Source organism: Haemophilus haemolyticus (assembly GCF_001679045.1).
GTDB lineage: Bacteria > Pseudomonadota > Gammaproteobacteria > Enterobacterales > Pasteurellaceae > Haemophilus > Haemophilus haemolyticus.
Genome location: NZ_LYCK01000011.1, coordinates 57,672 through 115,342 on the forward strand (window position 1 = coordinate 57,672; position 57,671 = coordinate 115,342).

The following is a 57,671-nucleotide window of genomic DNA, read 5'->3' on the forward strand; positions in this document are numbered from 1 at the left end:
TTAAGCGGTAATGCGGAATTGAAACTTGCATCGGGGCAATATCACAACGATCAATCTAAGGCTGATTTTGATTGGTCAAATGTCGTCTTAAATGTTGATTTAGACAAAAATGAACCGAGCAATTATACGCTATCCGTAGATGCATTTAATTCAAATGACCCAAATCATGCAGTTTCAACGGCTTCATCAATTAAAATAAAAGATCTTGTCGTACAAGGCTCACTACAAAGCACAAAATGGCCATTTATTTATAGTGGAAATATCAATAGTAAAATAGGCTATTTTGAGCAAAATACCGAATCTGCAGAGACTGGCGAAAGACTCTCTCTTATTCAGAAAAACAGCCAAGGAAATTTAACTACACAAGTTGAGGGTGATACAGTAAATATCATCAATAAAACAAATCTGGATGAATTAAATATTAACGGTAACAACTTAGGTAAAGTGACCAACAATGTAGAATTCAACCATATTGATGGCAACGCATTACAAGAACTTTTAAATATTTTAGTAGCAATAGGCAAGGCTGATTCAGATATGCCGTTACCTAAACCATTGGTGCAAAAATTACAACAAGCAGGCATGGTCATTGCGAATAATCAGCCTCAAATTAAATTAGCCCCTCTTTCTATTTCTGATGAAAAAGGCAAAGTGGCATTAGATCTGAACATTGCTTTAGTGCCAAATCCTAAATTTGATTTAATGCGCAGCGGCTTATACAAACAATTCAAAGATTTTTCGATCAATTTTGATGTGAACAAAGAAACTGCGATTTCCTTGTTATCTAAATTTGTACCAGAAAACCAAAAGCAAGATTTAGTTCACCGATTGAATGAATTAGTTACCGAAGGTGAAGTGAATGGCATTATCGTAAACACGGACAAAACCGTCACATTAACACTTGCTTTAGAGAATAACGAATTGAAACTAAACGGCAAAGCAATACCAGAAGAACAGTTGAAAATGATCCTCTTCATGCTTGTAATGGGGGGATTTGGGAGATAGCTAAAACAGGGCGATAAATTATCGCCCTGTTTCACGATGAAGTGCGGTAAATATTCTTTATCTTTTTAAGCTAAACGCTCTTTTAAATACCCTTCATAATCTGGCACTTCAATTTCCACATCTTGTTCAAATAAAACTGAAGTTAACATAAAATCTGCGGAGCTTTGATTAATCGCAACAGGGATATTCCACACTGTTGCAATACGCATGAGGGCTTTCACATCGGGATCATGTGGTGCGGCATTCATTGGATCCCAAAAGAAGATCATCATGTCGATTTTCTTTTCTGCGATTAATCCACCAAGTTGTTGGTCGCCGCCCATCGGACCACTTAATAAAGATTGAATGCTTAAACCTGTTTCTCGTTCTAAAATATGCCCTGTTGTACCAGTCGCATAAAGTATATGAGGAGCTAGAGCATCTTTGTGTTTTTGCGTCCAATTCAGTAAATTTTTTTTGCAGCTATCATGAGCCACAAGTGCAATACGTTTATGTTGAGTGAGCGTTCGAGTCGTTATATGCATGATTGATTCCTTTTTGAAAAAAGTTTGAAAACTTTAAAGCAAAGCCCTACAGAATGCAATGTTTTACTTATGATTTTAATAGGCTTTACAAAAGGCGAGAAAAAATTACCGCACTTTCAAAAGATTACCGATTAACACAGCACTCAACAGGGATATTTGATGAAAATTTACTATCTTTATCTCAAAAAATCTTCTAAAATTTGCAAGATTTGTTAAATGTTTGTAAAAAGGCAAGCATTTCTGATATTCGTGTTTAGTGCTGACTAAACTAATGTTCACTTAATTAACAGATAAGGAAAACCTATGTCTGAGATTTTAAAAAATGACGTTGATCCAATCGAAACTCAAGATTGGTTACAATCATTAGATTCTTTGATTCGTGAAGAAGGCGTAGAGCGTGCACAATATATTATTGAGCAAGTTATCGGCCAAGCACGCACCAACGGTGTTTCATTACCTACAGGTGTAACGACCGATTATGTCAACACTATTCCAGCTTCTGAACAACCTGCTTACCCTGGTGATCATGCTATTGAGCGTCGTATTCGTTCTGCTGTGCGTTGGAATGCTATTGCTATGGTATTGCGTAGTCAGAAGAAAGATCTTGACTTAGGTGGCCATATCTCAACTTTCCAATCTGCTGCAACTATGTATGAAGTTTGCTATAACCATTTCTTCAAAGCAGCGACAGAAAAAAACGGTGGCGACTTAATTTTCTTCCAAGGCCATGCTGCACCAGGTATGTATGCGCGTGCATTCTTAGAAGGTCGTTTAACTGAAGAACAAATGGATAACTTCCGTCAAGAAGCCTTTACCGATGGTTTATCTTCATATCCACACCCTAAATTAATGCCTGAATTCTGGCAATTCTCTACTGTGTCTATGGGTTTAGGCCCTGTAAATGCCATCTACCAAGCGCGTTTCTTAAAATACTTAGATAACCGTGGCTTAAAAGATACCAAAGATCAAAAAGTCTATGCATTCTTAGGCGATGGTGAAATGGATGAAATTGAGTCTAAAGGTGCATTAACTTTTGCGGCTCGTGAAAAATTAGATAACTTAATCTTCACTATCAGCTGTAACTTACAACGTTTAGATGGCCCTGTGAATGGTAACGGTAAAATCGTTCAAGAATTAGAAGGATTATTTACTGGTGCAGGCTGGGAAGTAATTAAAGTTTTATGGGGCAGCGATTGGGATAAATTATTCGCGAAAGATACTTCAGGTAAATTAACTCAGTTAATGATGGAAGTGGTTGATGGTGATTATTTAACCTTTAAATCTAAAGACGGTGCTTATGTTCGTGAACACTTCTTCGGTCGTTATCCAGAAACCGCTGCATTAGTTGCAGATATGACTGATGATGAAATTTGGGCATTACGCCGTGGTGCACACGATAGCGAAAAATTATATGCAGCCTATGCAAAAGCACAAAATGCAACGAAACCAGTTGTGATTTTAGCGCATCAAGTTAAAGGTTATAAAATTCCTGAAGCGGAAAGTAAAAACACCGCTCATCAATCTAAAAAAATGTCTTACGAAAGCCTTAAAGGTTTCCGTGACTACTTCGACTTACCATTGACTGATGAGCAAGTAGAAAAATTAGAATACATTAAATTTGCTGAAGGCACACCTGAATACGAATATTTACATGGTCACCGTAAAGCATTAAACGGCTATGTTCCTGCTCGTCGCACTAAATTTGATGTTGAATATAAAGTTCCTGCATTAGAGGAATTTAAAGCATTATTAGAAGAACAACCTCGTGGTATTTCAACCACTATGGCGTTTACTCGTGCATTAAACATCTTATTAAAAGATAAAAACATTGGTAAAACTATCGTTCCAATGATTGCGGATGAAGCACGTACTTTTGGTATGGAAGGTTTATTCCGTCAAGTGGGTATTTATAACCCACATGGTCAAAACTATGTTCCTTCAGATCGTGATTTAGTGGCTTACTACCGCGAAGCAAAAGATGGTCAAGTGCTACAAGAAGGTATCAATGAATTAGGTGCAACCGCATCTTGGTTAGCGGCAGCAAACTCGTACTCTGTCAATAACCAACCAATGATTCCATTCTTCATCTATTACTCAATGTTTGGTTTCCAACGTGTGGGCGATATGATGTGGGCGGCTGGTGACCAATTAGCTCGTGGTTTCATGGTGGGTGGTACTTCTGGTCGTACAACTCTGAACGGTGAAGGTTTACAACACGAAGATGGCCATAGCCATATTCAAGCAGGTATTATTCCGAACTGTGTCACTTACGACCCATCATTTGCATTTGAAGTCGCTGTAATTATGCAAGACGGTATTAACCGTATGTATGGCGAAAAACAAGAAGATGTATTCTATTACATGACAACATTAAATGAAGTCATGGATCAACCTGCTATGCCTGCTGGTGCGGAAGAAGGTATCCGCAAAGGTTTATATAAATTTGAAACAGTAGAAGGTAAAAAAGGCAAAGGCCACGTTCAATTGTTAGGTTCTGGTGCTATCATGCGTCACGTTCGTGAAGCGGCACAAATTCTTGCAAAAGATTATGGTGTCACCTCAGATGTATTCTCTGCACCTTCATTCAATGAATTAGCCCGTGAAGGTCATGATGCGGCACGTTGGAATTTATTACACCCAACAGAGACACAACGCGTGCCATACGTTGCTCAAGTATTAGCTGATTTACCAACCGTTGCTTCAACTGACTATGTTAAAGCATACGCAGATCAAATCCGTGCATTCGTACCAAGTCGTCATTATCATGTATTAGGTACAGATGGTTTCGGTCGTTCAGACAGCCGTGCAAACTTACGTGAACACTTCGAAGTTGATGCACGTTATGTTGTGGTTGCTGCACTTTCTCAATTAGCGAAAGAAGGTACAGCATCTAACCAAGTTGTTGCAGATGCGATTGCAAAATTCGGTTTGAATGTAGATCGTATCAATCCGCTTTACGCGTAATTGATGAAAACTGCGGTCAAAAAACATCGTGTTTTATGACCGCACTTTAAAAGGAACAAAAAATGTCAAAACAAATTCAAATTCCTGATATCGGTAGTGATGAAGTTACAGTAACAGAAGTCATGGTAAACGTAGGTGATACCATTTCTGTTGATCAATCTATCATTAACGTTGAAGGCGATAAAGCTTCAATGGAAGTGCCTGCACCAGAAGCGGGTGTTGTTAAAGAGGTTTTAGTCAAAGTGGGCGATAAAGTCACAACGGGCACCCCAATGCTCGTTTTAGAAGCTGCAGGCACTGCACCAGCGGCTGAAGCACCTGCTGCCCCAGTAGCCGCTACTGCGCCAACTGCGTCGGCTGTTATTGAAGTAAACGTACCAGACATCGGTTCTGATGAAGTAAACGTTACTGAAATTATGGTTAAAGTAGGTGATAGTGTTGAAATTGATCAATCAATCATCAATGTTGAAGGCGATAAAGCGTCAATGGAAGTTCCAGCACCAATCGCAGGTGTAGTAAAAGAAATTTTAATTAATGTCGGTGATAAAGTTTCAACTGGCAAACTCATCATGAAATTTGAAACGGCATCAGCTGCTGCGGTTGCACCAGCTCAAACAGCTGCGCCTGTAGCTGCCTCAACATCTGCAATTAAAGATGTGAATGTGCCAGATATTGGTGGTGATGAAGTCAATGTGACTGAAATCATGGTTGCCGTTGGTGATACCGTTTCAGAAGATCAATCATTAATTACCGTTGAAGGTGATAAAGCGTCAATGGAAGTTCCTGCTCCATTCGGCGGTGTCGTGAAAGAAATTCTCGTGAAATCAGGTGATAAAGTATCGACTGGTTCATTAATTATGCGCTTTGAAATAGCAGGTGCAGCGTCAGCTGAGGCAACATCTGCTCCAGCGCCACAAGTTGCATCGCCAGCTCCGACTGCACAGCCTGCTCAATCTGGCAATGTATCTGGCTTAAGCCAAGAGCAAGTGGTGGCAAGTGCTGGCTATGCGCATGCTACTCCAGTTATTCGTCGTTTAGCACGTGAATTTGGCGTAAACTTAGATAAAGTAAAAGGTACAGGTCGTAAAGGTCGTATCGTTAAAGAAGATATCGAAGCTTATGTGAAAACAGCAGTTAAAGCTTATGAAAGCGGTGCAACAGCACAAGCTGCCGGCAATGGCGTAGCGAATGGCGCTGGCTTAGACTTATTACCATGGCCAAAAGTTGATTTCAGTAAATTCGGTGAAGTAGAAGAAGTCGAATTAAGCCGTATCAATAAAATTTCAGGCGCTAACTTACATCGTAACTGGGTCATGATTCCACATGTTACTCACTTCGATAAAGCAGATATCACGGATTTAGAAGCATTCCGTAAAGAACAAAATGCGTTAGCAGAAAAACAAAAACTCGGCGTAAAAATCACGCCAGTTGTGTTCATTATGAAAGCGGTGGCAAAAGCATTAGAAGCGTATCCACGTTTCAACAGCTCAATTACCGAAGATGCTCAACGCTTAATCCTGAAAAAATATATTAACATCGGTGTCGCAGTAGATACACCAAACGGCTTAGTAGTGCCTGTATTCAAGAACGTCAACAAAAAAGGCATTATCGAACTTTCACGTGAATTAATGGAAGTATCGAAAAAAGCACGTGAAGGCAAATTGACTGCATCTGATATGCAAGGTGGCTGTTTCACTATTTCAAGCCTTGGCGGCATTGGTACAACTCACTTTGCACCAATCGTAAACGCGCCAGAAGTTGCCATCCTTGGTGTGTCTAAATCATCGATGGAACCAGTATGGAATGGTAAAGAATTTGCGCCACGCTTAATTCTTCCAATGTCATTATCATTTGACCACCGAGTCATTGATGGTGCAGATGGTGCACGATTCATCAGCTATATCGGTGCTGTATTAGCAGATTTACGCCGTTTGATTATGTAATAACGCCCCTTTCTTCTAATTAGAAGAAAGGGCGTTTTAGCAAATCCATTATGATCGCAAAAAGTGCGGTCAATATTTTGAACGTTTTTACGAGGTAAAAATGAGTAAAGAAATTAAAACCCAAGTCGTCGTACTTGGTGCTGGCCCAGCAGGTTATTCCGCGGCGTTCCGTTGTGCGGATTTAGGCTTAGAAACTGTATTAGTTGAACGTTATTCAACTCTTGGTGGGGTATGTTTAAATGTAGGTTGTATCCCATCTAAAGCATTATTGCACGTAGCAAAAGTGATTGAAGAAGCAAAACACGCTAGTAAAAATGGTGTTTACTTTGGTGAGCCAAGAATTGATTTAGATGAAGTTCGTGCAGGTAAAGAAGCGGTTGTCGCTAAATTAACTGGTGGTTTAGCGGGTATGGCAAAAGCGCGTAAAGTCACTGTTGTTGAAGGCTTAGCTGCATTTACAGATCCTAATACTTTGGTCGCGCGTGACCGTGATGGACATCCAACTACAATCAAATTTGATAATGCTATTATTGCAGCAGGTTCTCGCCCAATTGAATTACCATTTATTCCACATGAAGATCCACGTATTTGGAACTCAACTGATGCGCTTAAATTAAAAGAAGTACCTAAAAAACTTCTCATTATGGGTGGCGGTATCATCGGTTTAGAAATGGGTACGGTTTACCACGCATTAGGTTCAGAAATTGAAGTTGTGGAAATGTTCGACCAAGTTATCCCAGCAGCGGATAAAGATGTTGTTGCAATTTACACCAAACAAATCGAGAAAAAATTCAAGTTAATGCTTGAAACCAAAGTGACTGCTGTTGAAGCAAAAGATGATGGTATCTACGTTTCAATGGAAGGCAAAGCATGCAATGACACCAAACGTTATGATGCGGTGCTTGTCGCTATCGGTCGTGTACCAAATGGCAAATTGATCGATGCAGGTAAAGCAGGCGTTGAAGTTGATGATCGTGGTTTCATTCATGTTGATAAACAAATGCGCACTAATGTGCCGCATATCTTTGCAATCGGCGATATTGTTGGTCAACCAATGTTAGCGCACAAAGGTGTTCATGAAGGCCACGTTGCTGCAGAAATCATTGCGGGACAAAAACACTACTTCGATCCTAAAGTTATTCCATCAATCGCTTATACCGAACCAGAAGTGGCTTGGGTAGGTAAAACTGAGAAAGAATGTAAACAAGAAGGTTTAAATTACGAAGTCGCTAAATTCCCTTGGGCAGCATCAGGCCGCGCTATTGCTTCTGAATGTTCTGAAGGTATGACGAAGTTAATCTTTGATAAAGATACTCATCGTGTGCTTGGCGGTGCAATCGTCGGTTCTAACGGTGGTGAATTATTAGGTGAAATCGGTCTTGCCATCGAGATGGGTTGCGACGCAGAAGATATTGCATTAACTATCCACGCTCACCCAACTTTACACGAGTCTGTTGGTTTAGCTGCGGAAGTATTTGAAGGCTCAATCACTGACCTTCCAAATGCAAAAGCAAAGAAAAAATAATTTCTATTTAAGAAGTTTTAATTCAATTCAAAATAGTTGAATCAAACAAAAGAGCTGGTTTTCCATTATAGGGAACAGCTCTTTTTTTCATAAATATCATGTTACATTTATAATAAATTGATAGAATATTAATGAAATACGTTAAAATGTATAACATTAACCTATCGCCTTATTATTCTAAAAGATGTTGATTATGTCCGATACAAATAAAAAACCAAATCTCTCTAGTTTTGAAAAATATGTAGCTGAAAAAAATTATGAAGCGGCATGCGTTGAGCTATTAGGTATCTTATCCCAAATTGATGTTGACTTTGGTGATATTAGAAATATAGAGTTTGATTACCCAGCTCAATTAAATGAAGAATTAGAACAAGAGAAGATTACATATTTTTGTACCAGAATCGCCGTAGCAATAACTAATCTATTTATCGATCCTGAATTAAATATTTCTGAAAGTGGATCAACTCGTTTCTTTACCTTACAGAGATGGATCACGATGATTTTTGCATCATCTCCATTCATCAATACCGATCATATTTTAAAACATTACAACTGTAATCCAAATAATACTAATCCATTTGATATTACTTTAGATGATAAAAAATCAACCCTCATTAAATTTTGCATTCTTTATTTACCTGAGTCGAATGTAAAACTAAATTTGGATGCTTTATGGGAAGCCGATCCAATTTTATGTTCATCTCTTTGTGTTGCATTACAATCGCCACGCTTTATTGGAACAAAACAGGCATTTTCTAAAAGAAGTTTAGTTCTACAATGGTTCCCTGAAAAATTAGCGACACTCAAAAATCTAAATAATTTACCAAGTGGAATATCTCATGATGTCTATATGCACTGCAGTTATGATATAGCCGAGAATAAACATTGGATTAAAAATGCATTAAATCAAGTAATCCGTCGACATTTATTACAATGTGGTTGGGAAGACCGACACACCTCAAGTATTGAACACAAAAATGACAAACCTGTTATGGTTGTATTACTTGAACATTTTAATGCTGGTCATTCTATTTATAGAACCCATTCAACTTCAATGATTGCTGCTCGCGAACATTTTCATCTAATTGGAGTTGGCAATAAAACCGTAGATGAAGCCGGACGAAATGTATTTGATGAGTTTCATTTAATACAAGGTAATTCTATGCTTAATAAATTAATGTTCTTAAAAGATATTTGCTCAAAAAATGAAGCCTGTGTATTTTATATGCCAAGTATCGGGATGGACTTAACAACAATATTTGCGAGCAATACTCGTCTAGCACCAATTCAAGCTATTGCATTAGGGCATCCAGCAACAACGCATTCAGACTTTATTGAATATGTAATTGTAGAAGATGACTATGTTGGCTCAGAAAGTTGTTTTAGCGAAAAACTATTACGTTTACCAAAAGATGCGCTTCCTTATGTACCATCCGTACTAGCACCACAAAATGTAGAGTACAGATTAATAGAAAATCCAGAAGTAGTACATATTGGTATCGCATCCACGACGATGAAATTAAATCCTTATTTTCTAAAAGCCTTAAAAGCAATTCGTGATAGAGCCAAAGTGAAAGTACATTTTCACTTTTCATTAGGTCAATCAGTGGGGATAACTCATCCGTATGTGACTAAATTCATCAAATCCTATTTAGGAGAAGATGCAACAACATATCCTCATATGCCTTACAAACAATATCTTACAACTTTATATCATTGCGATATGATGCTTAATCCATTCCCATTTGGTAATACGAATGGCATTATTGATATGGTTACCTTAGGCCTAGTGGGTATATGTCAAACGGGTCCAGAAGTGCATGAGCATATTGATGAAGGATTATTTAAACGCTTGGGATTACCTGAATGGTTAATTTCGAATACTACAGATGAATATATTGAACGCGCACTACGTTTAATTGAAAATCATGAAGAACGTCTAATGCTTAGACGCAGTATCATTAAAAATAATGGACTTAACACACTATTTACAGGCGATCCTACACCAATGGGAAAAATCTTATTAGAAAAGGTGAATGAATGGAAAATGACACATAAAAATCATCACTAATTCCGCCAAATAAAAATCCCCTATTGGGGATTTTTATTTTCCTATCTTTTTATTTTTTTATGATAAGATACTGCCCTAAAAACGTTTCTTTTTTTACCGCACTTTTGAGCATTATTTATGACTACACAACTTGATTTAATTAAATCTTCTATCAAATCAATTCCTAACTATCCAAAAGAAGGCATTATCTTCCGCGATATTACTACCCTTTTAGAAGTTCCAGCAGCTTTTAAAGCAACAATAGATCTTATTGTGGAACAATATCGCAACAAAGGAATTACCAAAGTGCTTGGAACTGAATCTCGTGGTTTTATTTTTGGCGCACCCGTTGCCTTAGCACTAGGCTTACCTTTCGAATTAGTACGTAAACCTAAAAAATTACCACGTGAAACCATTTCTCAATCTTATCAATTAGAATATGGTCAAGATACTTTGGAAATGCACGTTGATGCAATTTCAGAAGGTGACAATGTTTTAATCATTGATGATTTATTAGCAACAGGCGGCACCGTTGAAGCAACAGTAAAATTAGTGCAACGTTTAGGTGGAGTGGTAAAACACGCTGCATTTGTGATTAATTTACCTGAATTAGGTGGCGAAAAACGCTTAAATAATTTGGGTGTTGATTGTTATACACTCGTCAATTTTGAAGGTCATTAATTAAGGATTCGATGAGCTATCAAGTCTTAGCCAGAAAATGGCGACCAAAAACATTTGCTGATGTCGTTGGGCAAGAACACATTATCACGGCATTAGCAAATGGATTAAAAGATAATCGACTACATCACGCTTACCTCTTTTCTGGTACGCGTGGTGTAGGAAAAACCTCTATTGCTAGATTATTCGCAAAAGGATTAAATTGTGTACATGGTGTAACGGCTACACCTTGTGGTGAATGTGAAAATTGTAAAGCGATTGAGCAAGGCAATTTCATTGATTTAATCGAAATTGATGCGGCATCCCGCACAAAAGTTGAAGACACGCGTGAATTATTGGATAACGTGCAATATAAACCTGTTGTCGGAAGATTTAAGGTTTATTTAATCGACGAAGTCCATATGCTATCCCGTCATTCATTTAATGCGTTGCTCAAGACGTTAGAAGAACCACCAGAATATGTAAAATTCTTACTTGCGACAACGGATCCGCAAAAACTACCTATAACCATCCTTTCTCGCTGTTTACAATTTCATCTCAAAGCATTAGATGAAACCCAAATCTCCCAGCATCTTGCCCATATTCTGACGCAAGAAAATATTCCTTTTGAAGAACCTGCATTAGTTAAACTTGCAAAAGCGGCGCAAGGAAGTATTCGTGATAGCTTAAGTTTAACCGATCAAGCCATTGCTATGGGTGACCGACAAGTTACGAATAGTGTTGTAAGCAATATGTTAGGGTTGCTTGATGATAACTATTCTGTTGATATTTTATACGCCTTACATCAAGGCAATGGTGAACTCTTAATGCGAACACTGCAAAGAGTTGCAGATGCAGCAGGCGATTGGGACAAATTACTTGGCGAATGTGCAGAAAAATTACATCAAATTGCACTCATGCAACTTCTTCCACAAAAATCTTCAGATGACAATGAACATTTTTCATTTTTAGCCAAACATATCTCTCCAGAAGATGTTCAGTTTTTTTATCAAGTCATTATTTCTGGTAGAAAAGACTTATCAAATGCGCCAAACCGTCGTATTGGCACAGAAATGACATTATTGAGGGCATTGGCATTCCACCCAAAGTTCCTTACGGCAGTACCAAAGGCTAACACTACAATTACTCCACCGCCATCAACTCCAAGTGCGGTTGAAAATACTGGTAATTATGTAGATGTGCCAGTACTGTCGCAAAGTATAAAATCCGCTTATTCTCAAGCAAAACCAAATAAAACAAGCATTCCAAATTTGGCAAGCCTTTCGGCTTTAGATGCGCTTGAACATTTAACACAACTGGAAAACCAAGAACGTCAAGAACATAAAGCTGAATCATTAGCTGCAGTAAGTGAGACTTTACATCACATCCAAGAACTGGATGAAGAAAAAGCTCATAAAAAAATGACCGCACTTCCCGTGCGAGAAATGGCTGAACCGAAGCCCAAGCACATAGAAAAACCAACATCACTACCAAATTCCACACAGACTCCACAAGAAAATAGCACAGAAGAAAATTCAAGTGATGATAGTGCAGAAATTGCTCAAGATGAGCAAGAAATCTTAAGTGCTAACACTTATCGTTGGGAATGGAGCAATCCAGAACTTGCTAAATCCGATACGGGCGTTCGTCCTTCTGATATAAAACAGGCGATTTTAAAAGATATTACGCCTGAACTACGTTTAAAAATCATTACCCAAACTCAGCAACAAGATGAGTGGGCAGATATAGTTGAGAGTTCTGGCGTAACAGGATTTAGCAAAGAATTAGCGTTAAATTGTTTCTTACAAAGCAAAACTGATGATGAAATCAATCTTGGACTACATTCAGAAAAATCTCATTTACGCCAAGACAGAAGCATAAAAAATTTGGTTGAAGCTTTAAGTAAATTGCAAGGTAAAGATATTCGATTAACAATTAATATTGATGACAGCAATATCACGACTCCAATTGAATATCGCCGCAATATTTATCAAACATTGCGGGAAAAAGCGCAAAATGAGTTGCAAAAAGATAGTAAATTACAAATTCTGCTTAATGAATTTGATGCAAAATTAGATATAGAGAGTATTCGACCAGTTTAAACAAATATTGCATTTAAAACTCCCGTTTCAAGTCAGAATATTTTTATAAATCTCTACCATTTTGTATTTTTTTAATCTAGAATTCGTCAATTTGTTTTTTTAAAGCCAAAAGGAGAGTGAAAATGAAACTGGTTGAAGTAAAACACCCACTTGTAAAACACAAACTAGGTGTGATGCGTGAAGCTGAGATTGATACAAAAAAATTCCGTGAACTGGCAACAGAAATCGGTAGCCTATTAACCTATGAAGCAACGTCTGATTTAGAAACTGAAAAAGTAACGATCAACGGTTGGAATGGCCCAGTAGAAATCGATCGAATTAAAGGTAAAAAAGTAACGGTTGTCCCAATTTTACGTGCAGGTTTAGGTATGATGGATGGTGTACTTGAACATGTACCAAGCGCACGTATCAGCGTAGTGGGGATATACCGTAATGAAGAAACCCTTGAACCCGTCCCTTACTTCCAAAAATTAGCCAGCGATTTAGAAGAGCGCCTTGCAATTGTTGTAGATCCTATGCTTGCAACTGGAGGTTCAATGATTGCAACCCTTGATCTTTTAAAAGCAAAAGGTTGTAAACATATCAAAGTATTAGTGTTAGTCGCTGCGCCAGAAGGTATTAAGGCTCTTGAAGCTGCACATCCTGACATTGAACTTTACTGCGCTTCTATTGATAGCCACTTAAATGAACATGGTTACATTATTCCGGGTCTAGGTGACGCGGGTGATAAAATTTTTGGGACCAAATAATCCCAAAAAATAAAAGATGGACGGCATTTTCTTGCCGTCTTTTTGTGTGCGTGAAACACAAGAAAAACTGACCGCACTTTAAGTTAATTCAAACAGAGAGTTGAAACTAAATGACAAATCAAACTTCTTCTTTCCCTTCGGAAAAACAAAGTACATTAAAACAATCATTCGTTGGCCTACAGATGCTCTTCGTCGCATTTGGTGCGCTCGTTCTTGTACCATTAATTACAGGCCTTGATTCCAATACAGCATTATTAACTGCAGGCGTTGGAACCCTACTCTTCCAACTTTGCACAGGTAAACAAGTTCCTATTTTCTTAGCCTCATCTTTTGCCTTTATCGCGCCTATTCAATATGGTGTTCAAACTTGGGGCATTGCGACCACTATGGGTGGTTTAGCATCTGCTGGTCTTGTATATCTAGCACTAAGCACGTTAGTAAAATTACGCGGAACAGAAGCATTACAACGCATTTTCCCACCGATTGTAGTTGGCCCAGTGATTATTATCATTGGGATGGGGCTTGCTCCTGTGGCAGTTGATATGTCATTAGGCAAAAACAGTGCTTATGCGTATAACGATGCAGTATTAGTTTCAATGGTAACACTTCTTACTACTTTATCTGTGGCAGTATTTGCCAAAGGATTGATGAAACTCATCCCTATTATGTTTGGTATTACTGCGGGCTATATTTTATGTTTATTCCTAGGTTTAATTAATTTCCAACCAGTGATTGATGCGCCTTGGTTCAGCTTACCAAAATTAACTGCGCCCGAATTTAACCTAGAAGCCATTCTTTATATGTTACCCATTGCCATTGCACCTGCAGTAGAACACGTGGGCGGCATTATGGCGATTAGCTCTGTGACAGGTAAAGACTTTTTAAAAAAACCAGGATTACACCGCACTTTATTGGGAGACGGCTTAGCAACTGCAGCTGCATCTTTAGTGGGTGGACCACCAAATACAACCTATGCGGAAGTAACTGGTGCCGTAATGTTAACCCGAAATTTCAATCCTAATATTATGACTTGGGCTGCGATTTGGGCTATTGCAATTTCATTCTGTGGAAAAGTAGGCGCATTCCTATCAACGATTCCAACTATTGTAATGGGTGGAATTATGATGCTTGTTTTCGGTTCAATCGCAGTCGTGGGCATGAGCACCTTAATTCGTGGCAAAGTTGATGTTACCGAAGCACGTAATCTGTGTATTATTTCTGTCGTCATGACATTTGGCATCGGCAATATGTTTGTAGATGTGGGTAACGTATCACTAAAAGGTATCAGCTTGTGTGCGATTGTTGCTATCATCTTAAACCTTGTTTTACCGAAAGCAAAAAATGAAGTAGAATAAGATTCCTTTTAAAAGGGTTAAATACCAATTTAGCCCTTTTTCTTACTTATAATCTGTAATACATAAATATTTGAATAAGCAGCTTCCCTTACCTATTCATCAAATTGATGATGCCACATTAGAAAACTTTTACGGCGATAATAATCTTTTATTGCTCGATTCTTTACACAAAAATTCAGCTGAATTAAAACAACAGTTTTTCTATATTTGGGGAAATAAAGGTTCTGGAAAAACTCATCTGCTTAGAGCATTCAGTAACGAATATTTAATCAATCAACGTACTGCTATTTATGTGCCTCTAAGTAAATCTCAATATTTTTCTACCGCAGTTCTTGAAAATCTAGAACACCAAGAATTAGTGTGTCTAGATGATGTACAAACTGTGATCGGAAACGATGAATGGGAATTAGCTATTTTTGATCTATTCAATCGAATTAAAGCGAGCGGAAAAACGCTTTTGCTTATTAGTTCAGATAAATCGCCTTCCGCACTTCCTGTAAAATTGCCTGATTTGAACTCTCGCTTGACTTGGGGTGAAATTTATCAATTAAATTCCTTAACTGACGAGCAAAAAATTAGTGTTCTGCAACATAATGCTTATCAACGAGGAATTCAATTACCTGATGAGACGGCTAATTTTTTACTTACACGACTAGCACGAGACATGCACACATTATTTGAAGCGCTTGATCTACTAGATAAAGCCTCGTTACAAGCACAACGAAATCTTACGATTCCTTTCGTTAAAGAAATTTTAAATCTTTAACAAAAAAGGCGCTAATGCGCCTTTTTAATCATCCACCTGATAATTTAACGGTAAACCCTTTTTGCTCTAACAATTGCTTGAGCAAATCACGCTTTTCACCTTGAATCTCAATCATTCCATTTTTAACAGAGCCACCACATCCACAACGTTTTTTTAATTCAGCAGCTAATTTTTTCAATTCATCATCAGATAAATCTAAACCAGTTATAACCGATACGCCAGCACCTTTCCTACCGCTCGTTTGTTTTTGGATACGTACAACACCGTCTCCTTTTGGGCGAACTACAGAAGCCTTTTCCTCTTTAATTCTCCCCACATCGGTTGAATACACTAAAACAGAATCTGACATCATAATTACCCAATAGATGCATTAATAGAACGAAGAACCTCTGCAGGATTATCAGCTTTAGTAATAGGACGCCCTATCACTAAATAATCTGAACCTGCACGAATCGCAGCAGTAGGTGTCATTACACGTCTTTGATCACCAAAATCCGCTCCAATTGGACGAATCCCTGGGGTCACCAATTTAAACTCTGCTCCACAAGTATTACGTAAAATTTCAACTTCTTGCGGAGAGCAAACCACACCATCCAAACCTGCACGTTGAGTTAAATGAGCTAAGCGTAAAACTTGTTCCATTGGCGATGCATTAATCCCAATTTGTAATAAATCCAAATCTTCCATGCTGGTTAATACCGTCACAGCGATAAGCAATGGCGCATCTTTCCCATAAGGTTCAAGAATTCTCTTAGCTTCTTCCATCATTCGTAGCCCTCCGCTTGCGTGCAGATCTACCATCCATACCCCCAAATCAGCTGCAGATCTGACCGCTCTTGCTACAGTATTTGGAATATCATGATATTTAAGATCTAAGAAAACATCGAAATTACGTTGATGTAATTGTTTTACAAAATTAATACCAAGTGTAGTAAACATTTCTTTACCCACTTTTAATCGACACAAACTCGGATCAATTTGATCAACTAAAGCAAGAGCCTCTGCTTCTTTCTCATAGTCCAATGCCACAATAATTTTACTTGTCATAATGTTACCTCGCTGAGTATCAATTAATTATGTTCTTGACTTGAAACTGGTTTAATACTTTCCCATTGACGGCAAGATGGGCAATTCCACAATAGCTTATGGATTTGATAACCACAATTTGTACAACGATAGGCCGATGTTTGTTTAATTCGTTCACCAACCATTTTATGTAATAAAATTAGGCTTTCTTTTCCACGCCCTTCTTCTGCATCATCAATTTGATACTGCATAAAACGGTGGAAAATTAAAGTACTTGGCTTTTTCGTGAGTTGCTGATAAAGCTTAGCTTGAGCAGCTGACTTGCCATCTTTTTCTTCAATTAATTTGACTAGTGCTAACTCTACTTCGTCATTATTAGTAATTTGGCCAGCACGAATTAAGAATAACTCAAAGTTATCTAACTGATTTAATTCTTCATAACAATGTTTTAAAGGTGACAAAATTTCACCAGTATAATCTGGATTTTGCTCTAAAACATGTTCTAGTATTTTTGCTGCTTGTTGATATTGACCTTCAAGCATTTCTAAATTTGAGAGTAATAAAGAAGCGCGAACACAAGTAGGAGAAACCAACAAAGCTTTTTGTAAAATACTGCGTTTTTCAACCGCACTTTCAGGCTCTAAACTTTGTGAATATTCACAATAACATTGCGCAAGTTCAATATTATTCTCTTGTGGTTTTATTTTAGCGAGTTTTTCAGCAATATTAACCGCTTTTTTCCATTCTTTAGTTTTTTGATAAATCACTAAAAGTTGCTGTAAAGCATTTTCTGCAAACTCAGGTTCATCCACTAGTAAAATATAAAGATTTTCAGCTCGGTCAAAAAAACCAACCACCATAAAATCTCTAGCAAGCTGCTGCTTTGCGAGTAATTTTTGCTCAAATGTATAATTAGGACTAAGGTCTAAAGCTTGGTGAATACGTAATGCACGATCAACTTCGCCTCTAGAGCGGAATAGATTGCCAAGTGTAAGCTCAGCTTCAAATTGGGAGTGGCTTTCGATTTCATTTTCGGTTTCTTGCTTCTGAAGCATGTCTAAAAACAAATCTACAGCTTTATCGGTTTGATTGGAAAGTAAGAAGTTTACCCCCGTAACATAATCTCGGGAGAGTTTATTACTAATGTCATCTTGATCTTTCTTTGCACTACGCTGCCCCATGTACCAACCATAGGCTGCAGCGATAGGCAATAGTAGAAAGAGTAATTCTAGCATCAGGCGACCTTATCGCGCACAGTAGTCAACTCGTTGATTTGTAAAGTTTGGCGCTTAACTTGACGAGCTAATGCCATATTTTTAATTTTTAACTTAAGATAGAAAAAAGCAGTGATTAACCAACCAAGAATTAAACCTAATCCAAATAAAATAGCAACAAGAGTTGATAGTTGGAGCTGACTTTCCGCCACAATATAATTAAATGTAATAACTTGATCGTTATTTGCCCCAATGGTAATTGCAACCAACACGATAGCGATAAAAATCACAATACCTAAAATATATTTAATCATACATTTCCTTAAAATATGGTTTTTCTAAATAATGGCAAACGTTGTAGTTTGAAAGGAATATTCGAGCATTTTAATTTTATTAATAAATATCTACACGCTCTTTTAATTCTTTACCTGCTTTAAAGTGCGGCACAGATTTAGCTTCTAATTTAACAGAATCACCCGTTTTTGGATTACGCCCTAAACGAGGATTACGATAATGCAGTGAAAAACTTCCAAATCCTCTCAACTCAACACGATCGCCATTTTCAAGAGATTGAGAAATAAACTCCAAAATATCTTTTACCATATTTTCGATTTCTTTTACGGGTAAAGTCGGATGTTTCGCTAATAATTTTTCTATAAGTTCTGACTTAGTCATCGTCTTCTCTCCCTTAATATTATTCAAATTAAGATTCATTGCTAATACATTATTTCAATGTATTAGCAATAAGCCCTAAAAATAAGGCTGGACATGAGCCCAGCCTTATTATGTGAATTAATTATTCACCTTTAGCTGCTTTAAATGCTTCAGCCATTGCGTTTGGAATAGCAACTTCTTCTTGTTTGTTATTCACATTTGCAACTGCAGCAGCTTCTTCAGCTTGGTCTTTTGCTTTCACTGATAAGTGAACGATACGAGATTTACGATCTACACCAGTGTATTTAGCTTCAACCACATCACCTGCAGCAACTTCATTTGTTAAATCAGCTGCGCGGATATAACCTTCAACGCCGCCCGCTAATTCAACTTTAGCACCTTTTGCATCTGCTTCAACTACTGTTGCTGATACTACAGCACCTTTTTTGTTGATTGCTACGAAGTTATTGAATGGATCTTCTTCAAGTTGTTTGATACCTAAAGAAATGCGCTCTTTCACTGCATCAACTGCTAATACTACTGCAGAAACTTCGTCACCTTTTTTGTAGTTACGAACTGCTTCTTCACCTGATACATTCCAAGAAATATCAGATAAGTGAACTAAACCATCGATACCACCTTCAAGACCGATGAAGATACCGAAATCAGTGATAGACTTGATTTTACCAGTTACTTTATCGCCTTTATTGTGAGTTTCAGCAAATTGAGTCCATGGGTTAGCTTTGCATTGTTTTAAGCCTAAAGAAATACGACGACGTTCTTCATCAATTTCTAATACCATTACTTCTACAGTATCGCCTAAGCTAACAACTTTAGATGGGTGGATATTTTTATTAGTCCAATCCATTTCAGAAACGTGAACTAAACCTTCAACGCCATCTAAGATCTCAACGAAACAACCATAGTCTGTTAAGTTAGTTACTTTACCAGTTAATTTGCTGTTCACTGGGTGATTTTCAGCAATTGCAGCCCACGGATCTTGACCTAATTGTTTTAAGCCTAAAGATACACGAGTACGATCTTTATCAAATTTTAATACTTTAACAGTAACTTCATCGCCAACATTCACGATTTCGCTTGGATGTTTAACACGTTTCCAAGCCATATCGGTGATATGTAATAAACCGTCAACACCACCAAGATCAACGAATGCACCGTACTCAGTTAAGTTTTTAACGATACCTTTAACTTCTGAACCTTCAACAAGATTTTCTAATACTTGTTCACGTTCTTGGCTGTTTTCAGATTCAATCACTGCACGACGAGAAACAACAACGTTGTTACGTTTTTGATCTAATTTGATTACTTTGAATTCTAATTCTTTACCAAGTAAGTGATCTGCTTCACGCGCTGGACGAGTATCAACTAAAGAACCTGGTAAGAATGCACGAACACCGTTTAACTCAACTGTGAAACCGCCTTTCACTTTGCCGTTGATTAAACCGATAACGGTCGCTTTTTCTTCGTAAGCTTTTTCTAATTCAATCCAAGATTCGTGACGAACAGCTTTCTCACGAGAAAGTTTAGTTTCACCGAAACCATCTTCAACTGCATCTAATGCAACATTTACAGTATCGCCAACTTGGATTTCAAGTTCGCCTTGTGCATTTAGAAATTCAGCAACTGGGATTGCAGACTCAGATTTTAAACCTGCATCAACAAGCACAAAGCCTTTTTGGATAGCTACTACAGTACCGCTAACGATTGAACCTTGACGAGTTTCAAGGCCTTTTAATGATTCTTCAAAAAGTTGAGCAAAAGATTCTGACATATAAATAATCTTCTTAATTTAAGTTAATAACATCCACATTAAAATCCATAAAATGCGGGGTTGAGGATAAATGCTTATTCTTCCTTGAACAAACAGTTAAATCGAAATTGACACCTTTTCTTGAATATAAGCTAACGCCTGATCAATAACTTCACCAATACTCAACGTTGTGCTATCCAATAATAAAGCATCATCAGCCGGTTTTAGAGGTGCAACCTCTCGATTTCTATCACGAAAATCACGCTCTTTTATCTCGGCTAAAATCTGCTCAAAGTTACCATTTATTCCTTTATTTTGCAACTGTTTATAGCGTCTTTTTGCACGTTCTTCAGCACTTGCATCTAAAAATAACTTCACTTGAGCATTTGGGAATACCACAGTCCCCATATCTCTACCATCAGCAATTAATCCATCATTTTTCGCAAAATCTTGCTGAAGTTGTAGCAAAGCTGACCGTACTTCTGGAAACACAGCTACTTTAGATGCGGCATCAGCGACTTCTTGAGTGCGAATTAAATGACTTACATTCATGCCAGCAAGCAAAATATTCACCTCGCCATTTTGAGGAATAAATTGAATATCTAAGTGACGAGCTAATTCAGCTAGTGCCAATTCATTTGTTAAATCAGTTTTACGTTGTAATGCCGCCAATGCTGTAACGCGATAAATTGCTCCACTATCCAATAACGCATAACCTAGCTTTTCTGCCAAAGCGTAACAAAGCGTGCCTTTCCCTGCACCGCTAGGCCCATCAACGGTAATAATCGTTCCCATATAACTTATCCTTTACTTATCAAAAGTTGACGTATTATAAAGATAAACATTCTATTTAGCTATTGCCACCTTTCAAACTTAACTCAAGATCCACTAACAAAGAGTAAAAAATAACTAACGCGCACCTATAAGCTTTTTAGTTAAAGAGCCCTTTTTTATAAATTAATTTTTTTCATTTTTTTAGAGTTTTATATTAATTTTAATAAAAATTTATTGAATTTTACAAAACACAATAAGATAATACGAATCTTTCTCAAAAAATAAGGAAGTAATAATGCAGAAAGTTATTCGATTAAATTTAATTACATTTTGTCTTATCAATACATTAAGTGTATCTATTGTGGAAGCTCAGGCAGAAGAAACGCTAGAACAAATTGATGTAGTAGAAAAAAATGTCGCCAACGATAAAAAACCTTTTACGGAAGCGAAAGCAAAAAGCACCCGAGAGCATATTTTTAAAGAAACCCAGACTATCGATCAAGTCATTCGAAGTATCCCTGGTGCATTTACTCAGCAAGATAAAGGTTCGGGCGTAGTTTCTGTAAATATTCGTGGCGAAAATGGATTAGGTCGTGTCAATACTATGGTTGATGGTGTAACCCAGACCTTCTATTCTACAGCCTTAGACTCTGGTCAATCAGGCGGAAGTTCTCAATTTGGTGCGGCAATCGATCCTAATTTTATTGCAGGTGTAGATGTCAATAAAAGTAACTTTTCGGGAACAAGCGGTATAAATGCATTATCGGGCAGTGCTAATTTTAGAACATTAGGCGTTAATGATGTTATCACTGATGACAAGCCTTTTGGGCTCATCGTAAAAGGAATGACAGGGAGCAATGCAACTAAATCGAATTTTATGACAATGGCTGCAGGTAGAAAATGGCTTGATAATGGCGGTTATGTTGGTGTGGTATATGGCTACAGTCAACGTGAGGTTTCACAAGATTATCGTATTGGTGGAGGAGAACGATTAGCTTCATTAGGGCATGATATTCTTGCTAAAGAAAAAGAAGCTGTTTTTCATGATGAGGGTTATACATTAAGTCCAACAGGACAGTGGGTTCCTGATGAATCTAAACCTCTTTGGTCTTGTAACGAAGAAACGCCTATATTCCATGGCAGCACAGCCCCAATTACGACTCCAATGGATTTTACAGGTATTACAAAAACGGTAACCCCAGGCTGTATTACTATAACTGAAAAAAAAAGCGAAAATTATGATTATATAAGTGATACAGAAACACCTGATGAATCTCCTTACAATATAAAGCGTGAGAGATTTTCCTATGAAGATGAAACAAGAAAGAAAATTTTAAAAGAATTGGCAAATGGTACGCAGCCTCAAAATATACCAGAACTACAAGCAGATATAAAAAAAATTGATGACGGCTTTGAAGAGAATAAAGAACAATATAGTGTTGCACCGATTGAACCAGGTAGTTTGCAATCTCGCTCACGTAGCCATTTGTTAAAATTTGAATATGGCGATGATAACCATACCTTAGGTGCACAAATACGTACTCTTGATAATAAAATTGGTTCTCGAAAAATCGAAAATCGTAATTATCAACTCAACTATAATTTTAATAATAATCGCTATCTTGATATGAATTTCATGATTGCACATAATGTTGGGAAAACAATTTATCCTAAGGGTGGTTTTTTTGCAAGCTGGCAAGTGGCAGATAAACTTATCGCAAAAAATGTGGCAAATATTGTTGATATTAACAACAGTTATACTTTCTTATTGCCAAAAGAAATTGATTTAAAAACTACATTAGGGTTTAACTATTTTACCAATGAATACAGCAAAAATCGTTTTCCAGAAGAACTAAGTTTGTTTTACGATAATCCATCACATGATCAAGGTTTATTTTCATATAGTGCGAAGGGACGATATTCTGGCCCACGAGGTTCTTTACCACAACGTTCAGTAATCTTACAACCTTCCGGTAAACAAAAATTTAAAACTGTTTATTTTGATACCGCACTTTCTAAAGGAATTTACCATTTAGACTATAGTGTCAATTTTACTCATTATGCATTTAACGGTGAATATGTAGGTTACGAAAATACACCAACACAAATTAATGAACCGATTTTGCATAAATCAGGGCATAAAACAGCGTTCAATCATTCTGCCACATTAAGTGCTGAGCTAAGCGATTATTTTATGCCATTTTTCACTTATTCGCGCACACACAGAATGCCGAATATTCAAGAGATGTTTTTCTCTCAAGTGTCTGATGCGGGGGTAAATACCGCATTGAAACCTGAACGTGCAGAAACTTATCAACTTGGTTTTAATACCTATAAAAAAGGCGTTTTTACAAAAGAAGATATATTAGGAGTTAAGGTTGTTGGCTATCGTAGTTTTATTAAAAACTATATCCACAATGTGTATGGAGATTGGTCACAAGATGGTGTTCTTCCAGAGTGGGCAAGCCTCAATCGTTTTCGTCTGACGATTGCTCATCAAAATTATCAACCAATAGTGAAAAAAAGTGGAGCTGAGTTAGAGCTGAATTATGACATGGGATCTTTCTTTGCTAACTTATCCTATGCTTATCAACGTACGAATCAACCAACTAATTATGCCGATGCTAGTCCACGTCCTAATAATGCATCAAAAGAAGATATTTTGAAACAAGGCTACGGTTTATCACGTATCACTATGTTACCAAAAGACTACGGTAGATTAGAGCTTGGCACACGCTGGTTTGATCAAAAATTAACTCTTGGTATCGCAGCCCGTTACTATGGAAAAAGTAAGCGTGCTACAACTCAAGAAGAATACATCAACGGTTCTCGCTATGAAGAAAATACTGCGGGCGACAGAATTTATTATGCTATTAAAAAGACAGAAGATATTAAAAAACAACCGATTATTTTAGATTTACACGTCAGCTATGAACCAATCAAAGATTTGATTATTAAAGCGGAAGTACAAAATCTGTTAGATAAACGTTATGTTGATCCATTAGATGCTGGAAATGATGCGGCTTCGCAAAGATATTATTCAAGTTTAAATAATTCTATCGAATGTGCAAAAGATCCATCTGCTTGTAACGGTGGTTCAGATAAATCTGTACTTTATAACTTTGCACGTGGAAGAACTTATATTCTGAGTTTGAACTATAAATTCTAGTAAGTTCATATAAAAGGCATAGCTAATAAGCTATGCCTTTTTAAATAATGTTTATGATTCAATTTTAGAATTTATTATCTTATTAAAAGATTATTACTACAGTCTATCAATCATCCCTAATACTAATGATGAAGACTGTTTTGCAGCCAACGGTAAGAACTCTTCAAAAGACATACTTGCTTCACCATTGCCTGCATCTGAAATGGCTCGAACCACTACAAAAGGCACATTAAAAGCATAGCAAACTTGTGCAATCGCTGTGGCTTCCATTTCAACCCCCGTCACATTCGGGAAGTCAGCTTTTATTTGTGCAATTTTGTCTTCACTATTAATAAAACTATCGCCAGAGCAAATTAAACCACGTTTTACTGATTGCCCTTGCTTTTCTGCAATTTCTTGAGCGAGGTCAGCCAATTTTTTGTCCGATAAAAATGCTGTGGGATTAGCGGGCAACTGCCCTTTTTCATAGCCAAAAGCTGTCACATCCGCATCGTGGTAGCGTGTTTCATCAGAAATTACAATATCCCCAACTTTCAAGCCCTTTGCTACCCCACCCGCAGAACCAGTATTGATCACAAAATCTGGCTTGGCTAATTGCAACAATGCCGTTGTACCAATTGCCGCTGCCACTTTGCCAATACCTGATTGCAATAATGCAACATCTTTACCATTAATTTTGCCTTCAAAAATTACCGCACTTGCTACTCGAGTTTCAGTTCTCTCTGCCATTAAATTTTTTAAAATTTCGACTTCTTGCGCCATTGCGCCAACAATTCCGATTTTCATCACTTTTGTTCCTGTTCTATTTTATTTACCAAAAAATCTAATACTGCCACGCTATAATCATCGTTATAAAGCGTACTCGCCGTGAGTACATATTTTCCCCCAATGACAACGTAAGGATAGGTAAAAACACCATATTCTTCCGTCAATTCAATCGCATCTTGAATTTGTTCTTTTACTCTTTCTGAATTTTCAGTTTGAATAAATAATTGCTTATCTAGCCCTTGGTCTTCCGCCCATTGTTGAATTTTATTTGGAGCAGACAACTCTGCATAACGGGATTTTTCTGAAGTTTCAAATAATAAAATATTAGATAATTCACCCGCACTTAGCGCTTGCAAGGTATAAAAAATGCGTGCGCTAAACTGGCTATCCGCAGTTGCAATAGGATATTGTTCCAACGCAACTTTATTTGTACGCATTTGGCTATAAAGTTCTAAAATATCTTGCGCTGATGAACATACGCGGCAGTCGTAATCAAAAAAGAATTGAATACGTATTTTTTTGTCCGCTCTAGGCGCTTGTTCAATAGGCTCTTGATAAGAAAAATAATCCCGCCCATCTTCAAAATACATGACATCAGAAGATGGTAAGTGCGGTGGATTTTGAGTAGAAAATTCTTTTTGATTTACTTCAGCTAAAACCGATGATGTAAACCCAAATAAGCCTAATACGAATAATCCATAAAATTTCAAAATATTACTCATCAATCGCTTCAATATATTCCACTAAAAGCTGTACATTTCGGTTACCACGAAACTCATTAACATCCAATTTATATGCAAATCTTGCCTGTTTAATTGAAAGATCGGGATACAATCTTGTATCAATATTAAACGCAACCGCATCTAATAAAAGCCCACCTTGTCTTGGCTCCACTAACATTTTGAGATGGTTTTGATTTTGTCCAATTGCACGCTGGTCTAAAATTTTAAATTCGCCATCAAAACAAGGCTCAGGAAAAGCTTGTCCCCAAGGACCTGCTGATTTTATCAGTTCTGCCGTCTCAAGATTAAATTCATTTGAATTTAATTCGCCATCGGTCCAAATGACACCTTGCAAATGTTCTTCATCAATCCAATCGGCAACGGTTTGATTAAAAATATGTTGGAAATCGTCAAAGTGTTCTTCTCGGAGGCTTAATCCCGCGGCCATCGCATGGCCACCAAATTTTAAAATCATATTAGGATGTTGCGAATGAATACGCTCTAAAACATCACGCATATGTAAGCCTTCAATAGAACGAGCAGAACCTTTCAAGGTTCCCTCACCATCTTTTGCGAAGGCAATCACTGGGCGATGATATTGCTCCTTAATCCGAGATGACACAATACCCAACACACCTTGATGCCAATCTGGTTGATAAAGTGTAATCCCCGAAGGTAACTCTTTAAAAAGTGCGGTGAGATTTTGGCAAATTTCTAGCGCCTCAAGCTTCATGCCTGCTTCAATTTCTTTACGAGTTTGGTTGAGTTGATCAAGATCTAAAGCCAATTCTCTGGCCTTTAGCATATCGTCCGCCAATAAAAGCTCTACCCCAATCGACATATTGTCTAAGCGCCCGGCCGCATTTAAACGAGGTCCGATACAAAAACCGAGATCACTTGAAGTAAACTGTTCAATATTACGGTTAGCCACTTCTGCTAATGCAACAATACCGGGACGGCAACGCCGTGCACGAATCCGCATTAAGCCTTGATAAGCAAGGATACGATTATTCTGATCTAAAGGCACCACATCCGCGACAGTACCCAATGCTACTAGATCGAGCAAATCAGTAAAACTAGGTTGTGTTTCTGCAGTAAAAATACCGAGTTCACGAAATTTTGCTCGTACGGCTAACATCAAATAAAACGCAACACCAACGCCCGCTAAGGATTTTGAAGGAAAACCACACTGACTTAAATTAGGATTAACAATGGCATCAGCTGGCGGCAAAGTTTCCGGTGGTAAATGATGATCTGTCACTAAAACACGCACACCTTTCTCTTTCAAAAATGCAACGCCTTCAAAAGATGAAACACCATTATCCACCGTCGTTAACAGCTGAACACCCTTTTCAATCGCCATTTCAGCCACAGGAATACTCAAACCATAACCTTGTTCAAATCGATTTGGTACAAGATAATCCACATCGGAAAAACCAAGTTGTCTTAAAGCAAGCACACTTAATGCTGTGCTAGTTGCACCATCAGCATCAAAATCCCCAACAATCACTATTTTTTGCTGTTGTTGGTAAGCTTCCACTAATAAATTTACGGCTTGTTCAATACCATATAGCTGATTTGGATTCAGCATTGATTTTAAAGTGCGGTCTAATTCTTCGGTATTTTGAATATGGCGTGCGCGATAAAGGCGATCTAATAACGGATGGTTTGAAACAGAATTTCCAATTGGAATTTCACGGCGTTTGATAAGTTTTTTCACGGTGTATTTTATTTTAATTTATCACATTCAAAGGGCATATAAGATATGCCCTTATAAATATGAATATCGCTACAATTATTTTGTTGTTTCTTCAAGTGCGCTCAATAAATCAGCTGGTTTTAAATAACCGCCAATAAGCTCACCAGTTGAGGTAACAATACTTGGTGTGCCATTTACGCCAAATTGCGCGCCTAATTCATAATGTTTTTTCACAACATTTGGGGTTTTAACTTCTTTCGGTAAATTGCCTTTTTCTGCTTCATTTAAAGCAAAAACAGGATCTTTTGCCGTCCAAATCGCTTCCATTTGTTTTGCAGTTTGGTTATTCATGCCCGCACGAGGGAAAGCTAAATAACGCACGGTAATACCAAGATCGTTATATTCTTTTAATTGCTGATGTAATAAATGGCAATAATGGCAAGTAATGTCCATAAATACGGTCACAACATGCTTTTCATTTTTTGCGGGATAAACAATCATCTCATTTTTATAAGAATTAAGTTTATCCACTAAAATTTTACCCGCCACATCAACAGGACCATTATTTGTAAGTTCGTAAAGTTTACCTTGGAAAGCATATTTTCCATCGTCCGTCACATAAAGTACGCCTTGATCTGTTACGGCAGTTTTGATACCTGAAATTGGCGAGGATTTCACATCAATATTGGATGCGCCAAGAGACTGTAATTTGCTTTTAATTGTGGCATCATTTGCCATTGCATTAGCCGCAGCCACGCACAAAAGTGCGGTAAAAATTTTCTTCATTTTTTGTTCCTAAATAGCTTGAGTAAGAAAGTCTGAAATTATAGAGAGATTGCTAATTTCTGCAAGGTCAAACTATCCAAAAATAAGAAAATAGCATATAATTCCACACTTTATCACACAGTGAATTTATTATGTTTGAAATCAATCCTGTAAAAAATAAAATCACCGACTTATCCGACCGCACTTCGGTGCTTCGGGGGTATCTTTGACTTCGATGCCAAAGTTGAGCGTTTAGAAGAAGTCAATGCGGAATTAGAACAGCCAGATGTTTGGAATGATCCAGATAAAGCCCAAGCGCTTGGTAAAGAACGCGTTTCTTTAGAACAAGTTGTAAATACCATCAAAAATTTAGAACAAGGCTTAGAAGATGTTGATGGGTTGTTAGAACTCGCCATCGAAGCAGAAGATGAAGACACTTTCAATGAAGCAGTTGCTGAATTAGATGAACTCGAACAACAACTCGAAAAATTAGAGTTCCGTCGAATGTTTAGTGGCGAACATGATGCTTGCGATTGCTATGTGGACTTACAAGCAGGTTCTGGCGGTACGGAAGCTCAAGATTGGACAGAAATGTTGCTCCGTATGTATCTCCGTTGGGCTGAAAGCAAAGGTTTTAAAACAGAACTGATGGAAGTATCTGACGGTGATGTAGCTGGATTGAAATCAGCAACGATTAAAGTGAGCGGTGAATATGCTTTTGGTTGGTTACGAACAGAAACCGGTATTCATCGTTTGGTGCGTAAAAGTCCATTTGATTCCAATAACCGTCGTCACACATCATTCAGCGCAGCATTTGTCTACCCTGAAATTGATGACGATATTGATATTGAAATCAATCCTGCTGATTTACGTATTGATGTTTATCGTGCATCAGGAGCTGGTGGTCAGCACGTAAACAAAACTGAAAGTGCGGTGCGAATTACCCATATGCCAAGTGGCATTGTGGTGCAATGTCAAAATGACCGTTCACAGCACAAGAACAAAGATCAAGCGATGAAACAATTAAAAGCGAAATTGTATGAGCTTGAATTACAGAAGAAAAATGCAGATAAACAAGCAATGGAAGATAATAAATCTGACATTGGTTGGGGAAGCCAAATTCGTTCTTATGTATTAGACGATTCACGCATTAAAGATTTGCGTACTGGCGTGGAAAACCGTAATACGCAAGCCGTATTAGACGGTGATTTAGATCGATTTATTGAGGCGAGTTTAAAAGCTGGGCTTTAAGCATGATTTGCTGGATAAGTAAAGATGAGTTACTTATCCCATCATAAGAAATAATCCAAAAGTGCGGTTATTTTTGAAGGTATTTTTAAAGTTAAAATTAAAGGTAAACAATATGTCAGAACAAGAAGTTAAAGAATTAGATCTCAATGGCGAAATGCTCGTTCGTCGTGAAAAATTAGCCGCATTACGTGCAAAAGGTAATGCCTTTCCAAATAAGTTTCGTCGTGATGCGCTCGCACAAGATTTGCACAATCAATATGATGCAGAAGACGGTGAAATCTTAAAAGAGAAAAACGTTGAAGTACAAGTTGCTGGCCGTATTATGACTCGCCGCGCAATGGGTAAAGCGACGTTTATCACCATTCAAGATATGAGCGGTAAAATCCAGCTTTATGTTGCACGCGATAATTTGCCAGAAGGCGTTTACAAAGATGACGTTGGTACTTGGGATTTAGGTGACATCATTGGCGTTAAAGGCACTTTATTTAAAACCAAAACAGATGAACTCACCGTTAAAACCACTAAAGTTCAACTTTTAACTAAAGCGCTTCGCCCATTACCAGATAAATTCCATGGCTTAACCGACCAAGAAGTTCGCTATCGCCAACGTTATTTAGATTTAATTTCTAACGAAGAATCTCGCCGCACTTTTATTATTCGTTCTAAAGTTGTCGCGGGTATTCGTGAATATTTCATTTCTAAAGGTTTTATGGAAGTGGAAACGCCAATGTTACAAGTGATTCCAGGCGGTGCATCTGCGCGTCCTTTCGTGACTCATCACAATGCATTAGATGTGGATATGTATTTACGTATTGCACCTGAACTTTATTTAAAACGCTTAGTCGTTGGTGGATTTGAACGAGTATTTGAATTAAACCGTAACTTCCGTAATGAAGGGGTTTCTGTTCGCCATAATCCAGAATTTACTATGCTTGAATACTACCAAGCGTATGCGGACTACCATGATTTAATGGATAACACCGAAGAACTTCTTCGTAAACTAGCGATTGATATTCTTGGTACTACTATTGTGAAATACGGTGAATACGAATTTGATTTTGGTAAACCATTCGAACGTATTACGTTACACGATGCAACAATTAAATATGGTGCAGACAAAGGTATCGTAAAAGAAGATTTATATGACTTTGATCGTGCAAAAGCCACGGCAGAACGCTTAGGTATTGAAGTACAAAAATCTTGGGGCTTAGGCAGCATTGTCAATGCAATTTTTGAAGAAGTAGCTGAACATCACTTAATTCAACCAACATTCTTAATGGCTCATCCTGCGGAAATTTCGCCACTTGCACGTCGTAATGATGAAAATCCTGATGTAACAGATCGTTTTGAGCTATTTATCGGTGGTCGTGAAATCGGTAATGGTTTCTCAGAATTAAATGACGCTGAAGATCAAAATGAACGTTTTGATGCACAAGTGGCTGCGAAAGAAGCGGGCGATGATGAAGCGATGTTTAAAGATGAAGACTTTGTTGTTGCGCTAGAACACGGCTTACCACCAACAGCTGGTGAAGGTTTAGGTATCGACCGTCTAGCAATGCTTTATGCAAATGCACCATCAATTCGTGATGTTATCTTATTCCCTGCAATGCGTCAGAAATAATAAAGATACAAAGAAAAGCCACCATTTGGTGGCTTTTTTATCGAAACATAAAAAAGGGAGCTAACGCTCCCCTTATTTTTAATGATTAACCATTAATAAATTTTTCACCTAATTCAATATCTGCACGTAAAGTCGGCAACATATTTTCTAGAGCTTGTTGCTCAAAATTGCTTAATGGGCCAATTGGTAAAATTTCTTCTACACCTTCTTTGCCTAAACGAACTGGTTGAGAGAAGAAACGAGCATATTTGCCATCACCTTCAACATAAGTACATTCAACAACTGTCTCGCCACTCAATCCTTTCACTAAAGAACGAGCAAAACGTGCTGCTGCTTGTGCCATTGAAAGAGTTGCAGAACCGCCACCCGCTTTTGCATTGACCACTTCTGTACCTGCATTTTGGATACGTTTTGTTAATGGTTCGATTTCATCTTCATTCCACTCAGCATATTGAACTTGAGAAAGTAATGGAAGAATAGTCACACCTGAGTGACCACCAATAACAGGAACGCTCGTACGAGAAACATTTAAACCTTTTAATTCAGCCACAAAAGTTTCAGAACGTAACACGTCTAAAGTTGTCACACCAAATAATTTACGTTTGTCGTAAACACCTTCTTTTTTCAATACTTCAGCCGCAATCGCAACAGTTGTATTTACTGGGTTAGTAATGATACCAACGCACGCTTTCGGGCAAGTAACCGCGACTTTCTCAATTAAACCACGAACAATGCCTGCATTAATATTGAATAAATCTGAACGATCCATACCAGGTTTACGCGCAACGCCAGCAGAAATTAATACAACATCCGCACCTTTAAGCGCAGGAGTTGGATCTTCACCAGAAAAACCTTTCACATTCACTGCAGTTGGAATATGGCTCACATCCACTGCAACGCCAGGGGTAACAGGGGCAATATCATATAATGCTAAATCTGAACCAGCAGGCAACTGAAGTTTTAGTAATAACGCTAATGCTTGACCAATACCGCCTGCGGCGCCTAATACTGCAACTTTCATAAATACTCCTTATGTGTTAGTTAATTTAAGATGACCTGATTTTAAAATTTTCATCTCACAATTACAAACAGAGAAATATCATTCTATGATCTAGTTCACATTTCTGAGGTAATTTTTTCCTTCTCTTTGTTTTTATTCACATTTAAGTTGCTGAAAATGAATTTTTATGCAATTCTTATGCAAATTTTTGACTATTGAAAAATAAAATGACTGACAATTTAACTCGTGCTTTTAAAGAATTACTTAATCAAGAACGCTTTGGCTCTCAAAGTGAGATTGTCGATGCCTTAAAAAAACAAGGCTTTACAGGCATTAATCAATCAAAAATATCAAGAATGCTCACCAAATTTGGCGCTGTTCGTACCCGTAATACCAAAATGGAAATGGTCTATTGCTTACCAGGTGAATTGAGTGTTCCGAATACCAGTAGCCCATTAAAAAATCTTGTATTAGACGTTGATTACAATGATATGTTAATTGTCATTAAGACTTCTCCAGGTGCGGCACAACTCATCGCTCGCTTACTCGATTCAATTGGAAAATCAGAAGGCATCTTAGGCACTATCGCAGGCGATGACACAATTTTTATCACACCAACGCGTGGTACAAAAATTGTCGATTTACTCAAAAATGTTCAACGTTTATTTGAAAACGCGTTGTAATGAACATTTTATTAACTGGAGGCACAGGACTTATCGGCAAAGCACTTGTAGAACAACTCTGCTTACGCAATGAACAAGTGACGATCTTAACGCGCTCAAGTACGTCGCACACTATCTCAAAGCAAAAAAACATCAAATTTATTACCGCACTTTCAGAACTCGATTTACAAGAACAGTTTGATGCCATCATCAATCTTGCTGGCGAGCCGATTTTTCATAAAGCTTGGACGACAAAGCAAAAATCTATTTTACGAAAAAGCCGTTTAAGCCTCACTAGCCAACTGGTTAAATTCATTAATCAATATCAGCAACACCCTATTTTTATTTCAGGTTCAGCGACTGGAATTTACGGCGATCAAGACGAACAAAAAATTACCGAAACAAGCAAAACAGCAAAAACTTTCACCGCACAATTATGCCAAGATTGGGAAAATATTGCGCGACAAGCTGATGCAAGAGTTTGTTTGATTCGGACAGGCATAGTCTTTTCTAAGAAAGGAGGCGCACTTGCTAAAATGTTGCCTTTATACAAATGGGGACTTGGCGGCAAACTGGGCAATGGAGAGCAATATTTTCCCTGGATTGCTTTGGAAGATATGGTCAATGGCATTTTATTTTTACTCGATCATTCAGAGTGCCAAGGATCATTTAACTTAACCGCCCCGAATCCCATAAAACAGCATAAATTTAACCACACTTTGGCTAGGATATTAAAACGTCCAGCCTTTGCAATCATTCCAAAATGGGGATTACATTTCATTCTTGGCGAACGAGCGAATCTATTACTCGAAAGTCAAAATGTTGAGCCTGAAAAATTACTCAACGCGGGATTCCGATTTCAATATTCTGATTGCGAAAACTATCTAAAAGATATCCTAAAAAACAAATAAAAAAATCACCGCACTTTTTTTAATGCAGTGATTTTTATCGGACTAGATCTCTCGCCTTATCACAATTTATTGTTCATTATAAATTTCAAGATTAGATGCTTGTTTTTCACGTTTTTTCTTTGCACTATCGTTCCGTTGACTTGCAATTTTTTCTAAATATTCTGGCGTGATGTCGCCTGTAATATATTCGCCTGTGAACACTGAACAATCAAATCCTCGAATAGCTGGATTTTCTAATTGAACTGATTCGGTAAGTGCAGTCAAATCTTGGAAAATTAGTTTATCAACGCCAATCAAATGCGCAATTTCATCAACATTTCGACCGTAAGCGATCAGTTCATCACGGCTCGGCATATCAATACCATATACATTCGGATAACGAATTTCTGGAGCAGCAGAGGCAAAGTAAATTTTCTTCGCGCCTGCTGAGCGAGCCATTTCAACGATTTGCTCAGAGGTTGTACCGCGAACGATAGAATCGTCCACCAATAAGACGTTTTTATCTTTAAATTCAGCTTTGATGGTATTCAATTTGCGACGAACCGAACTAATACGCTGTGCTTGTCCCGGCATAATAAACGTACGACCAACATAGCGATTTTTCACAAATCCTTGTCGATAAGGTTTCCCTAATACACGAGCTATTTGTAACGCAATATCTGTGGAAGTTTCAGGAACGGGAATCACCACATCAATATTATCAATTTCATCCGCCCATTCTTTTGCAATTTTCTGTCCGAGTTTTTCGCCCATGTGAACACGTGCAGCATAAACAGAGACGCCATCAATCGTTGAATCTGGGCGTGCAAAATAAACATATTCAAAAATACAAGGATTTAGCACCGCACTTTCGGCACATTGTTGCGAATAAAGCTCGCCATCAAACGTCACATAAACGGCTTCACCTGGGGCAATATCGCGAACAAAGTCAAAACCCACAATATCTAAGGCTACTGTTTCAGAGGCAAACATATACTCAGTTGTGCTATTTTCTTCGCGTTTACCCAGCACCAAAGGACGAATACCAAAAGGATCACGAAACGCAACCATGCCATGCCCAATAATCATCGCTAAACAAGCATAAGCACCTCGCACATCGTTGTGAGTTTTACGAACGGCATAGAAAATATCTTGTGGATCGAGGTGATCTTGAGGAATATGATCGAGATGGTTGGCGAGAATATTAAGAAGAAGTTCAGAATCTGAATTCGTGTTTACATGGCGGCGAGCTGTTTTAAAGACTTTTTCTTTTAACTCCACTGAGTTGGTTAAATTGCCGTTATGCACTAAAGTGACACCATAGGGGGAATTCACATAAAAAGGCTGTGCCTCTGACACGCTAGAACTCCCCGCTGTAGGATAGCGAACATGCCCCAACCCAGCATTTCCTTGCAACCGTAGCATATGCTCTTGATGGAACACATCACTCACTAAACCGTTAGCTTTGCGTAAGCGGAAACGATTTTCATCGTCAACCGTCACAATGCCAGCAGCATCTTGCCCACGATGTTGCAAAAGAGTTAATGCTGCATAAATAGATTCATTAACCGGACTTTGGCTAACAATACCGACAATACCACACATTTTGTGTTCCTTATTGATTAAGCGTTGGATTTAAAAAACTTGAACTTGCCTGAAGTTGTTGAAAGAACCATTCAATAATAAAACCAAAGTGCGGTATTAATTGAGATTCTTTCCACCAATCAGTTTGTTCAAAATTGGTGAAGGTATCCATGAAAAATAATAACGCAGCGACAATCAGTGCACCGCGTACTAAACCAAAAATCGCACCTAACACACGATCTGTGCCACTTAAACCCGTCTTATCTACTAATTGACTAATCACATAATTTACTATGGCGCCCACGATTAAAGTCAGTACAAATAAAATCCCGATTGCGGTTCCGTTACGAATATACATTGATTCAATTTGCGTAAGATAAGCTGCAAGATAAGGATAGAACTGGCTTGCTACAATAAATGCCACAACCCAGCTACCGAGTGAAAGCACTTCGCGCACAAAACCGCGTAATAAACTGACAAGAATGGAAAAAGCGATAATGCCAATAATAATGTAATCGATCATTAAAAAATCTCTCAATGAAAAACGGCCGTTTAAAACGACCGAGGTATTCTACAAAAATAAAGCCCAAAAGAAAACGTTTGCGTAAACTAAATTTCCTGCCAAAAAGCACGTTCAAATTTGCTTTGAGCTTTCTTTAAGACTTCTGCTAAATGTTGGTATGTCGGTTGATCTTGCACGAAAGGCAAGGGTTCATGTAGTTGTTTTAAGCGTTCGCAAATATCATAAAACCATACCGCACTTTGATTTTCTAATGGCGAATTCGCACGCTTACCAAGCCAATAAAGACCTTGAAAAGGAATAAGCAAGGCAAAAAGTGCGGTCAAAATTGCAATAGAAAAGGCCATCAAATCATTTTTTGCATAAATCTGTTGCCACACCACTGCAAATACAGCAACAAAGGGCATGAATTTTTGTGCAAAATTCGTGGCTTTCATAATGCGGTTTTCAGGGAAAATAATCCCTAATTTAGCCTCCTGTGGCCAAGTATTAAGATAAATTTGTCCCTGTTTTAAAATGGAAAAAAATGCCATAAAAACACCTTTAAAAAACAACCGCACTTATCATACCCCAGTTTGCCTGAAATTGTCACCTTACTGAAAAAGTTTAATTTTTCAAAAAGTTCCATAAATCGTTGTCTTTTTATGCTGGGATGAATTTATTTTGTTTATCAAAAGGTGTATCCTATGCCAGATTTTTTCAGTCCATCTACAAGGTGGATTTCCATTAACTTTAATCAAATATAGGGTTCCCATGTCAAAACTTGTTCTTATCCTTAACTGTGGTAGTTCTTCACTAAAATTTGCAATTCTTGATCCTGCAACAGGTGAAGAAAAATTATCCGGCTTAGCGGAAGCATTTTTCTTACCAGAAGCGCGTATCAAATGGAAACTCAATGGTGAGAAAGGTAACGCAGATTTAGGCGCAGGCGCAGCGCATACTGAAGCGCTTAACTTTATTGCGTCTAATATCATGACAGATGAGCTTAAAAACTCTATCGCGGCAATTGGTCACCGTATCGTACATGGTGGGGAAAAATACACCCAATCTGTTATCGTAACTGATGAAGTCGTTAAAGGTATTGAAGATGCTGCACAATTTGCACCACTTCACAATCCAGCGCACTTAATCGGTATTCGCGAAGCATTCAACGCATTCCCGCACTTAAAAGATAAAAACGTGGTAGTTTTTGATACGGCATTCCACCAAACCATGCCTGAAGAAGCATTCCTTTATGCCCTTCCATACTCATTATATAAAGAACATGGCGTTCGTCGCTACGGTGCACACGGTACTAGCCACTACTTCGTTTCTCGTGAAGTCGCTGAATATGTAGGTAAACCTGCAGACCAAGTCAATACGATTATTTGTCACTTAGGTAATGGTGGTTCTGTTTCTGTTGTGCGTAACGGTAAATGTATCGATACATCAATGGGCTTAACTCCGTTAGAAGGTTTAGTCATGGGCACTCGTTGTGGTGATATCGACCCAGCAATCGTATTCTACCTATACAAAACTTTAGGTATGTCTATGGAACAAATCGAAGAGACTTTAGTGAAAAAATCTGGTCTTTTAGGTTTAACTGAAGTAACAAGCGACTGCCGTTATGCTGAAGATAATTACAATGATGCATCTAAACCAGAAGCAAAACGCGCTTTAGATGTATACAGCTATCGTTTAGCGAAATATATCGGTGCTTATATGGCTGTATTAGGTGATGATCACTTAGATGCGATTGCTTTCACAGGCGGTATTGGTGAAAACTCAGCACACGTTCGTGAATTAGCATTAAATCACTTGAAATTATTTGGTATTAAAGTAGATAACGAACGCAATCTAGCGGCACGTTTCGGTAAAGATGGCGTAATCACCACTGATGATTCCGCATTTAAAGCGATTGTTCTTCCAACTAATGAAGAATTAGTTATTGCACAAGATACCGCTAAACTTTGTTTCTAATTTAACAACAAGCTGCCGAATTTTTCGGCAGTTTTTATTTATAACATATACACATTAAGGTTTAACTATGTCTCGCACGATTATCCTTATCCCTGTAAGCACAGGCGTGGGTTTAACTAGCATTAGTCTGGGATTAATCCATTCTCTTGAACAAAAAGGCGCAAAAGTTGGTTTTATGAAACCAGTTTCTCAACCAAGCACAGGTGAAGATAAACTGGATCGCACAACCTCTATCATTCGCACCAGCACTAACCTTGAAACTTCTGAACCGTTTATGTTAAGCGTTGCGGAATCATTGATTGGGCAAAATCAGTCTGATGTATTGCTAGAAAAAGTTGTGGCAAATCACCAACAATTATCTAAAAATAACGATATCGTTGTGGTTGAAGGCTTAATTCCTACAAGAAAACACGGTTACGCAAATAGCATCAACTATGAAATTGCACAAGCATTAGATGCTGAAATCGTATTGGTTGCAGCGCCTGCAACTGAGACCCCAACCGAATTAAAAGATCGCGTAGAAGCAGCAGCCTCTCTATTTGGTGGTAAAAACAATCCAAATCTTTTAGGCGTGGTTGTAAACAAATTTAATGCACCCGTTGATGAATCTGGTCGTACACGCCCTGATCTTGCTGAAATCTTTGATTCATTCCAACACAGCCATGCTTGTGAAGCAGAAGTGAGCAAATTATTTGCAAATAGCTCAATCAAATTATTAGCTTGCGTGCCTTGGTCTGCAGATTTAATCGCAACACGTGCTATCGATTTAGTGAAATACTTAGGCGCATCCATTATCACTGAAGGAGATATTAACCGTCGTATCCGTGGTATCACTTTCTGCGCAAGAAGTTTACCAAATATGGTTGAGCATTTCCGTGCAGGCAGCTTATTAGTCGCTTCGGCAGATCGTCCAGATGTACTTGTGGCAGCCGCTCTCGCAGCGTCAAATGGTATTGAAATCGGCGGTCTTTTATTAACTGGCGGTTACAAAATTGATGCTCAAATCAATAAACTTTGCCAACCAGCTTTTGAAAAAGCAAAATTGCCAATCTTCCGTATTGAAGGTAATACTTGGCAAACAGCATTAAATTTACAAAACTTCAATCTTGAAGTGCCTGTTGATGATAAAGAACGTATTGAAAACATCAAACAATACACAAGCCAGCACTTTAATTCTGACTTTATCAATAACTTAGTTGCGGATTCTACTCGTTTACGTCGTTTATCCCCACCAGCATTCCGTTTCCAATTGACTGAACTTGCTCGTGCTGCGAAAAAACGCATTGTGCTTCCTGAAGGTGATGAACCTCGTACAATCAAAGCTGCCGTACTTTGTGCAGAACGTGGCATTGCAGAATGTGTGCTTTTAGCAGATCCAGCATCTGTTCAACGTGTAGCTGAAGCACAAGGTGTTAAATTAGGTAAAGGCATTACAATCATTAATCCTGCAGATGTTCGTGAAAACTATGTTGCTCGTTTAGTTGAATTACGTAAAGCTAAAGGTATGACTGAAACCGCGGCTCGTGAACAACTAGAAGACACTGTAGTACTTGGTACCATGATGTTAGAAGCAAATGAAGTGGATGGTTTAGTATCTGGTGCCGTTCACACAACTGCAAACACCATTCGCCCACCAATGCAAATCATCAAAACTGCACCAGGTAGTTCGATTGTTTCTTCTATTTTCTTTATGTTATTACCAGATCAAGTGCTTGTTTATGGTGACTGTGCGGTAAACCCAGATCCAACAGCAGAACAACTTGCAGAAATCGCAATTCAATCTGCGGATTCTGCAAAAGCATTTGGTATTGATCCAAAAGTCGCGATGATTTCTTACTCAACAGGTACATCTGGTAGCGGTGCTGATGTGGAAAAAGTGAAAGAAGCAACTCGTATTGCGAAAGAAAAACGCCCTGATTTATTAATCGATGGCCCATTACAATATGATGCGGCTGTGATGGAAGATGTGGCTCGCTCTAAAGCACCAAATTCACCAGTAGCAGGTAAAGCAACGGTATTCGTATTCCCTGACTTGAACACCGGCAACACTACTTACAAAGCAGTACAACGTTCTGCAGATTTAGTGTCTATTGGTCCAATGCTTCAAGGTATGCGCAAACCAGTCAATGACTTATCTCGTGGTGCCTTAGTTGATGATATTGTGTACACAATTGCCTTAACCGCAATTCAAGCGACACAATAGTTCAAGTAAAAACATAAAAGAAAATACCACACTTTGCCACTGGCAGTAGAAGTGCGGTATTTTTTTATAACGTTTTTTTACAAATCAACTAAAATCAAAATTGCGGCTTCACCGCCCCATTCTCTTGGCGCTTGATGTAATGCCCGTACTTTAGGATGTTGTACTAGCCAACGTGGAATTTGTTTTTTCAATGTAAAGGTACCATAGCCCGTCATGATACTGGCACAATCAACATGCTCATTTTCACAAGCCAGTAAAAGTGCGGCTAATTCTTGCTTAGCTTGTTCACGGGTTAAACCATGTAAATCTAAAAACAATTCTGGCGAAAAATCTCCACGACGAAGTTGTTTTAATAAATGGGAATCTTCCCCATCACGTAAATATTTCACAACACCATCATGCTCATTCAGTAACGGCTCATATTCATCAGAAAAATAGAACAATGTATCTTCTTTCGCTCGTAATTCTTTCAATTCTATTTTTTTCTGATCACGTTTCTGGCGGGGAGCAACAAAAGTATCTTGTTTAATCGGCCTAATGCCTTTGGTTTCCGCTCGGAATAAATCAAATTCGTCTTGCATTTTTTCTCATTAATTTCAAATTTTGCGTATCATATCATAGTTCTACATTCTCATCTGTGGTATAACTACGCCAAATTTTCACACCGAATTTTATGCTAACTTTTCTGCTCACTTTTATGGAGAAATGCGATGGAAACCTCACATAACCAAGAATTAGTTGCAACTATCTTGGAAGATAATGTTGCAAACGAACTACAAACCATCCAAGATTTTCTGCGTTGGACGTATAGCATTCTCAATCGCTCTGATATTTACTTCGGGCAAGGGCACGATAATCCTTGGGATGAAAGTCTGCAACTCATTTTAAGTGGCTTACATTTACCTATTGATTTACCTACCGAATTATTTAATAGTCGATTAACCCAATCTGAAAAAGAAACCTTAGTTCAACTTGTATTAACCCGAATCGAACAACGCGTACCGGTGGCATATTTAACAAATAGTGCTTGGTTCTGCGGTCACGAATTTTATGTAGATGAACGAACCATTATTCCACGCTCCCCAATTAGTGCATTAATTCAAGATCGCTTTGAAGATTTAATTTCACAAGAGCCGAATCATATTCTCGATCTATGCACAGGCAGTGGCTGTATTGCCATTGCTTGTGCTTATGCTTTCCCGAATGCAGAAGTAGATGCTGTCGATTTATCGGTTGATGCACTTAATGTCGCGGAGATCAATATTTCACGTCATCAATTAGAGCATCGCGTATTCCCGATTCAATCAAACTTATTTGAAAATATTTTGGGACAAAAATACGATCTTATCGTGACCAATCCACCTTATGTGGACGAAGAAGATCTCGCCGATATGCCGGAAGAATTCCATTTTGAACCAGAGTTAGCCTTAGGTTCTGGCCATGATGGCTTAAATATTACCAAACAAATTTTGAAACAAGCGCCAGATTACTTAACCGAAAATGGCGTGTTGGTGTGTGAAGTGGGCAATAGCATGATGAGCTTAATTGAGCAATATCCAGATGTACCATTTGAATGGGTAGAACTTAAGAATGGCGGATTAGGCGTATTTGCTATTCAGCGTAAAGATTTAGTGAAATATCACGATCTTTTTTAATCTTTCAAGTGCGGTAAAATTTTAATATCAATTTTAACCGCACTTATAAAACTCATGGCGCGCGTTATTCAACGCGTGCTTTTCTTTTTTATCATTTGACTCTATGAATTTACAAAAACTTTTACTTACTCGGCGTTTCTTTTCCACCCTTGCATTTTTTTCTGTGCAAACGGTATTTCTGATTTATCTACAAAGTAAAGGATTAAGCAACAGCGAAATTGCCTTTTCCTTATCACTACTCTTTTTCTCAAACCAAGCCCTTTCCATTCTTGCTGGTATTTGGGGCGATCGTTATGGTTTAGCCAAAATGATGTTGCTCGGCTGTTTTTTAGATGTGATAGCTTATATTTTCTTTCTCGCAGCAGATAATTATTTATTGCTTCTTATTGCGACCACTTGTTTTGGTTTAGGTAGTTGCTTATTTGGAACCAACGCCAAAGCCTGCTTACTTGTGCTGGCTGGGGATGAATACAAAGAAAAAACGCGCTTGCAAGGGAAATACCTAAAAGTGACCTCCATGTCATCCATGTTTGCGCCGCTTTTAGTCATCCCATTTATTAAATACGAACATATCGACTTGCTCATTTGGGTCTGCTTTTCAATAGAAGCCGTATTATTCGCCTTAATGGTGAAGCCTTTCTATCAAATTCAAACCTTACAAACGTTGGTAAAATTTCGCTTTACACAAATCAAAGAAATTATTACAAAAGAATTTCTAATAGTACATTTAATGCTATTTTTACCTCTTGCCATTGCGAGCTCTTTCTTTGTCATTTTCCCATTTTTATTTAACAATAAACTTGGCATGCCTGAACATTCGCCGATAGCATTATTTGGCAACGGCTTACTCACCGTGCTATTACAAAGCTATTTTTCCCGAAAAATTAATTTAACGATCAAACAAGCAGCATGGGTTGCGCCTCTGTTGGCTATTGGAATTATCGTGCCTTGGTTTATCACCTTACATTATCTTTCCGTATTTTCAGCCTATGCCTATCTCGTCATTTTTACCGTCATTGAAGTATATGCCCTCACAGCGATGGCAAACTTATTAGTAAAATTTGATAATGGCACTAATCGTGGCTTTATTTTTGGCGCATCAAGATTATTACTTTCTATCGCAACAGTCGGTGTGATGAACCTTGTTCCAGTTCTATTTTTAGTATAAAAAAGTGCGGTTGAAATTCTTATTAAATTCCAACCGCACTTCACACCATATAAATAAAATTATTTCACTTCTAATTCAATACCTTCAAATAATCGCTTCACGGCATTGTTATCACGCAAATGTTCCGCCTTTTCAACAACAGGACGCGTTAAGTGTGGCGAAAAATATGCCATAAAATCATACATATAATTACGTAAAAACGTACTATGTTTAAAAGCAATATTTGTCATACTGGCACGGAATAAATGACTCGCATCAATTGCAACAAGATCTTTATCAAACTCAGTATGCGCCATTGATGCCATAATACCCACACCTAATCCTAAGCGCACATAAGTCTTAATGACATCCGCATCAGTAGCTGTGAATACAATATTAGGCAATATTCCTGCGCTATTAAAAGCATAATCTAGATCGGATACGCCTGTAAAACCAAAGGTATAAGTAACAAGAGGATATTTTCCTAGTGCTTCAATCGTTAGTTTTTCTGCATTAACTAAAGGGTGATCTGGTTTTACAATGACGGAACGGTTCCACCAATAACAAGGTAATTGAATTAAATCATCATACAAATGTGGCGCTTCAGTTGTAATCGCCAAATCTACCTCACCGGACATTAACGCATCGTGAATTTGTGTTGGTGAACCTTGATGAATATGTAAACTCACATCTGGATATTTTTTGGAGAATCGTTCAATCACGCTTGGCAAAATATAACGTGCCTGAGTATTTGTCGTCGCAATACGTAATACACCGTGATTGGGCTGAGTATATTCATCAGCAACGGCACGGATACCTTGTGCTTTAACAAGTAACTCGCGTGCAATCGAAATAATCTTTTTCCCTGCTGGCGTAATTGATTTTATATGCTTGCCATGACGTTCAAAAATTTCTAGACCTAATTCATCTTCCAGCAACCGCACTTGCTTACTAATTCCAGGCTGTGATGTATAAAGCGCATTAGCCGCTTCAGTTACATTTAAATTATGGTTAGCAATTTCAACAATATACCGCAGTTGCTGCATTTTCATAAAAAAAGTCCTTATTTTTTATAACGTTTGCTAAGTTCAGAATAACGTTTTACTGCTTTACGAATTTGTCCTGATTTTGGACGACGACGTGGCTGTGTAACATCTAATTTCGTTTCAGTTTCAGCTGGTAATCCCACAAGTTCACGCAAGTAGTTAACATTTTCAAGATCCATTTCTTCCCAGCCACCACGAGGCAAACCTTTCATCAGTTTGATATTGCCGTAACGAATACGAATCAGACGGCTGACTTGAATCCCTTGGGATTCCCACAAACGGCGAACCTCACGGTTACGTCCTTCCATCAAGGTTACGTCATACCATTGGTTGATACCCACACCACCTGTAAATTTAATTTCTTTAAAGTTGGCAGGGCCATCTTCAAGCTGAACGCCCTTACGTAAACGCGCTAACATTGCATCATCCACTTGACCAAATACACGCACGGAATATTCACGTTCAACTTCACGGCTTGGGTGCATTAAGCGATTTGCTAATTCACCATCAGTAGTGAAAAGCAACAAACCCGATGTATTAATATCTAAACGCCCCACCGCAATCCAACGAGAGCCTGTTAAACGTGGCAAACGATCAAACACTGTGGCTCGCCCTTCAGGATCGCAACGAGTACAAAGTTCACCTTCAGGTTTGTAATACATTAACACGCGGCAAATTTCTTTTTGTGCGTGACTAAGATTAATGATTTGCCCATCAATACGCACTTTCACGCCAGAATATACGTCAATACGATCGCCTAAAGTCGCAATTTTACCCTCTACGCTCACTCGGCCAGCGGCAATCATCGTTTCAATTTCACGACGAGACCCTTGTCCAGCACGCGCTAAAACTTTCTGTAATTTTTCACCCTCTGCTTTAGGTTGATTCGAGGCTTTTACAACGGGTTTCGCTTTTGGCTTAGATAAAAATTTGTTGTCAGAATTAACCGCACTTTTTTTCGTATTTGCCGTTTCTACGCGAGCAGTACGAGACACTGAACGTCTATTATTTTTAGCTGAAAAATCACTTTTCTTTGCTGAATCTTTGGAAAAGTGCGGTTGTCTTTGAGTTTGTTTTTGACTAGGTTTCATTGTTTTCCTTAAATAATGGAAAGGTCGCTTTCACAAGCGTCTATAAGTTAAATAAAAGGATCGGTGCTTCCACTTCCTTCGCGCAAAATCACTGGTGATTCTTCCGTTAAATCCACCACTGTTGTAGGCTCTTGCCCTAAATATCCACCATGAATAATTAAATCGACTTGGTGTTCCAAACGATCTCGAATTTCCTCAGGATCAGATTGCGTAGTATGTTCTTCACCTGGCAACATTAACGAACAAGATAAAATCGGCTCGCCTAAGGCTGAAAGTAAATCTAAAGCGATCTTATTATCTGGTACGCGTAAACCTATAGTTTTACGTTTTGATGTCATTAAACGGCGCGGTAATTCTTTCGTTGCAGTAAGAATAAAAGTATAACGCCCTGGCGTATTATTTTTAATCAAACGATACGCAGTATTGCTCACCGTTGCGTAAGTTGAAATCTCCGATAAATCACTACACACCAACGTAAAATTATGTCCTTCAGGCAATTTACGAATTGCTACAATGCGATCCATTGCATGTTTATCGCCCATCATACAGCCTAAGGCATATCCAGAATCCGTCGGATACACAATCACACCGCCTTTTTGTAAAATCTCTACAGCTTGATTAATCAAGCGCGCTTGTGGATTTTCAGGGTGGATGTAAAAAAATTGGCTCATGTGTTTCTTCCTTAAAAAGTGTGCGCTGATTATAGCAGTTTTGCGCTCACTTTATAATGGCGAGCACATAAAAATAAAGGCGTAGAGAGTCAATCTACGCCTTATCAAACTAAAGTGCGGTTAATTTTCTGAAATTATTTTAATACCTTTCTCAAGGCTGCACCAATTTCAGCGAGGCTTTTTACACAGGTCACACCTGCGGCCTCAAGCGCTGCAATTTTTTCTGCGGCAGTGCCTTTTCCCCCACTAATAATGGCCCCAGCATGTCCCATCCGTTTGCCTTTTGGCGCAGTGATACCCGCAATATAGGCTACCACTGGTTTAGTAACGTTATCTTTTATGAAGGTTGCCGCTTCTTCCTCTGCAGAACCGCCGATCTCGCCAATCATCACAATGGCTTCTGTTTCGGCATCTTGTTGAAATCTTTCAAGAATATCAATAAAACTAGAGCCGGGAATAGGATCTCCTCCGATACCCACACAAGTCGATTGTCCAAAGCCTTCATCTGTAGTTTGTTTTACCGCTTCATACGTTAAAGTACCAGAACGAGAAACAATCCCCACTTTGCCTTTTTTATGTATGTGTCCTGGCATGATGCCGATTTTACATTCATCAGGCGTAATCACACCTGGGCAATTTGGTCCAATCATCACAACGCCTGTTTCATTTAATTTTTGTTTCACCTTAAGCATATCCAATGTAGGGATGCCCTCAGTAATGCAGACAATTAACTGAATCCCTGCATCAATGGCTTCAATTATGGCATCTTTACAAAATGGTGCTGGTACATAAATGACGGTCGCTGTTGCTCCCGTATTTTCGACAGCTTCACGAACTGTATTAAATACAGGCAAACCAAGATGAGTACTTCCACCTTTATTTGGTGATACACCACCGACTAATTGCGTTCCGTAGGCTAATGCTTGTTCAGAATGAAAAGTCCCTTGTCCACCAGTAAAACCTTGGCAAATCACTTTGGTATTTTTATCAATTAAAATCGCCATTAGTGTTCTCCTTTTGCTGCATTCACGGCTAATTCTGCGGCTTGTTGTAAACTGTGTGCGGTAAGAATATTAACATCGCTTTCCGCTAAAATTTGGCGACCGATTTCAGCATTCGTTCCTTCTAATCGCACAACCACAGGCACTCTCACGCCCACTTCATTTACTGCAGCAATCACGCCTTCAGCAATCAAATCACAACGAACAATGCCACCAAAAATATTCACTAAAATCACCTTCACTGAAGGATCGGTTAAAATGATTTTGAACGCTTCAGCAACCCGTTCTTTCGTTGCACCACCACCCACATCAAGAAAATTCGCAGGCTTCCCACCATAGAGTTTCACAATATCCATGGTGCCCATTGCAAGCCCAGCCCCATTTACCATACAACCAATGTCACCCTCTAAAGCCACATAGTTTAACTGGAATTTTTCAGCTTCTGCTTCACGAGCATCATTTTGAGTTAAATCTTGCAGTGCCAATAAATCTTTATGGCGAAATAAAGCGTTATCATCAACAGATATTTTGGCATCGAGACAAACCAAATTGCCTTGTTTAGTCAGAACAAGCGGATTGACTTCCACTAAAGATAAATCTTTTTCTAAAAACAAACGAGATAAGCCCATAAAGATATCGGTAAACTGTTTGTTTTGCGCACCACTTAACCCTAATTTAAACGCCAATTCACGGCCTTGATAAGGCAATCCTCCAAATAAAGGATCAATGGTGATTTTGTGGAGTAAGTGCGGTGAATTTTGCGCGACTTCTTCAATATTCATTCCCCCAGCAGGAGAAGCAATAAACATAACTTTTTGAGAGGCGCGATCAACAACCGCACTTAAGTAAAATTCTTTATCAATATCGCAAGTTTCTTCAAAATAAATCTGGTTTACTGGCTGACCCAATTTATCCGTTTGAAAAGTGACTAAACGTTGTCCTAGCCATTTTTCTGCAAAAGATCTTGCTTCCTCTACATCGTGCACTAATTTAACGCCACCCGCTTTACCACGCCCACCCGCATGAACTTGGCATTTCGCCGCCCACTTATCGCCTGAAAGTTGAGCCAGTACCAAATCTACTTCATCAACAGATTGACAGACCGCCCCATTTTTTACGGGTAATCCATAATGCTCAAATAGTTGTTTTGCTTGGTATTCGTGTAAATTCATTCGCGACGTCCTTTTTGGTTATGAAAACAATTCACTCAAGATTTTAATGCTATATGTACCGTGATTTCTTCACGATCGTGATATAAATGTTTAGCTTGAATATCAAAATTCAAATTCTGCTCCGCCAACATAACAGCTAAGTTTTCTAAACATAATATCACTTCTTGATAACGTTTTTTCATGGGTAATTTTAAATTGAAGATCGTTTCTCGGCACCAACCATTCAACAACCATTTGCCAATCAATAACGAAATACGACTTGGTTGTTCCACCATATCACAGACTAACCAATCCACTTTTTTCCTTTTGGGAGGCTGAAATTTAAATCCATCTTCCGCGCAATGTTCAATGCGCCCCGTATCATGCAAACTCGCCGCCATTTTTCCGTGATCAACTGCATAAACAAATAAACCGCGTTTGACTAATTGATACGTCCAACCGCCAGGGCAAGCCCCTAAATCAACGCCAATCATATTTTCATTTAAACGTTTATTCTCTTCTTTACGCGGAATAAAAGTCAAAATAGCCTCTTCTAGTTTTAACGTAGATCGACTTGGCGCATCTGCCGGAAATTTTAAACGAGGGATTCCCATAAAATGGGGGGAATGATTATCCACATAAGAATATCCCACATAGCAGCAATTCGGTTTTACAAAAAAACAATGTAAAAATTGACCGCACTTTTGAGTCACTTTTGCCGAAAGCCAGCCTTGTTTTTTCAATGCCTGACGTAAAGGCACGGTAAATTTACGACAAAAAGTGGAAAGCTCCTTCGCTTCATTTGTATCTGCAGTTTCTACAAAAAGCTCGCTAGATTGAGCAAAATTAATTTGTTGTGATAATTCTTCAAACGCCGCCACGATGGGACTAATACGATCAGCGGGATCTAAATCCTTTAATAAATCAGAAATAACTACCATCTGACGAGCAAAAATCAAACGGTTAAAAGGAATGTCTCGGGCAAGGCGATCTGCCTCATCAGGTTGATAACATTCAAAAATGACATATCCCGAATTATCTTGTACTCGTGCAAAACCAAATACACCTAAATTACTTGCTTGATCGGTGATCTCTGCGGCGACTTCTTTCTCAAAACCAGGGCGACAATATAATGCGAGTTTATTCATTTTCTTCTTGTTTAATTGAGTTAATAATCCATTGACGGAATGCTTGAATTTTTTGATCATCTAGGCGATCCAGATGATTGACCACATAAAATGATTTTGGATCAGGCAAATTAGTTGGCAATACCACTGTTAATGAGCCATTTTCAATTTCTTGTAAGGCTAATAAACGATTAGCTAATACAATACCTTGCCCATGAATTGCTGCCTGTAACGCCATAAATGTATGGCTAAATAACGGCCCTTGCTGAATATTTAAATCATCTAACTGTAAATGATTTGCCATCGCTTGCCAATTATCACGCGTATGAATGTGAATTAATGTGTGTTTTTTTAAATCTTCAGACTGAATAATTGGATTTTCGGCTAACAATTCAGGCGACGCTAAAATCAATAAATTTTCTTCACCAAGACGATCCACTTGAAGATTCTGCCAATTTCCCAAACCATAATAAATAGCAAGATCAATTTCTTTATTTAGCAAGCCTTCATCTTGATCCACGCCTGTTAAACGAACCTCAATTTGCGGATAAAGCTGATTAAATTCACTTAAATGTGGCACAAGCCATTGGATACCAAAAGTTTGTGGTACGCTAATATTTAAATGCGGATCCGTTTTTAACGTTAATAATCGCTCTGTTGCTTCATTTAAGCGACGCAGAATTTTATTAATATCAACAAAATAAGCTTTTCCAAGCTCTGTTAATTCTAAAGAACGATTCTTTCGCTTAAATAATTCAATTCCTAAGAACTCTTCTAATAATTTAATTTGATGACTAACTGCCGCTTGTGTGACACAAAGCTCATCCGCCGCTTTAGTAAAACTTAAATGGCGAGCAGCCGACTCAAAAGATTTTAGCGAATTCAATGGTGGCAAACGTTTATACATAAGTATTTCCATTCATAAAATTTTTGTCTATAATAGACAAGATCTAATTCGGATTAGTTTTTCTAATACCTCAAATAAAAAAACGTCATTTGTCCTTTCCTACCCTTTTTCCTTACAATACAACCATACTTAATGATTGGTAATTCTTTACTAGTTAATGAGTTTCGGACTTAAGTATGATGTTGTGTTTGCATATAGTTCGGGTAACCGAACTTGAGTAACAAATATGTTACTCATTTACTTCCTGTATATTATTAAACCAATTTGGTTAAACGCTGCTCTCATTGAGTGGCGTTTTTTTCATCCCGATTTTAGCATAACTATATCTTTATTTCCTGCCCTGTTTCCAAAATTTCCTTATTCCTTTTTAATTGGCTAAAAATTGCATAATTTCGAGAATTTATTATTTAAATCACTGCTGGAATGGTGTAGATTAAACGGTATTTCATTCAAAAAAATAATATTAAGGAAGCAAAATGAAAGACTTAGACTGGAATAACCTTGGTTTTAGTTATATTAAAACAGATTACCGTTTCATCGCTCACTGGAAAGATGGCAAATGGGACGAAGGCAAACTCACAACAGACAATACCTTGCATATTCACGAAGGTTCTACCGCACTTCACTACGGTCAACAATGCTTTGAAGGCTTAAAAGCTTATCGTTGCAAAGACGGCTCAATTAACTTATTCCGTCCACAAGAAAATGCAAAGCGCATGCAACATACTTCGGATCGTTTACTCATGCCACAAGTGCCCACTGAATTATTTATCCGTGCATGTAAAGAAGTGGTGAAAGCGAACGAAGAATGGGTAGGACCTTACGGCTCTGGCGCAACCCTATACTTACGTCCATTCTTAATTGGTGTGGGTGAAAATATCGGTGTGAAAGCTGCGCCAGAATTTATTTTCTCTGTATTCTGCTGCCCAGTGGGTGCCTATTTCAAAGGTGGTTTAACACCATCTAACTTTATTACCACAGAATATGATCGCGCTGCACCAATGGGAACAGGCGGCGTAAAAGTGGGTGGTAACTACGCTGCGAGCCTTCTGCCACATGTATTAGCGGCAGAACAAGGTACGCCAGAACGTAAATTTGCGGATGCTATTTATTTAGATCCAAAAACTCACACCAAAATTGAAGAAGTCGGTGCGGCAAACTTTTTTGGAATCACAAAAGACAATAAATTCATCACACCAAAATCAGAATCTATTTTACCAAGTATCACCAAATACTCTCTTTTACATATCGCAAAAGAGCGTTTAGGTATGGAAGCAATTGAAGGCGATGTTTATATCGATCAGCTAGATCAATTTGCTGAAGCTGGTGCCTGTGGTACTGCTGCAGTAATTTCACCTGTTGGCGGTATCCAACATAAAGGCAAATTCCATGTATTCTATTCTGAAACTGAAGTGGGCCCAGTAACTCGTCGCCTTTATGAAGAACTCACAGGTATTCAGTTCGGTGATATCGAAGCACCTGAAGGCTGGATTGTGAAAGTAGAATAATTTCTACCAATAGAAAAACGAAAGTGCGGTTAAAAATCAACCGCACTTTTTTATTAATTCAATCCCCATTGGCGAGAATCTTTATCAAATTTAACACCTGAATGAGAACCTTCTGCGCCGTTAAAATACACATCTTTATTCGCACAAGCTGAAATAATCAATGCGCCTGCGATAATCAATAACCATTTTTTCATAAGTAAACCTTTTTGCTAAATTAAAAACGTGCGAATTGTAGCACAACGATGCCACATCCCAACGAAATATTTTGCTTTCCTTGCCATCATTAACACCTCTCACCAAAGCCAAGCTTCCCTTCTTTGCTGATAAATTTGACTTATTGAACTCTTAAAAAACGTAAGAAATTTAAACCGTACTTTAAATAAAATAAAAAATTTCTTATTACCCCTTGATCGCTATAAATTTATGTATATAATGAATCCTGTTTTAGATACTAGATAGTAATTTAATAGTAATGAAACTTGGCTAGTGCATTCCCCCACTCCTTTCGCACTAGCCATTTTTTTTGGAATTTTGTACCATAACCCACCTGTTTCCAATCAACTATCCATTATGAATAATCTCGAACTTGAACAACTCATTAATCAAAAACTTTCTTCTGATAAAATCAATGACTATGCGCCCAACGGCTTACAAGTCGAAGGTAAAACTGAAATCAAAAAAATCATTACTGGCGTAACCGCGAGTCAGGCTCTAATTGATTACGCAATCAGCCAAAATGCCGATGCGATTTTGGTTCATCACGGCTATTTTTGGAAAAGTGAAAACCCTTGTATTCGTGGAATGAAAGGCAAGCGAATTAAATCCCTTTTAGTGAATGACATTAATTTATATGGCTATCATTTGCCATTAGATGTGCACCCAGAATTAGGTAACAATGCACAATTAGCCAAACTGCTCGACATTGAAAATTTACAACCATTAGAAAAAGGCGCTGTGAGTATTCCTGTTTGGGGCGAATTAAAAGAACCGATGACAGGTGAAAACTTTGCAGAAAAAATAGAAACAGTGTTAAATCGAAAACCGTTAATTTGCATTGAAAACGGACCGCACTTAATCCGAAAAATTGGCATCTGTACTGGTGGCGGACAAGGTTATATTGATCTTGTTGCAGAACAAGGCTGCGATGCATTTATTACTGGTGAAGTGTCAGAACAAACGATTCATTCTGCCCGTGAGCAAGGATTACATTTCTTCTCTGCCGGCCATCACGCAACAGAACGATATGGCATCAAGGCATTAGGTAAATGGTTGGCGAAAGAATATGGCTTTGATGTAGAATTTAAAGATATAGATAATCCAGCATAAAATACAAAAGTGCGGTAAAAATATTTCTTTTTTACCGCACTTTTATCTTCTGAAATTATCGTTTAAACATTCCGCCTAAACCGCCAAGACCGCCTAAGCCTCCGCCCATTAAGCCTTGCATTCCACGCATCATTTTAGCCATGCCGCCTTTACGCATTTTCTTCATCATACGTTGCATTTCATCGAATTGTTTAAGTAATTTATTGACATCTTGCACTTGAGTGCCAGAGCCTAATGCAATGCGACGACGGCGAGAACCTTTGATTATGTCTGGATTTGCGCGTTCTTTTAGGGTCATAGAGTTAATGATCGCTTCCATTTTGATAAACATTTTGTCATCTACTTGATTTTTAACGTGATCAGGCAAATTTTTTGCACCCGGTAATTTCTCAAGCATAGACATCATGCCGCCCATTTTTTTCATTTCGATAAGCTGCTCACGGAAATCATCTAAAGTGAAATCATCACCTTTCTTGAATTTCTGCGCCATTTTTTCTGCTTTTTCACGGTCAACAGAACGTTCAAGATCTTCGATAAGGGAAAGCACATCGCCCATACCCAAAATACGGGAAGCAACGCGATCAGGATGGAACGGCTCAAGCGCTTCTGTTTTCTCACCCACACCCAAGAATTTGATTGGTTTACCTGTGATTTGACGAATCGATAACGCCGCACCACCACGCGCATCACCGTCCACTTTTGTCAAAATAACCCCTGTAAGCGGCAATGCTTCATTAAAGGCTTTTGCCGTATTGGCCGCATCTTGACCAGTCATCGCATCTACGGTGAAAAGGGTTTCGATTGGATTTAATGCTGCATGGACTTGCTTGATTTCGTCCATCATTTCTGTATCAACGTGCAAGCGCCCTGCTGTATCCACAATCAACACATCGTAGAATTTCAGTTTTGCATCAGCAAGCGCCGCTTTAGCAATATCAACTGGATTTTGTTTGACATCCGATGGGAAAAAATCCACGCTAACGGATTGAGACAAGGTTTCAAGTTGCTTAATCGCAGCTGGGCGATATACATCGGCAGACACCACTAACACTTTCTTTTTATGGCGTTCACGCAAGAATTTTGCCAATTTACCTACGCTGGTGGTTTTACCCGCACCTTGTAAACCCGCCATTAAGATAACTGCTGGTGGTTGGGTTGCAAGGTTTAAACTCTCATTCGCTTCGCCCATCGCTTTTTCAAGCTCACGCTGAACGATTTTTAAGAACTCTTGCCCCGGCGTTAAACTTTTATTGACTTCTTCCCCAAGCGCGCTTTCTTTTACTTTTGCGATAAATTCACGCACCACAGGTAAAGCAACATCAGCTTCAAGTAATGCCATACGCACTTCGCGTAAGGTTTCTTTAATATTATCTTCCGTTAAACGACCTTTTCCTGTGATATTACGTAAGGTTTTGGAAAGGCGATCCGATAAATTCTCAAACATGGCTAACAATCCTGTTTTTCTCAAAAATTGCGCTGATTATACCGAAATTTAGGCGTTTTTCATCATTTCAAATGAAAATGGCTTTTTGAGTAGGCGATTTCATGAAGAAAGCATAGGATATAAGGAAAAAGAATGATTATTTAGCCAATTTCAGGTATCATTCTGCCCACTCTTGGCTATTTGAGTAGCCATTTGATTTAGCAAAATCAAATAACAGGTAAAAAGTGCGGTGAAAAATGACCGCACTTTTTGTTGATTAACGAACAAAAGGATTTTCCCTTGGACAGTATTCCCCTTAGTACTTTATTTATTATTCTCATTATCTGTTTAGTGTTATCTGCCTATTTTTCCGGTTCAGAAACCGGACTACTCTCCCTCAATAAATATCGTCTTCGTTTTCTATCCGAACAAGGCAATAAAGGCGCACAAAAAGCAGAAAAACTGCTCGAAAAGCCGGATACCTTATTAAGCTTTATTCTTATCTTTAATAACCTTGTGAATATCAGCGCATCGGCAATTGCGACCATGATTGGTATGCGTTTATACGGTGATGCCGGCGTGGCGATTGCAACGGGTTTGCTCACTTTCGTGATGCTTGTCTTTTCTGAAATTTTCCCCAAAACTGTGGCAGCGATGCACGCGGAAAAAGTCGGTTTTGTGTCCAGCCATATTTTGACGGTATTACTTAAAATCTTCTACCCGCTAGTTTGGCTGATGAATATTTTTACCAAATCGTTAATGCATTTGGTGGGATTAAAACCCGATATGCAAAAACAAGTAATTAGCCGTGAGGAACTTCGTAGTATCGTATCAGAAGCGGGCGAAGCGACGCCTGATGAACAACATCCACAAATGTTGCTTTCTATTTTAGATATGGAAACCGTCACCGTCGATGACATTATGGTTCCACGCAACGAAATTGGCGGCATTGATATTGATGATGACTGGAAAGCCATTATGCGCCAGCTCAATCATGCAGCACATAACCGCGTGGTGCTTTACAAAGGCAGTCTTGATGAACAAGTGCTTGGCATTTTGCGCGTGCGTGAAGCATTCCGCTTACTGCTTGAAAAAAATGAATTTACCAAAGAAACCTTAATTCGTGCCGCTGATGAAGTGTATTTCATTCCTGAAAGCACGCCATTAAAAACGCAACTTGCGAATTTCCGTGCAAATAAAGAACGCATTGGCTTAGTTGTGGACGAATACGGCGATATTAAAGGGCTTGTGACGTTGGAAGATATTTTGGAAGAAATCGTTGGTGATTTTACCACTTCCACAGCCCCAAGCATTGATGAGGAAGTAACGCAACAATCTGATGGTTCCATGATTATCGATGGCTCTGCCAACCTACGCGATCTCAACAAAATGTTTAACTGGGAATTGGATACAGAAGATGCCCGCACGTTTAATGGTTTAATCCTCGAACACTTAGAAGAAATTCCCGATGAAGGCACAGTTTGCGAAATTGATGGCTTGCAAATTACCATTCTTGAAGTGGGCGATAATATGATTAAACAAGCGAAAGTCGTCAAACTTTAATCATAAAAACTCCGCCAAATTGAACCGCACTTTTGACTTGGATCATAAGTGCGGTTCTTTTTTTGCGCATTTTTCAGAAAATATTTTTATAATCATTTATAGGTATATTTTGATAAAAGAAGAAAGATATGGAGCACGAATATCAACGGGCGGTGACTCGCGTGTGTGTACAAACGGCACTGCTCTTGTTACAACATGGTGCAGAAAGTACCGTGGTGGTCCAAATGGCGCAGCGTTTAGGCATCGCACTTGGCGTAGAAAGTGTAGAATGTGCGCTCACAGCAAATGCAGTTGTGCTAACGACCTTATCAGATAATCATTGCATTACCACCGCACGAAAAAATACGGATAAAGGCATTAATATGCAAATGGTCACTGATGTGCAGCGCATTGTGATTGCCGTTGAGCATCATTTGTATGACTTAGAAATCGCACAAAGAAAATTGGATCAATTAAAACCGCTTAAATATAACCGCTGGTTAGTGGTGTTTATGATTGGTTTATCTTGTGCGGCATTCGCCCATTTATCTGGTGGAGACTGGGTGATTTGTGGTATCACCTTTGTGGCGGCAGCTATCGCCATGTTTGTGCGACAAGAATTTTCTAAACGGCACTATAATCCCCTTATCGTCTTTTCCATCACCTCTTTTGTTGCCTCACTGATTTCTGGCGTGAGCTTAAAATATAACTTAGGTAACGATCCTCAAATTGCCTTGGCATCTAGTGTGTTATTACTTGTGCCGGGGTTTCCGCTGATTAATTCTTTGGCGGATATATTAAAAGGTTATGTCAATATGGGATTAGGCCGTTGGACGATTGCCACTATTCTCACTTTTGGCGCATGTCTTGGTATTGTATTCGCGTTAAGCGTATTACATATTACAACTTGGGGGCATTAAAATGTTATTAGATATAACAATATTTATATTGAAATTACTTGATGATATGTTATTTGCTGCGATTCCAGCTGTGGGCTTTGCTTTAGTATTTAATGTGCCGCCAAAAGCCTTAAAATATTGCGCAATTTTAGCCGCACTTGGGCATGTGACACGAACATTATTACTGCATATTAATATGCCTATTGTATTTGCCACCTTCTTTGCCACTTGCGTAATTGGATTTTTAGGCGTGCATCTTTCCCATCGTTATTTAGCCCATCCCAAAGCCTTCACCGTTGCCGCAATTATCCCGATGATCCCCGGTGTTCATGCCTATAAAGCAATGATTTCAATGGTACAAATTCATCATTTCGGCTTTTCCGATGCTTTATTTGAACAAATGATTAGTTCCTTTATTAATACCAGTTTTATCCTAGGCGCAATAGTATTTGGATTGGCCTTACCCGGTTTATTGTTTTATCGACAAAAACCGGTGGTGTGATACTAAAATAGTTCAACAAAAAAACCGGCATCCGCCGGTTTTTTACTATTCTTGTGATTTTTTCTTGAGATATTCATAAAGCTCATCTTTAATCCGTAATTTCTCTTTTTTCAAAGCCTCAATTTCCATATGAGTGGCGAGCTGAATGTTTTCCTGCATGTTCTTAATTTCATGATCTAATTCGTTATGCTTTTCAAAAAGACGATCGAAATAAGCATCATTACTTTTAAGTTTGGTGATTAATTCTCGGTATTCGGGAAACATAGCATTGCTCCTATAGTGGTTTTAACTTGTTTCAGTTTACTACATTCGCCCCAAATAAACAGAAGACGATCTTAAAAATTTGAGAACGATCACAAAAATTTATTTCTCGCAAATAATCTTTTACTCTTTTGCTTTTTTATTTCTTCCTGCACCTAAAATAAGCATAGCTAACAAACTAAGAATAATTCCAAAGCCAGCACCAATACCCGTTGAGATAACATAAGGTTTCTCTGCCATCACAAGATTAGGCTGTTGAACAAAATGAAATGCCATCAAATTATTATCTAAGGGTTGAACAGATTGCATCATCTTCAATTTGTTTTCCCAAGAAACATCAATTTTAGCGTCTGCAGCATTTTTCACTTGTTCGAATAACGATTTCCATTTTGTAATCAATTCATTATTTAATGTTTGGCGTGCCTGATTATTCACATAACGAATGTATTCCACAAAAAGTTGATCCACTTCTTCACGATCAAAAGAAGAGAGCGTTAATTGATCAAGATTATTTTCTTGGGA

At 38.3% G+C, this 57,671-nt stretch carries 52 protein-coding genes (2 of these 52 cut by a window edge); 24 read left to right on the forward strand and 28 right to left on the reverse strand.

Annotation, left to right across the window (positions count from 1 at the left end; genetic code table 11):
* Window positions 1–1,005, forward strand: the 3' portion of a protein-coding gene (locus tag A8M50_RS03080) for a YdgA family protein (protein ID WP_005646622.1). 438 nt of this gene lie to the left of the window's left edge; only the last 1,005 of its 1,443 coding nucleotides appear in the window; its start codon lies off the left edge, out of view; the stop codon is at window positions 1,003–1,005.
* A 65-nt stretch (window positions 1,006–1,070) separates the two neighbouring features.
* On the opposite strand, the gene mgsA is transcribed toward A8M50_RS03080, so the two are convergent.
* Window positions 1,071–1,529 (reverse strand): methylglyoxal synthase, encoded by a 459-nt coding sequence (mgsA, locus tag A8M50_RS03085; protein ID WP_005646625.1) that lies wholly within the window; start codon window positions 1,527–1,529, stop codon window positions 1,071–1,073.
* 303 nt (window positions 1,530–1,832) lie between these two features.
* Here mgsA and aceE point away from each other — a divergent pair, with 303 nt between their 5' ends.
* The 9 genes from aceE to hda all read left to right on the forward strand — a co-directional run bounded on the left by aceE (window position 1,833) and on the right by hda (window position 15,640).
* Window positions 1,833–4,493 (forward strand): pyruvate dehydrogenase (acetyl-transferring), homodimeric type, encoded by a 2,661-nt coding sequence (aceE, locus tag A8M50_RS03090; protein WP_005646501.1) that lies wholly within the window; start codon window positions 1,833–1,835, stop codon window positions 4,491–4,493.
* 62 nt (window positions 4,494–4,555) lie between these two features.
* The gene (aceF, locus tag A8M50_RS03095) at window positions 4,556–6,436 is read left to right on the forward strand and encodes a pyruvate dehydrogenase complex dihydrolipoyllysine-residue acetyltransferase (RefSeq protein WP_005646575.1); all 1,881 of its coding nucleotides are present in this window, start codon (window positions 4,556–4,558) and stop codon (window positions 6,434–6,436) included.
* A 100-nt stretch (window positions 6,437–6,536) separates the two neighbouring features.
* Window positions 6,537–7,961, forward strand: a complete 1,425-nt coding sequence (gene lpdA, locus A8M50_RS03100) for a dihydrolipoyl dehydrogenase (RefSeq protein ID WP_005646505.1) — start codon at window positions 6,537–6,539, stop codon at window positions 7,959–7,961.
* A gap of 184 nt (window positions 7,962–8,145) precedes the next feature.
* Window positions 8,146–10,032 (forward strand): UDP-glucose:protein N-beta-glucosyltransferase, encoded by a 1,887-nt coding sequence (locus tag A8M50_RS03105; protein WP_080575102.1) that lies wholly within the window; start codon window positions 8,146–8,148, stop codon window positions 10,030–10,032.
* Between the two features lie 117 nt (window positions 10,033–10,149).
* A complete protein-coding gene (apt, locus tag A8M50_RS03110) occupies window positions 10,150–10,692 on the forward strand; it encodes an adenine phosphoribosyltransferase (RefSeq protein ID WP_005646519.1) in 543 nt (180 codons plus the stop codon).
* A gap of 11 nt (window positions 10,693–10,703) precedes the next feature.
* The gene (gene dnaX / locus A8M50_RS03115; protein ID WP_005646664.1) at window positions 10,704–12,770 is read left to right on the forward strand and encodes a DNA polymerase III subunit gamma/tau; all 2,067 of its coding nucleotides are present in this window, start codon (window positions 10,704–10,706) and stop codon (window positions 12,768–12,770) included.
* Window positions 12,771–12,892: 122 nt separating this feature from the next.
* Window positions 12,893–13,519 carry a uracil phosphoribosyltransferase gene (gene upp, locus A8M50_RS03120; protein WP_005634809.1) on the forward strand — a complete coding sequence of 209 codons (627 nt, stop codon included), beginning with the start codon at window positions 12,893–12,895 and terminating at the stop codon, window positions 13,517–13,519.
* A gap of 110 nt (window positions 13,520–13,629) precedes the next feature.
* Complete coding sequence (locus A8M50_RS03125) at window positions 13,630–14,874, forward strand: nucleobase:cation symporter-2 family protein (protein WP_005646517.1); 1,245 nt, start codon at window positions 13,630–13,632, stop codon at window positions 14,872–14,874.
* Between the two features lie 70 nt (window positions 14,875–14,944).
* Window positions 14,945–15,640, forward strand: a complete 696-nt coding sequence (gene hda / locus A8M50_RS03130) for a DnaA regulatory inactivator Hda (protein ID WP_005646641.1) — start codon at window positions 14,945–14,947, stop codon at window positions 15,638–15,640.
* A 28-nt stretch (window positions 15,641–15,668) separates the two neighbouring features.
* Here hda and yciH read toward each other — a convergent pair whose 3' ends face one another.
* From yciH to cmk, 7 genes are all read right to left on the reverse strand, one after another.
* Entirely contained in the window at window positions 15,669–15,989 is a 321-nt protein-coding gene (gene yciH / locus A8M50_RS03135; RefSeq protein ID WP_032826595.1) for a stress response translation initiation inhibitor YciH, read from the reverse strand.
* Between the two features lie 5 nt (window positions 15,990–15,994).
* Complete coding sequence (gene pyrF / locus A8M50_RS03140) at window positions 15,995–16,687, reverse strand: orotidine-5'-phosphate decarboxylase (RefSeq protein WP_005646585.1); 693 nt, start codon at window positions 16,685–16,687, stop codon at window positions 15,995–15,997.
* Between the two features lie 23 nt (window positions 16,688–16,710).
* The gene (gene lapB / locus A8M50_RS03145; RefSeq protein ID WP_005646619.1) at window positions 16,711–17,901 is read right to left on the reverse strand and encodes a lipopolysaccharide assembly protein LapB; all 1,191 of its coding nucleotides are present in this window, start codon (window positions 17,899–17,901) and stop codon (window positions 16,711–16,713) included.
* Window positions 17,901–18,194: a LapA family protein gene (locus tag A8M50_RS03150; protein ID WP_005646570.1), complete on the reverse strand. Its 294-nt coding sequence runs from the start codon at window positions 18,192–18,194 to the stop codon at window positions 17,901–17,903. Before A8M50_RS03150 ends, lapB begins: the two co-directional genes overlap by 1 nt.
* 79 nt (window positions 18,195–18,273) lie before the next feature.
* Window positions 18,274–18,594, reverse strand: a complete 321-nt coding sequence (locus A8M50_RS03155) for an integration host factor subunit beta (RefSeq protein ID WP_481808254.1) — start codon at window positions 18,592–18,594, stop codon at window positions 18,274–18,276.
* Window positions 18,595–18,676: 82 nt separating this feature from the next.
* On the reverse strand, window positions 18,677–20,326 hold the full coding sequence (rpsA, locus tag A8M50_RS03160; protein ID WP_005630739.1) for a 30S ribosomal protein S1: 1,650 nt from the start codon (window positions 20,324–20,326) through the stop codon (window positions 18,677–18,679).
* A gap of 96 nt (window positions 20,327–20,422) precedes the next feature.
* A complete protein-coding gene (cmk, locus tag A8M50_RS03165) occupies window positions 20,423–21,100 on the reverse strand; it encodes a (d)CMP kinase (RefSeq protein ID WP_005646586.1) in 678 nt (225 codons plus the stop codon).
* 274 nt (window positions 21,101–21,374) lie between these two features.
* On the opposite strand from cmk, the gene A8M50_RS03170 reads away from it, so the two are divergent.
* Entirely contained in the window at window positions 21,375–24,248 is a 2,874-nt protein-coding gene (locus A8M50_RS03170) for a TonB-dependent receptor domain-containing protein (protein WP_005646560.1), read from the forward strand.
* Between the two features lie 96 nt (window positions 24,249–24,344).
* On the opposite strand, the gene A8M50_RS03175 is transcribed toward A8M50_RS03170, so the two are convergent.
* The 4 genes from A8M50_RS03175 to dsbC form a co-directional block, all read right to left on the reverse strand.
* Entirely contained in the window at window positions 24,345–25,034 is a 690-nt protein-coding gene (locus tag A8M50_RS03175) for a 5'-methylthioadenosine/adenosylhomocysteine nucleosidase (protein ID WP_005646574.1), read from the reverse strand.
* Window positions 25,034–25,738, reverse strand: a complete 705-nt coding sequence (locus A8M50_RS03180) for a thiol:disulfide interchange protein DsbA/DsbL (RefSeq protein WP_005646615.1) — start codon at window positions 25,736–25,738, stop codon at window positions 25,034–25,036. The genes A8M50_RS03175 and A8M50_RS03180 overlap by 1 nt, the downstream gene beginning before the upstream one ends.
* Window positions 25,731–27,458, reverse strand: coding sequence for a single-stranded-DNA-specific exonuclease RecJ (gene recJ, locus A8M50_RS03185; protein WP_005646651.1), 1,728 nt, complete (start codon window positions 27,456–27,458; stop codon window positions 25,731–25,733). Before recJ ends, A8M50_RS03180 begins: the two co-directional genes overlap by 8 nt.
* A 75-nt stretch (window positions 27,459–27,533) precedes the next feature.
* On the reverse strand, window positions 27,534–28,223 hold the full coding sequence (gene dsbC, locus A8M50_RS03190; protein WP_005646598.1) for a bifunctional protein-disulfide isomerase/oxidoreductase DsbC: 690 nt from the start codon (window positions 28,221–28,223) through the stop codon (window positions 27,534–27,536).
* A gap of 131 nt (window positions 28,224–28,354) precedes the next feature.
* On the opposite strand from dsbC, the gene prfB reads away from it, so the two are divergent.
* Both prfB and lysS read left to right on the forward strand, forming a co-directional pair.
* A protein-coding gene (gene prfB, locus A8M50_RS03200; protein WP_100185028.1) for a peptide chain release factor 2 occupies window positions 28,355–29,453 on the forward strand; the annotation gives its coding sequence in 2 pieces (ribosomal slippage) (window positions 28,355–28,429 and window positions 28,431–29,453; 1,098 coding nt in all).
* A gap of 112 nt (window positions 29,454–29,565) precedes the next feature.
* A complete protein-coding gene (gene lysS / locus A8M50_RS03205; protein ID WP_005646493.1) occupies window positions 29,566–31,074 on the forward strand; it encodes a lysine--tRNA ligase in 1,509 nt (502 codons plus the stop codon).
* 85 nt (window positions 31,075–31,159) lie between these two features.
* Here lysS and mdh read toward each other — a convergent pair whose 3' ends face one another.
* Window positions 31,160–32,095 carry a malate dehydrogenase gene (mdh, locus tag A8M50_RS03210; RefSeq protein ID WP_005646648.1) on the reverse strand — a complete coding sequence of 312 codons (936 nt, stop codon included), beginning with the start codon at window positions 32,093–32,095 and terminating at the stop codon, window positions 31,160–31,162.
* Between the two features lie 206 nt (window positions 32,096–32,301).
* Between mdh and argR the strand changes: the two genes are divergently transcribed.
* Together argR and A8M50_RS03220 are read left to right on the forward strand one after the other, a co-directional pair.
* Window positions 32,302–32,757 carry a transcriptional regulator ArgR gene (gene argR / locus A8M50_RS03215; protein ID WP_005638679.1) on the forward strand — a complete coding sequence of 152 codons (456 nt, stop codon included), beginning with the start codon at window positions 32,302–32,304 and terminating at the stop codon, window positions 32,755–32,757.
* Window positions 32,757–33,647: a TIGR01777 family oxidoreductase gene (locus A8M50_RS03220; protein WP_005646581.1), complete on the forward strand. Its 891-nt coding sequence runs from the start codon at window positions 32,757–32,759 to the stop codon at window positions 33,645–33,647. Before argR ends, A8M50_RS03220 begins: the two co-directional genes overlap by 1 nt.
* Window positions 33,648–33,713: 66 nt before the next feature.
* On the opposite strand, the gene purF is transcribed toward A8M50_RS03220, so the two are convergent.
* From purF to yfbV, 3 genes are all read right to left on the reverse strand, one after another.
* Window positions 33,714–35,231, reverse strand: coding sequence for an amidophosphoribosyltransferase (gene purF / locus A8M50_RS03225; protein WP_005646614.1), 1,518 nt, complete (start codon window positions 35,229–35,231; stop codon window positions 33,714–33,716).
* Between the two features lie 10 nt (window positions 35,232–35,241).
* Window positions 35,242–35,733, reverse strand: a complete 492-nt coding sequence (locus A8M50_RS03230; protein ID WP_005626270.1) for a CvpA family protein — start codon at window positions 35,731–35,733, stop codon at window positions 35,242–35,244.
* Window positions 35,734–35,819: 86 nt separating this feature from the next.
* Window positions 35,820–36,263 (reverse strand): terminus macrodomain insulation protein YfbV, encoded by a 444-nt coding sequence (gene yfbV, locus A8M50_RS03235; RefSeq protein ID WP_005646621.1) that lies wholly within the window; start codon window positions 36,261–36,263, stop codon window positions 35,820–35,822.
* A gap of 220 nt (window positions 36,264–36,483) precedes the next feature.
* On the opposite strand from yfbV, the gene A8M50_RS03240 reads away from it, so the two are divergent.
* Entirely contained in the window at window positions 36,484–37,689 is a 1,206-nt protein-coding gene (locus tag A8M50_RS03240; protein ID WP_005646616.1) for an acetate kinase, read from the forward strand.
* Between the two features lie 67 nt (window positions 37,690–37,756).
* Entirely contained in the window at window positions 37,757–39,892 is a 2,136-nt protein-coding gene (gene pta, locus A8M50_RS03245; protein ID WP_005646602.1) for a phosphate acetyltransferase, read from the forward strand.
* 77 nt (window positions 39,893–39,969) lie between these two features.
* On the opposite strand, the gene smrB is transcribed toward pta, so the two are convergent.
* Window positions 39,970–40,473, reverse strand: coding sequence for an endonuclease SmrB (smrB, locus tag A8M50_RS03250; protein WP_005646638.1), 504 nt, complete (start codon window positions 40,471–40,473; stop codon window positions 39,970–39,972).
* A 129-nt stretch (window positions 40,474–40,602) separates the two neighbouring features.
* On the opposite strand from smrB, the gene prmB reads away from it, so the two are divergent.
* Window positions 40,603–41,547 (forward strand): 50S ribosomal protein L3 N(5)-glutamine methyltransferase, encoded by a 945-nt coding sequence (prmB, locus tag A8M50_RS03255; protein WP_005646529.1) that lies wholly within the window; start codon window positions 40,603–40,605, stop codon window positions 41,545–41,547.
* A 103-nt stretch (window positions 41,548–41,650) separates the two neighbouring features.
* A complete protein-coding gene (locus tag A8M50_RS03260) occupies window positions 41,651–42,715 on the forward strand; it encodes an MFS transporter (RefSeq protein ID WP_005646486.1) in 1,065 nt (354 codons plus the stop codon).
* A gap of 59 nt (window positions 42,716–42,774) precedes the next feature.
* On the opposite strand, the gene cysB is transcribed toward A8M50_RS03260, so the two are convergent.
* The 7 genes from cysB to A8M50_RS03295 all read right to left on the reverse strand — a co-directional run bounded on the left by cysB (window position 42,775) and on the right by A8M50_RS03295 (window position 49,688).
* The gene (gene cysB / locus A8M50_RS03265; RefSeq protein WP_005646499.1) at window positions 42,775–43,746 is read right to left on the reverse strand and encodes an HTH-type transcriptional regulator CysB; all 972 of its coding nucleotides are present in this window, start codon (window positions 43,744–43,746) and stop codon (window positions 42,775–42,777) included.
* A gap of 11 nt (window positions 43,747–43,757) precedes the next feature.
* Complete coding sequence (rluB, locus tag A8M50_RS03270) at window positions 43,758–44,831, reverse strand: 23S rRNA pseudouridine(2605) synthase RluB (RefSeq protein ID WP_005646515.1); 1,074 nt, start codon at window positions 44,829–44,831, stop codon at window positions 43,758–43,760.
* Window positions 44,832–44,878: 47 nt separating this feature from the next.
* Complete coding sequence (locus A8M50_RS03275) at window positions 44,879–45,502, reverse strand: L-threonylcarbamoyladenylate synthase (protein ID WP_005646596.1); 624 nt, start codon at window positions 45,500–45,502, stop codon at window positions 44,879–44,881.
* Between the two features lie 134 nt (window positions 45,503–45,636).
* Window positions 45,637–46,506 carry a succinate--CoA ligase subunit alpha gene (gene sucD, locus A8M50_RS03280; RefSeq protein ID WP_005646630.1) on the reverse strand — a complete coding sequence of 290 codons (870 nt, stop codon included), beginning with the start codon at window positions 46,504–46,506 and terminating at the stop codon, window positions 45,637–45,639.
* A complete protein-coding gene (gene sucC / locus A8M50_RS03285; RefSeq protein ID WP_005646523.1) occupies window positions 46,506–47,675 on the reverse strand; it encodes an ADP-forming succinate--CoA ligase subunit beta in 1,170 nt (389 codons plus the stop codon). Before sucC ends, sucD begins: the two co-directional genes overlap by 1 nt.
* Before the next feature lie 35 nt (window positions 47,676–47,710).
* Window positions 47,711–48,802, reverse strand: coding sequence for a 23S rRNA (cytidine(2498)-2'-O)-methyltransferase RlmM (gene rlmM / locus A8M50_RS03290; protein ID WP_005646490.1), 1,092 nt, complete (start codon window positions 48,800–48,802; stop codon window positions 47,711–47,713).
* Window positions 48,795–49,688 carry a transcriptional regulator GcvA gene (locus tag A8M50_RS03295; RefSeq protein WP_005646618.1) on the reverse strand — a complete coding sequence of 298 codons (894 nt, stop codon included), beginning with the start codon at window positions 49,686–49,688 and terminating at the stop codon, window positions 48,795–48,797. The genes rlmM and A8M50_RS03295 overlap by 8 nt, the downstream gene beginning before the upstream one ends.
* 476 nt (window positions 49,689–50,164) lie before the next feature.
* Between A8M50_RS03295 and A8M50_RS03300 the strand changes: the two genes are divergently transcribed.
* Window positions 50,165–51,196: a branched-chain amino acid aminotransferase gene (locus tag A8M50_RS03300; protein WP_005646627.1), complete on the forward strand. Its 1,032-nt coding sequence runs from the start codon at window positions 50,165–50,167 to the stop codon at window positions 51,194–51,196.
* 53 nt (window positions 51,197–51,249) lie between these two features.
* Here the strand turns inward: A8M50_RS03300 and A8M50_RS08990 are convergent, their stop codons facing one another.
* Window positions 51,250–51,390 (reverse strand): hypothetical protein, encoded by a 141-nt coding sequence (locus A8M50_RS08990; RefSeq protein WP_005646552.1) that lies wholly within the window; start codon window positions 51,388–51,390, stop codon window positions 51,250–51,252.
* A 376-nt stretch (window positions 51,391–51,766) separates the two neighbouring features.
* Between A8M50_RS08990 and A8M50_RS03310 the strand changes: the two genes are divergently transcribed.
* Complete coding sequence (locus A8M50_RS03310; RefSeq protein WP_005646636.1) at window positions 51,767–52,522, forward strand: Nif3-like dinuclear metal center hexameric protein; 756 nt, start codon at window positions 51,767–51,769, stop codon at window positions 52,520–52,522.
* 55 nt (window positions 52,523–52,577) lie between these two features.
* Here A8M50_RS03310 and ffh read toward each other — a convergent pair whose 3' ends face one another.
* Window positions 52,578–53,966: a signal recognition particle protein gene (gene ffh / locus A8M50_RS03315; RefSeq protein WP_005646655.1), complete on the reverse strand. Its 1,389-nt coding sequence runs from the start codon at window positions 53,964–53,966 to the stop codon at window positions 52,578–52,580.
* A gap of 279 nt (window positions 53,967–54,245) precedes the next feature.
* Between ffh and A8M50_RS03320 the strand changes: the two genes are divergently transcribed.
* From A8M50_RS03320 to A8M50_RS03330, 3 genes are all read left to right on the forward strand, one after another.
* Complete coding sequence (locus tag A8M50_RS03320; protein WP_005626318.1) at window positions 54,246–55,508, forward strand: HlyC/CorC family transporter; 1,263 nt, start codon at window positions 54,246–54,248, stop codon at window positions 55,506–55,508.
* Window positions 55,509–55,636: 128 nt separating this feature from the next.
* Window positions 55,637–56,407, forward strand: a complete 771-nt coding sequence (locus A8M50_RS03325) for a threonine/serine exporter family protein (protein WP_005634905.1) — start codon at window positions 55,637–55,639, stop codon at window positions 56,405–56,407.
* Window position 56,408: 1 nt separating this feature from the next.
* Window positions 56,409–56,888, forward strand: a complete 480-nt coding sequence (locus A8M50_RS03330) for a threonine/serine exporter family protein (RefSeq protein ID WP_005628250.1) — start codon at window positions 56,409–56,411, stop codon at window positions 56,886–56,888.
* Window positions 56,889–56,933: 45 nt separating this feature from the next.
* Here A8M50_RS03330 and A8M50_RS03335 read toward each other — a convergent pair whose 3' ends face one another.
* Complete coding sequence (locus tag A8M50_RS03335; RefSeq protein WP_005628252.1) at window positions 56,934–57,152, reverse strand: HP1242/YdcH family protein; 219 nt, start codon at window positions 57,150–57,152, stop codon at window positions 56,934–56,936.
* Between the two features lie 120 nt (window positions 57,153–57,272).
* A protein-coding gene (locus A8M50_RS03340) for a hypothetical protein (RefSeq protein WP_005646600.1) crosses the window boundary here: on the reverse strand, window positions 57,273–57,671 show its 3' portion. It continues 360 nt past the right edge of the window; 399 of the gene's 759 nt are visible here — the last part of the coding sequence; its start codon lies off the right edge, out of view — the gene reads right to left on this strand; the stop codon is at window positions 57,273–57,275.

Excerpts from the sequence above, each read along its gene's own strand:
- yciH (WP_032826595.1), bottom strand. The coding sequence starts at position 15,989 with ATGTCAGATTCTGTTTTAGTGTATTCAACCGATGTGGGGAGAATTAAA.
- apt (WP_005646519.1), top strand. The coding sequence starts at position 10,150 with ATGACTACACAACTTGATTTAATTAAATCTTCTATCAAATCAATTCCT.
- lapB (WP_005646619.1), bottom strand. The coding sequence starts at position 17,901 with ATGCTAGAATTACTCTTTCTACTATTGCCTATCGCTGCAGCCTATGGT.
- A8M50_RS03180 (WP_005646615.1), bottom strand. The coding sequence starts at position 25,738 with ATGAGTAATATTTTGAAATTTTATGGATTATTCGTATTAGGCTTATTT.
- mdh (WP_005646648.1), bottom strand. The coding sequence starts at position 32,095 with ATGAAAGTTGCAGTATTAGGCGCCGCAGGCGGTATTGGTCAAGCATTA.
- A8M50_RS08990 (WP_005646552.1), bottom strand. The coding sequence starts at position 51,390 with ATGAAAAAATGGTTATTGATTATCGCAGGCGCATTGATTATTTCAGCT.
- A8M50_RS03150 (WP_005646570.1), bottom strand. The coding sequence starts at position 18,194 with ATGATTAAATATATTTTAGGTATTGTGATTTTTATCGCTATCGTGTTG.
- pta (WP_005646602.1), top strand. The coding sequence starts at position 37,757 with ATGTCTCGCACGATTATCCTTATCCCTGTAAGCACAGGCGTGGGTTTA.
- purF (WP_005646614.1), bottom strand. The coding sequence starts at position 35,231 with ATGTGTGGTATTGTCGGTATTGTTAGCCAAAGTCCGGTTAATGAATCT.
- A8M50_RS03155 (WP_481808254.1), bottom strand. The coding sequence starts at position 18,594 with ATGAATCTTAATTTGAATAATATTAAGGGAGAGAAGACGATGACTAAG.
- dsbC (WP_005646598.1), bottom strand. The coding sequence starts at position 28,223 with ATGAAGAAAATTTTTACCGCACTTTTGTGCGTGGCTGCGGCTAATGCA.
- ffh (WP_005646655.1), bottom strand. The coding sequence starts at position 53,966 with ATGTTTGAGAATTTATCGGATCGCCTTTCCAAAACCTTACGTAATATC.
- A8M50_RS03125 (WP_005646517.1), top strand. The coding sequence starts at position 13,630 with ATGACAAATCAAACTTCTTCTTTCCCTTCGGAAAAACAAAGTACATTA.
- A8M50_RS03295 (WP_005646618.1), bottom strand. The coding sequence starts at position 49,688 with ATGTATAAACGTTTGCCACCATTGAATTCGCTAAAATCTTTTGAGTCG.
- A8M50_RS03230 (WP_005626270.1), bottom strand. The coding sequence starts at position 35,733 with ATGATCGATTACATTATTATTGGCATTATCGCTTTTTCCATTCTTGTC.
- lpdA (WP_005646505.1), top strand. The coding sequence starts at position 6,537 with ATGAGTAAAGAAATTAAAACCCAAGTCGTCGTACTTGGTGCTGGCCCA.
- aceE (WP_005646501.1), top strand. The coding sequence starts at position 1,833 with ATGTCTGAGATTTTAAAAAATGACGTTGATCCAATCGAAACTCAAGAT.
- pyrF (WP_005646585.1), bottom strand. The coding sequence starts at position 16,687 with ATGACAAGTAAAATTATTGTGGCATTGGACTATGAGAAAGAAGCAGAG.
- sucD (WP_005646630.1), bottom strand. The coding sequence starts at position 46,506 with ATGGCGATTTTAATTGATAAAAATACCAAAGTGATTTGCCAAGGTTTT.
- A8M50_RS03105 (WP_080575102.1), top strand. The coding sequence starts at position 8,146 with ATGTTGATTATGTCCGATACAAATAAAAAACCAAATCTCTCTAGTTTT.
- aceF (WP_005646575.1), top strand. The coding sequence starts at position 4,556 with ATGTCAAAACAAATTCAAATTCCTGATATCGGTAGTGATGAAGTTACA.
- sucC (WP_005646523.1), bottom strand. The coding sequence starts at position 47,675 with ATGAATTTACACGAATACCAAGCAAAACAACTATTTGAGCATTATGGA.
- cmk (WP_005646586.1), bottom strand. The coding sequence starts at position 21,100 with ATGGGAACGATTATTACCGTTGATGGGCCTAGCGGTGCAGGGAAAGGC.
- mgsA (WP_005646625.1), bottom strand. The coding sequence starts at position 1,529 with ATGCATATAACGACTCGAACGCTCACTCAACATAAACGTATTGCACTT.
- rlmM (WP_005646490.1), bottom strand. The coding sequence starts at position 48,802 with ATGAATAAACTCGCATTATATTGTCGCCCTGGTTTTGAGAAAGAAGTC.
- smrB (WP_005646638.1), bottom strand. The coding sequence starts at position 40,473 with ATGCAAGACGAATTTGATTTATTCCGAGCGGAAACCAAAGGCATTAGG.
- lysS (WP_005646493.1), top strand. The coding sequence starts at position 29,566 with ATGTCAGAACAAGAAGTTAAAGAATTAGATCTCAATGGCGAAATGCTC.
- A8M50_RS03300 (WP_005646627.1), top strand. The coding sequence starts at position 50,165 with ATGAAAGACTTAGACTGGAATAACCTTGGTTTTAGTTATATTAAAACA.
- A8M50_RS03260 (WP_005646486.1), top strand. The coding sequence starts at position 41,651 with ATGAATTTACAAAAACTTTTACTTACTCGGCGTTTCTTTTCCACCCTT.
- A8M50_RS03175 (WP_005646574.1), bottom strand. The coding sequence starts at position 25,034 with ATGAAAATCGGAATTGTTGGCGCAATGGCGCAAGAAGTCGAAATTTTA.
- cysB (WP_005646499.1), bottom strand. The coding sequence starts at position 43,746 with ATGAAAATGCAGCAACTGCGGTATATTGTTGAAATTGCTAACCATAAT.
- A8M50_RS03310 (WP_005646636.1), top strand. The coding sequence starts at position 51,767 with ATGAATAATCTCGAACTTGAACAACTCATTAATCAAAAACTTTCTTCT.
- prmB (WP_005646529.1), top strand. The coding sequence starts at position 40,603 with ATGGAAACCTCACATAACCAAGAATTAGTTGCAACTATCTTGGAAGAT.
- yfbV (WP_005646621.1), bottom strand. The coding sequence starts at position 36,263 with ATGGCATTTTTTTCCATTTTAAAACAGGGACAAATTTATCTTAATACT.
- A8M50_RS03240 (WP_005646616.1), top strand. The coding sequence starts at position 36,484 with ATGTCAAAACTTGTTCTTATCCTTAACTGTGGTAGTTCTTCACTAAAA.
- A8M50_RS03330 (WP_005628250.1), top strand. The coding sequence starts at position 56,409 with ATGTTATTAGATATAACAATATTTATATTGAAATTACTTGATGATATG.
- rluB (WP_005646515.1), bottom strand. The coding sequence starts at position 44,831 with ATGAAACCTAGTCAAAAACAAACTCAAAGACAACCGCACTTTTCCAAA.
- A8M50_RS03170 (WP_005646560.1), top strand. The coding sequence starts at position 21,375 with ATGCAGAAAGTTATTCGATTAAATTTAATTACATTTTGTCTTATCAAT.
- dnaX (WP_005646664.1), top strand. The coding sequence starts at position 10,704 with ATGAGCTATCAAGTCTTAGCCAGAAAATGGCGACCAAAAACATTTGCT.
- upp (WP_005634809.1), top strand. The coding sequence starts at position 12,893 with ATGAAACTGGTTGAAGTAAAACACCCACTTGTAAAACACAAACTAGGT.
- A8M50_RS03275 (WP_005646596.1), bottom strand. The coding sequence starts at position 45,502 with ATGAGCCAATTTTTTTACATCCACCCTGAAAATCCACAAGCGCGCTTG.
- A8M50_RS03220 (WP_005646581.1), top strand. The coding sequence starts at position 32,757 with ATGAACATTTTATTAACTGGAGGCACAGGACTTATCGGCAAAGCACTT.
- A8M50_RS03335 (WP_005628252.1), bottom strand. The coding sequence starts at position 57,152 with ATGTTTCCCGAATACCGAGAATTAATCACCAAACTTAAAAGTAATGAT.
- rpsA (WP_005630739.1), bottom strand. The coding sequence starts at position 20,326 with ATGTCAGAATCTTTTGCTCAACTTTTTGAAGAATCATTAAAAGGCCTT.
- A8M50_RS03325 (WP_005634905.1), top strand. The coding sequence starts at position 55,637 with ATGGAGCACGAATATCAACGGGCGGTGACTCGCGTGTGTGTACAAACG.
- argR (WP_005638679.1), top strand. The coding sequence starts at position 32,302 with ATGACTGACAATTTAACTCGTGCTTTTAAAGAATTACTTAATCAAGAA.